This is a genomic window from Sphingobacterium kitahiroshimense (assembly GCF_025961315.1).
GTDB classification, from domain to species: domain Bacteria; phylum Bacteroidota; class Bacteroidia; order Sphingobacteriales; family Sphingobacteriaceae; genus Sphingobacterium; species Sphingobacterium anhuiense.
This window is the reverse complement of the sequence record NZ_JAOQNK010000001.1, coordinates 4,729,066-4,786,736: the sequence shown is the minus strand read 5'-3', so window position 1 is coordinate 4,786,736 and position 57,671 is coordinate 4,729,066. Positions and strand designations below refer to the sequence as shown.

The following is a 57,671-nucleotide window of genomic DNA, read 5'->3' as shown; positions in this document are numbered from 1 at the left end:
AAACCGATATTCCCCTTAAAACTGTCCAACGGTTTCTTTGTGGTCATATTAACCGTACCACCTGGCACCACATCACCAAACAAAGAAGCTCCTGGACCTTTCAAGACTTCAAGACTTTCCAAGTTCAATGTCAATGGTGTATTGTAGTAACTATTACCATAACCATAACCCGAACGTAAACCATTGACCAAACGCACACCCGTTTCATATCCACTTTTAAAACCACGGATAACCACATCATCATAAGAAGAAGCTTCCGTCACCCCTGCCAGATCTTGAAACAATGCACCTGTTGTAAAAGCTTGCTTATCTTCTATAAACTCCCGGCTTAAAACAGAAACAGATTGCGGTAGATTCTTTAATTTCCCAGAAAACTTACCCCCCAATTCCAGATCATTGGTGAGATAAGATTTGTTACGTCTCCCTGTGATCAATACCTCATCCAAAGTTTTATTATCTTTAATCAAGACAAGAGATAATCCTTTTTTTACATTCCAGTTACTCGCCGAAAGTGTTATTTTTTGATCGATATAACCAATTGCAGAAGCATGGATGACAATTGGAAAATTAATCGCTTCAGAAAAAGTAAATTCCCCTGACTCGTTGGAAGTTGTCACCTGCTTTGAACTGTTTATTGTCAATGTTACGCCAGAGACGATATCTCCAACCTCATCATAAGTTTTTCCAAAAATTGCTGTACTATTCTGCGCATGTACAGCCACTGGGAAAACAGTACCTAAGGCTATTGCAAAAGCCAAGGTCTTTATATTATATTTCATTGGAATACAATTATCTATTGTTTGTTCAATTATCTGTTATGCATAAATGCATAGTCTTTATTTTACAGAGCTTGCAAGCTCAAATTGTGGAGTGTTTTTCCTGCTCCAAAATGTTCTCCAATATCACAGCACTTTCCGATTCATTAACCATCAGTTCCATGTGTATAGTGAGAAATCCAGATTCATCACGGTATTCTATCAATTGAAACCCCTGCTGCAACCAAAATTCATATGCACCCTCCAAAAATGGATGGGTATGTAAATAAAGTCTTTCAATCTGTTTTTCCTGCGCCACCACGAGTAAACTTTGAAACAGCTCTGTCCCCAGTCCAGTCCTACGATATTTGGGATCCACAAATAAGCGGGCTACTTCAACGGTCTTCTTAGCATCAATATCCAAGTGAGGGAACCGGTAATCATAATTAAGCATACCGATCACTCCGATTAATATGCCATCCGCGGTTCTTGCCTGTAGAAAATTACCAGCGCGGTTCTGTAAATAAACCTGTTCAAACGCCTTTAAATCTTTAGGCACCTGATTCGGATCCAACATCGGAAATAGTTTTCTTCTGAAATCCAGAACATAAGGCAGAACTTCTACCACATCTTCTGATCCAACATGATATATCGAAATATTTTTCATTATTGATTTTCATTAAGCATCGGAATAAACATCCATTTTCCTTGCTTCTCTATACTCAACAAAGACAATTCATAAGTTTCTTCCAACAAATTTTTCACTTCTTCGCGCTCCAGACCATTAATATCAAGAACACTTTGATCACGCATTAGGTAAAATTGGTCACCAAACATATAAGCCAGATTAGGATCGTGCATAACACATAAAACTGTCGTCCCCTCCTTAACCAGCTCTTTCGCTGTTCGCAAAACAGCCATTTGATAGTTTAGATCCAAGTGATTAGTAGGTTCATCCAACATGAGGACATCAGGTTGCTGCACCAGTACACGGCATAATAAGATCAACTGCCTTTCTCCTCCAGACAATTCGGTATAAGGCTTATCACGAAGATGTTCAAGATCAAACTTTTTTAAAATCGCATGTACAGCTTCATGATCTTCTTTACTTGGTGAGAATCGTGAAAAGGAAGCCCTTCCAGTCAAAACCACATCAAACACTTTATAGGGAAAAGTCATCTGATGAAATTGATTGAGAAAACCCAAGCGCAACTGACTACTACTACCGATCTTAATCTTTCTACGTTCTACATCGCCGATAGTCACTTGACCATCGTAGCGTTTTTCTAAGCCTGCGATCACATTAAACAACGTTGATTTCCCACTGCCATTGCGCCCTAGGATGATCGACAATTTTCCCTTTGGAAAAGAGACGTTCACATCACGCAATACGAGATCATTTCCATAAGAGAAAGATAATTGCTTTGTTGAAATAGTAGCTATCATGAGTTCCAATTCATCGCGTTTCGACGCATCAAGTAAATAAATAAGGGCGCTCCCACAATCATAGTAAACACACCGATCGGAATTTCGAAAGGCATGACAGCACGAGAAAAATCATCGATTAAAAGTAGGAAACTACCGCCGATGCTGATATTAGCCCACACCGAAATATTATTATTAGGTCCAAATATCATTCGGCTAATATGTGGAATAATCAATCCAAACAGACTGATCACCCCTACCGCAGCTACTGCAGATGCTGTAATCATCGTCGCAACTCCAATTAGAATCAATTTAATGATTCTGGGATTGACACCGATGGCTAAAGCTTCCTGATCACCGAGAGACAATAGATTCAGCTTCCAACGATAGAGCACAATCACAAATAAACCAACTGAAATTGGTCCCATAGCGCTATATACCTTAGACCAAGAAGCAGTATGTAAGTTGCCCATTGTCCATTGAACAATAGCTTGAAGTTTATAAGGATCACTTAAATACTGCAATAAAGTTAAAAGAGCAGTAAAAACCCCAGAAATCACCATCCCAGCCAATACCATCCCTACAATAGAAGTCCTTGCTCCAGAGTAAGAAACCAAATAAGTCAGCCCCACTGCACAAACTCCAAAAATAAAAGCAGAGAGATTAACAGACATAATCGGAAACAACATTGCGAGTGCTGCTCCAAAAGCAGATCCCGAAGAGATACCTAATGTAAACGGATCTACAATTGGATTACGGAAAATAGCTTGTAGAACTCCTCCTGACGAAGCCAAAGCTGCACCGACCATAAAAGTCAATAACACCCGTGGCAATCTCACCTGCCATAAAATGGTATTTAAACTTGCATCCGAAAGCAGATGTTGATCTTGTATTAACCCTAATTGCAAACACATCCGCTGAAACAATTCGACCAGACCGACATGTTGTGTAGAACCAATAGTAAGCGACAACACAAAAAGCGACAGTGGAAATAAGATCAACAGGACGATGATTTTTATATTTTTCATGATTATAGTAAACCCTTTTTACCGTACATGACTTCAAAAGCTCCCTGCATTTCTTTTTTCAATTGCTCTTCCGAATAGCTTGGAAAGCTCCAATGACGAACTTGTTTAGCAAACAATAAAAACTTAACAGTATGTGGATCGAAAGGAAACGATGGTGACATGACAAAAACCTGTTTATTTTTCACAGCAGGAAGATCTGCTAACTCTTTCAGATCATAAACATCCGACAATTTAGAGTTCCACAAGATTATTAAATCGGGATTCCACTTATACATCGTTTCTGCACTGATATTTGGAGCTTCCATAGGTAGAGGACATGCATTTTCAGCTCCAGAAAGACGAATCGCCATATCAATAAGACTTCCTTTTCCAGAAGTAGACATGACACGGCCTTTTGACCAAGCATAATAAACAGACTTCGCATTTTCAATCGATGGAACTTGCATACGATCGAGCTCCCCATCAACATAATCAACAATTTCCTGTGCTCTTTCTTGTTTTCCAACAAGCGTTCCCATGCCCAGCAATTCCGCCATTATACTTTTGTCATCTGCCGAGGAACAGGTAAAAACAGGGATATCAAGACCTTCTAATTGTTCTATATTATCTTGATCGGTATTGAAGGTAATCACCAAATCAGGTTGTAACGCAATAATACTCTCGACATTACTGGACTGCCCACCATAAGTTGGGGTTGGCAATGTTTTGGCAGCAATCCTCGAATCAAGTTTCGATAAAAAAGCATAAGTATCTTCCATTTGATATACCTGTTGTGGAATACCAACAACCTGATCACCGGCTTGAAGCATATACACCTCATCAAGCAACGAAGGAAATAAAACGACAACCCGTTTGGCAACATCGTTCAACTTGATCACTTTTCCACGGCTATCGGTTGCGCTAATAGATTTCGATAGATCATTCTTAATAACATGACTACACCCACTAAAAGTGGCTATAGATAAAAAAGCTACTAAGCAAAATAATTTATAACTCATTTTCATTTCTTGATTTTTTTATCAACCGCTTTACTAGATTTTCTGACAGTAATATCCCATCTTCCAACTGTACCTGAGATTGAAATTTTGCAAGCAGCTGCTCATATAAACGACCATCATAAGGAACACGATACATCGCGCGATCGGTCTCCATAAACAATGGTAAATGCCTATTCCCCAAATAATAAGAAAAGTCAGCCGCCTGTACTGTATTAACGGGATTAAAACAAATGGTCAATGTCGGTTTAATCGCAATAGTAGCAATCAATTTTCCTTCATGGAACAGACCATCTCCAGAGCACCATTCACGACCTTTTTCCAGCTCCATCAATAAAGTTTGCCCAGTAGTAGTAGCTCTTGTCAATCTTTTTTTATTCACTTCAAACCATTCCAGCTGAAGTAGCGATACAGTATCCCGAGCAAACGCTCCCTGTGGCAGCACAGCATCAATATATACCAACTCTGCTTGCATAGCTCCTATTTTACTTCAGCTTGAAGTCTTGATTCTTTTTTTTGCTTAACCTTTTCTTTCAACCAGGTGCACCACTCATCAATACCCTCATTCTTCAATGTACTGATAGTAATCACTTCAATATTCGGATTTACTTCACGGGCATCTTTAGTTACAGCATCTACTGAAAATGGCACATACGGCAATAAATCAGATTTTGAAACTAGCATCAGCTCACTCGTTAAGAACATACGCGGATACTTTTTAGGTTTATCATCACCCTCAGTGGTTGCTAATAATGTAACACGATAATCTTCACCTAAATCAAAAGCAGAAGGACATAGTAAATTTCCCACATTCTCAATAAATAAAAGATCTGTACCTGTAATATCAATATGATCAAGTGCTTGCAAAATCATCTGCGCTTCGATATGACACATACCACCAGTTACAATCTGCAACGCGTTGATACCTACATCACGCATTCTAATCGCGTCGCGCTCCGTTTCAGGATCACCCACTAATACAGAAATATTAAGATCATTTGCAAGTAGCTTACCTGTTTCTTGCATTAAAGTTGTTTTACCTGAACCAGGAGATGAACAAACATTGATCACACAAACGTCTTTTAAACGTTCACGGATAGCATTTGCAACATAATCATTGGCTTTTAATAAATGTAATGTGGTGTTATCACACTGTACAGAACCGACGCGGTTTCCAGCACTTTTTGGACTAGATGTGTTAGTTGACATAGTTTCTTATTTTTCTTGTTTAAAAATTACTTTTGATATATATAATTCATTTCCCTGAACGATTGTGGACGAAGGTTGACCACAGGTGCATACAAAACGATGATAAAGCACCGGAAAATTTTTTTGACAATGTTCACAGTAAGCCATGATCTCGTTGACGACAACCTCAAGTTCCATATCCATAAAGCCATTATTATCTAAAATAAAAGCATCAAAGGCATTTTGAATTAAGACAGGCTGCACATTTGAAAGCAGACCCGCAGTTACTTGAATCTTTTGAATATCTTCAACCTTGGCACCATAATGGCCCTCCAGAGTATCGAAGATATCTTTTACAATACTAAGCTCGTGCATAATAGTGTTTAATCTTAGATAATATAGAATTGTTTCATGTGAGTAGCAGACAGGATATACCTGACTCTACCACTTACAAAGTAAGTGAGTGGAAGGGAGATTAAAGAGGTATCTTTATCTGCTCGAAAAGGAGAAATTTACGAGATTGAACCGGTAGATCAGCATAGGATGTATAGGAATCCAGATATGCTGTTTGATTAGGATATAACAAATGAACCGTTAGATCGTAAATTGCGAATAATGTGTCCAATTTGAAATCTTTATCAAGATCTAAATCGATATCCCAAAAATACATCTGTTGAAAAAGTGAATTTCTTTTATCCGACAAATGGGAATCGCCGTTTTCGACAAGCTGATCAGCAGGATCAAATCTTCTTTGAAATGTAGATGAATTAGCACGATTCCGTACTGTAGCAAGTGAGGTTGATCCTAATGATTGAAAAGGAAAAAACCAGATTGACAGTACAAAAATAACCAGTCTCAACATCATAAATAGCGAATTTAAAAACTTATTGTTTTTAACCCAACAAATTTACTGTAAAAAAGCACTAGTAAAATAGCACAAATCTTGAATTTTATTTCACGAAATAGGGTAATTTCTTATTTCTCCATTATGCAATTACAGATCCCTAGCTATTTTATGTAGTTATTAACAACCCATAAGTTACAGCTATTCGTAAAGTCAACGGAAGTAACTAGATCAATATTTAATAATAAAATCCAACACACCCTCCTTATAGTAAGGGAGGATGCGTTGGATGAAGAAAATTCGAATAATTATTTTTTACTAAACGTAGACTCAACCTGAAAGTTTTGAAATTTACCCCTCAGTATCATCTTTTTTGAGGTAAGATCATAAATATCAAATACCAATGTCTGTCCTCCATTCTGTCTTATTGTTATTTTCTGACCATTATCAGAAAGCACATATGTACCAGAAATCGCAATCTTTTTAGTAACAACATCACTACCATCAAAATCAATATCGACACTAATACCTGTAAACGTTTCGTCTGCTTTAAATGTATATTCAATACCATCTGTATAAGGAACTTCCTTCATCGTATTTAATTCGATCATCTCTTGGAGAACCCAGCGCCCAGTTACACTATTAGACTCTCCCATATTGTTATCTTCCTTTGAACAGGACACAACAAACACAGTAACAAAAAGGAAAATAATGGCTACTATTTTTTTCATCTATAATTTATATTTAAAATTTTACAAAAAGCTAACTGAAGATCCAATAATACAAATTTCCGTCATCAAGAACAATAAAGTTTATCTTGTACAAAGGTATCATGTAAAGCGATAAAGTCACAAAATTAAATAAAGCATGTTCCTATACAAATTAAACCCTGGAAATTGTGGCTTATAAGCCACCTAATGATAATTTTATGATCACGCTATCAATTAACTTATAACTATTCGTTCGCTTTCAGAAAATTATTAACTTACAGTATTTCCAGTATCCATCTACAGTCCTATCCCATAGTGCACGATGATCAGAATCTTTCTCTACAGATAATAATATCAATAAAAAAAGCTTGTTGATATGAAAGAAAATTAGGTAATTTAAGCTCATTTTAAGCATTCAGAATAATAGAACCAATAGAGTAGAACAATGATTTTAAAAGATAAAACAGTTTTAGTAACAGGAGCCGATGGAGGTCTCGGAACAGCGCTAGTACAAGAACTCATCAATAGAAACGTTAAGAAAGTATATGCAACAGGCTTAAAATTACAAAATTTAAAAAATCAGTTTCAGAATTATGACAACAGAGTTGAACTTTTAGAACTTGACGTAACAAGTACGGACAGTATACAAGCGGCAGCCCTAAATTGCAACGATACAGAAATACTGATTAATAATGCCGGGATAGAACTTAAAATTCCTTTTCTAAAAGAAGAAGCTGCAAAAACTGCTTTATTTGAGATGAAAGTGAACTATATAGGTGTAATCGAAATGATTAACAACTTTATCCCACATCTTCAAAAAAATAAAGACACTTGCATCGTCAATATTCTTTCAATAGGAAGTTTAACTGTTATAAAAAGATTAGGTACCTATTGTGCCTCCAAAACTGCAGCTCATATTTTGACAGAAACAATCCGTGAAGAACTTGAAGCTTTAGGAATCAAAGTTATCGGTGCTTACATGGGGTATGTCAATACGCAAATGACAAAAGAAGAAACGAAATCACATAAGTCAGAACCTGAAGAAATAGCTTATGAGATTTGCAATGGCATTGAAAATGAAGAAGAACGTATATTTCCCGATGCTACAACGTTAAACTTTGTTAAGAAAAATCCGATCAAAACGGTCTTTTTTGATTAAATTAGGCTCAATTAATAATAAATATTCTTTTACAGGTCGGTACTGTCGAAGCTAAAAGTCACCTAGCTGTCCCCGGTGACCGATAAAAACTGATACAGTATCATCTACAACTTGAGTTACCATCCGTTTCTTTTATAAATGAGAATATAATCTGACAAAAAATAATCACTAAAAATAAATATGGATAGAAAAGTAATCTTATATATTGCAACAAGCTTGGATGGTTATATTGCCAAACCAAATGATAACCTTGATTTTTTATCTATAGTAGAAAAAGAAGGAGAAGACTATGGTTATGCTTCATTTATAAAATCAGTAGATACAGTAGTTCTTGGCAGAAAAACATATGACTGGATCATTGCCCATGTTCCAGAATTTCATCATGCTGATAAAAAGACATATATTATAACCAGAACTGCTAGACCAGATGCAGGTAATATCACGTTCTACACCGAAGATTTAAAAGACCTTATTTTAAAATTGAAAAGTGAAACCGGCAAAAATATTTTCATTGATGGTGGTGCAGAAATTGTTAATGAACTTTTAAAAGAAAATTTAATTGACGAATTTGTGATTTCAATTATACCAATACTAGTAGGTGACGGAGTAAGACTTTTTAAAGATGGAAGACCGGAGCAAAAATTAACACTTATTTCAACAAAACAGTTTGAAACTGGACTGACACAAATTCATTACAAGCGAATTGATAACTGATTGACATTTCAATTCTTCTCATGCCGTATTTAACTAAAAAATAGAGTCTGATTTCTGTCCCCAAATTAAAATAGCACGATAGCGATGGACCATTGGTAAATTCTATTTTTTAGTTAAAGCGCCATCAAATATAATTCTAAATTGCAGTACAACCCAATATCTTTTTTAGGTTAGTCTATAACATCCTATTTTTTATTTTCTGGAATATTAACCCCTTTTCCAAGGAGATAAACCACAAAAATAGAATAATTAGTTTATCGGAAATTGTTCAAGAATAGTAAAATAATCTCTTACTAATATAGGAGCATTTATCCCCGAAGCGACACAGATACTGTTCAAAATCAACATCAAACTTCTTTTTAAAGGATTGAAAATATAGTTTTGAAAAGTGTAACATGAATAATATATTTGCACTGTTTATAATTAATCTAAATAAAATCAATAAACACTATGAATAAATTTATCATCTACCTTATGTTGTTGCTTCCATGCTCTCTCCAAGCTCAAGCACAACAAAAAACGGAAATATATGGGAAAATATTCTCCGCCGATGGAAAGCCTGTAGAAGGTATCACGGTCAAACTGCTTCCTCAGGACATCAGTGTTTCAACGAAAGCCAATGGTTCTTATCTCCTCAAATCCTTGAAACCAGGTCCTGCACAAATCCACATCTCAGCTATAGGAGTCCAATCTCAAATCCGCGACATCCAGCTAGAAGAAAAAAGAAATATCATTTCCAATATCTATCTCACCGAAGATCAGTCCACTTTAGACGAAATTGTAATAAACGGAGCAAGCAAGAATAAGTATACTCGAAAACAAAGTTTATACGTTTCCAAAATGCCACTTCGTAATATGGAAAACTCTCAATCTTATGCTGTCGTTACCAAAGAGTTACTTAAAAGCCAGATAAATACAAATTATGATGACGCATTGGCAAACGTTTCTGGTATAGACAAATTATGGTCATCCACTGGACGTCCTGGAGATGGAGTCTCTTATTACACATTACGAGGATTCACCACACAAGCCGCGATGGTCAATGGCGTCGTGAGTATTGCTAGCACAAGTCCAGATCCGGCCAACTTAGAAACCATCGAGGTTATCAAAGGACCTTCTGGCTCCTTATATGGTGGCGCTGCTGTTGGTTTTGGTGGATTGATAAATAATGTCACTAAAAAACCGCTTGATACCATAGGTGGACGGATCAATTATATCTTTGGCAGTTATGCACAGCACCGTGTAACAGCTGATGTCTACGGACCCCTAACAGCTAATAAAAAACTTTTAGGCCGTATCAACACAGCATATTCACATACAGGAACATTTCAGGATGCAGGATTTAACAAATCAATTTTTGTTGCTCCTTCATTACTATACAGACCGAATGACAAATTAGACATTCAATTGGATGCTGAAATTTATCAGAGCAAAGCGACCAATCCAATGATGGTATTTCTCAATCGTTCCCGTCAATTGTTTGCAAGAACGCCCGATGAATTGCAATTTGACTTTAACAAGTCGTATACCAACAATGATGTTACTTTTAAAAACCCAAGTACCAACTTACGTGGAAATGTAAATTACCGCATCAACGAGCAATGGACATCCAATACAACTGTTAGTTATAATAGACGTAAATCTGATGGTTACTTCCAATATATCATGTACTTGCAAAATGCAAATGACACATTGATCAACCGATATGCAGCACTGCAAAATTATGTAGCCAATAGCATCAATGCACAACAGAATTTTATTGGAGATTTCCACATCGGTGGTATGCGCAATAGACTACTTATAGGACTGGATCTCCTTTCCCAAAAATCGGAAACGCACAACTCTCCTTATGTACAGACAGATCAAATCAATACGTCATACGATGATCCAGATTACTATAAATTTAACGCAGCTTTCATCGATGCGGCAATTGCTGCTTCCAACGGTGCACAGACCAACAACCGTAGCCGTACACAGGTATTTGGAGCATATGTTTCCAATGTCTTAGATGTAACTTCACAATTACATTTAAACCTTGCCCTGCGCATGGATTACTTTAATAATAAAGGAACGTACAACATTGATAAAGATACCACTACTGGAAAATTCAACCAAACAGCCTTCTCACCGCGCGTAGGTCTCGTGTATGAAGCCATAAAAGATCAAGTTTCATTCTTTGCTAACTATCAGAATGGCTTTAAAAATGTTTCACCAGTAGTACAGCCTCACCCCAGTGTATCCGGCGATTTCAAACCGCAACAAGCATCACAGTGGGAAGCAGGAGTAAAATTCAACCTACTTGAAGACAAACTAGGCCTTACGGCTAGTTACTACGATATCAGTGTAGACAATATGATCCGTCCTGAAACAATAGAAATTGATGGTAAAAGCTACAATATCAGTGTACAGGATGGTACACGCCTAAGCCGTGGTCTTGATTTCGACTTAACAGCAGCCCCTATTCAAGGATTAAATATGATCTTAAGCTATAGCTTCAACGATAGTAAAACAACAAAAGCGGCCGCTAATGTGAACAACCTTCGCCCAACCGAAGCTGGACCAAAACATCTGGCCAATATCTGGGCAAATTACACTTTGCAACAAGGAACGTTAAAAGGTGTAGGTATTGGTCTTGGAATCAATCATGCTAGTGAAAATATCATTACAAATAGTATCCCGACAGGAACTTTTGTACTTCCTTCGTATACTTTACTTAATGGTAGTCTTTCTTATAGTTACAAACATATGGAGTTTGCTGTTAAGGCAAATAATCTGACTAACCAAACTTACTTTAAAGGTTGGACAACAGTTAATCCGCAAATGCCGAGAAATATCTTAGGTAGTATTGCTTACCACTTTTAAAATAAAAAAAGGAAGAATCTATAAATAGATTCTTCCTTTTTTTATTGGTCACAACAGATGCTGTAACTGCATCCAGAAAATTAAACAAAACCAATTATTTCAACCATGAAGCTACTAAAGATCTATTATCTGCTACCCATTGTTTCGCTGTAGCTTCTTTATCCTTACTTTCCTGCATTTTCATCAGCAAGTTAGACATGGTGGTTACATCAAAATGAATCTGAGAAAAGAAGCGTGTTAATTCGGGTTTGTCAGCAGAAAATTCCTTTCGAGTAAAAATCTTGATCTGCTCTGCAGTTCCTAAAGATTCTCGAGGATCTTCCAGAAATTTTAATTTCATCTTACCAAACATCCAGTGTGGTTGCCAAGCTGCGACAACGATCCAGCGTTTTTCCTTAATCGCATTTTGCAATTCAGTAATCATCGCCACTGTAGATGAATTTATCTGACGATAATTTAAATCATAGTCTTTTATCGTTTGATCTACCGCAGCTGTTATACCAGCTCCTTTTTCAATCCCCATAATCTGATGCTTAAATTGATCTTCGTGCACTTTTAACTCTTCAATAGAATTAATTGGAACATAATCGGGTACAACTAAACCATTTTTCGCGTGCGCATAACTCGTACCGATATCAACAAGATTGGGAAATTTCGCAATTTTAGACCCATGAGTTAAAGGAAGCCAAACATCCATATAGAGGTCTGTATCACCATTATTCATAGAAGCTAAGATCATATCTGGTGTAGCACGTTGGATGACTAGATGATAATCCAACTCCTCCAAAACTGCTTTAGCAACATAGGTCATAGCGACCCCTTCGGCCCAACCATCGACCATACCTACATTGATATATTTTTTATTACCATCTGGTTGACAAGCGCTAAGAAATACGATAACGCAACAGATTAAAGCTATTTTAATGTTCTTCATATTATTTTTTATTCTGTACAAAACCCTGCGTTATCCTATCCAAGATAATAGCTAAGATCACAACAGATAAGCCACTTTCAAATCCAAGTCCTATATCTAGGTTATTAATTCCTTCAAGTACTTTCTCTCCTAAACCACCCGCAGCAATCATTCCGGCAATCACGACCATAGAAAGTGACAATAATATGGTCTGATTTATACCCGCAAGAATAGTTTTCATAGCCAGTGGTAGCTCAACCTTAAACAAAATCTGTCGATTAGTCGCTCCAAAGGCACGTGCAGCCTCTACAATATCTTTTGGAACTGCATCGATACCCAGAGTCGTCAAACGGACAGCTGGTGGCATCGCAAAAATAATAGTCGCAAATGCACCAGGAACCTTACCGATACTAAAAAACAACACTGCCGGTATCAGATAAACAAAAGCAGGCATCGTCTGCATCAAGTCTAACATAGGGCGAATAATCTTCGCAGCTAGTTTATTTTTTGCCGCCCAAATACCCAAGGGGACAGAAAGTATCAAAGCTGTCGCCGTTGCAACTAAAACCAATGATAAAGTCTCCATCGTCTCCTTCCAAAAACCCATCATGTAAATAAGTGTCAAGCCTAACAAGGTTATTAGCGCAACGCCTTTACCTGACTTCCACCATGCCAAACCTGTAAAAAGTCCGATCACCACAAAAAAAGGGACTGCTAAAAATATCCACTCTAATCCAATAATGGATGAATTACCCGTATGTTTTATAAAATCAAATAAAGGCTTAAAATTTTCTGTAAGCCAATTAATTGCAACTTCAATGTATTGACCTATATCTATTATTTTACTCATTGTTACTGATTATTTGCTTTTTCTTTTAATTCGTTAATTTCCTCTTCGTTAAACTTTGTTGCTTCGATAATAAGTGAAGTTTGCGTCACAATACCTAACAATCTATTTTGATCATTGACCACTGCAATTGGCGATCTTGTTTCCGAAATCAACGGTAACATTTCTTCAACAGTAACATCCTTAGATACCGAAGGAACATTCATATGAATAATAGATTCTACAGTAGGATCTTTCCGCTTGGCAGCTTGAATAACTTCATTGATATTGACAAACCCCAAGAAGGTATCATGAATATCCACTACAGGGAGTATTTCAAGTCCCGTTGTTCTCATTTTCCGAAGTGCCCCTTCAGGACCATCTTTTTTGAACCTAACCAATGTCGGTTTCTCGGTCATCAATGATCCTGCTGTGATAATCGATTTTCTATCCACCTTGTCCACAAAAGCTTTTACATAATCACTCGCTGGATTCGTTAGAATATCTTCGGCTGTACCAATCTGCTCAATAATTCCATCTTTCATAATCACGATACGATCTCCAAGCTTAATAGCTTCATCCAAATCATGAGTAATGAAAACAATCGTTTTTTGCAAGGTATCCTGAAGCTCCAATAGCTGATCCTGCATCTCGGTTTTGATCAAGGGATCTAATGCTGAAAAAGCCTCATCCATCAACATGACTTCCGGATCATTGGCCAAAGCACGCGCCAACCCTACTCGCTGCTGCATACCCCCTGACAGCTGAATTGGAAACTGCTGTTCAAAACCATTAAGACCAACTATGTCAAGCGCTTTTTGAGCTTTCGCCTCGCGAGATGCTTTATCTTCGCCTCTAATTTCTAAACCAAAAGCGGCATTAGTCAAAACAGTATGATGTGGTAATAATCCAAATTTCTGGAACACCATACTCATTTCAGTTCTACGTACTTCCAGAAGCTCTTTATTGTTTTTACTTGTGATATCATCATTATTGATAAAGACTTTACCCATTGTAGGTTCATTCAATCGGTTCAGGCAACGTAGTAAAGTAGATTTACCACTTCCAGAAAGTCCCATAATGACAAAAAACTCTCCTTCGTAAATTTCAAAATTAGCTTTATTGATACCGATTGTACAGCCGGTCTTTTCTAGTATTTCTTTCTTTGGGTAACCTTCATTCAGTAATTTCAGTGCCAATTTCTTTTGTTTACCGAACACAATTGTTAAGTCCTCGACTTTTATTTTAACTTTTCTGTTTTTATCCATTTTTAATTTTTTGGTATGAAACGAATTGTCATGGCACAGATGGTATATTCAATAGAAAGCACCTTCATGTTATTTTTAATAACATAAAAAAACAATTTCTAAAGTTGAGTTAGTTCGACCGAAGAACTCCTTCTTGTTCAATCAACTTGATATTTAACACACTTTACTCTTAGTTCGATGAAGAGCAATCATGAAAAAGAAATGAATCTTTTAAAAGACGAGACATTAATAAACACCTCTAAAATACTATAACAAGTATATCGCGAACAACTCAGAAACAGCTCAAAAAAGAGCTATAAAATAACGGAACAAACCGATGCATCCGTGTCATATGACGGTACAAAGGTACGAAAAATAAAATAAACAACATTTATTAGCGTTAACACACTGTACGACAGAGCCATCAAAACAAACCTAATAACCAATCATTTAAAAATAAAATCAGGCCGTCGACTCGGTTTTTATGCCACTAAGTTTGCCTCCTGTATAAACAATAAAGGTTAATATAGGATGACCGTTATGAAAAGTATTGATCACGGTCAACACATATTTCTCTAACAAAAAAAGTTAGGATATGCTTTATAATTTAACACCATGCAAACATGACTAAAAAATCAAGAATCTAACCATTCTTTTAATAAAACCGATTTTTCTCTACTGACAATAATATCAAATTCGGAATTAAACAGAACAACTTTCAATTTACGATTGAAATAATGAACCAATTGACTTACAGCATCAATATGAATAATGAACTGACGATTTGCCCTAAAAAAAATTCTTGGATCTAATTGCTTCTCTAGATCATCCATACTTTGATTAAGAACAACATCTTTTCCACTCTTAAGGCGTGCTTTTGTCAATTTCAAATCGACATAAATACAATTCACTTCATTAACTAATATAGTTTGATAACCATCACGAAAGGGAACTAAGAAGCGGGACCGATAATCTTTAGGTTTTACATAATGAAGTAATTTATCAATAGATATTTGGTTATTCATCATTGATCCTAAGCCCTCAACCTTTCGCAATGCAGTTGATAACTCCTCTTTTTCAACAGGTTTCAAGATATAGTCGAGACTATTATATTTAAATGCCTGTACAGCATATTCATCATACGCCGTAGTGAAAATAATAGGACAATCGATCGTCACTTTTTCAAAAATATCAAAACTGATTCCATCAGAAAGTCGGATATCCATTAAAACTACATCTGGGATTTCTTGATTTCGAAACCAGTCTACCGTATCAGTAACACTATCCAAAACAGCTACGATCTGAGCATTTGGATAAATATCCCCAATTAAACGTTTAAGACGATCGGCATTTAATTTTTCATCTTCAACTATTACTATTTTCTCTATCATATGCTACTAATTGAATACAAACCCTAAAAATATGCTGATCCTTTATAACTTCTGGCACCTTCTCTCCTAAGAGCTGAAAACGACTGATTATATTATTAAGCCCAATACCCGTCGAGACAATCTCAGGATTGTCCATGGGTGATAACGTATTTTCAATCACAACTCGACCTACTTCATCATTGGAAATAGTAATCATTAAAGGTCGCTTCTTTCTTGTGGTATTATGTTTAATTGCATTTTCAATAAGCAACTGCAAAGTTAGTGATGGGATATACATACCACGACTATGGTCGTTAATGTTAATTGTAAAATTAACGCCGCTGCCAACACGGTGTTCAATTAAAAATATATAAGCATTTAAAAATTTAATCTCCTCATCAAGCGTGATCATATTTTTTTTACTATTGACCAATAAAAAACGATATACCTTAGCAAAATTTTCAGAGTACTCAAAACCAAGCTGCTGATCTTCAAGAATTAACTCAGAAAGCACACTCAAATTATTAAAAATAAAGTGAGGATCCAATTGCATCTTCAATGCATTTAGCTCTGCTTCTACTGATGCTTGCCTCAATTCCGCTGCCTTTATCTTATGTTCGGACATTTCCGTAGCTGTTTCAATCCAATTATTAATCAGATAACTCATGGTATTGATAGAAATAATCATAAAAGAAATGACCAAACTAACCACAATCCACTGTAACATACCTTTTATTTCTTCAATAGATGGAACGGATTCTACCTTCGCAGATTGAGGATCTAAAATCGCGAAACAGACCATATTCATCAAAATAAGAATCATAACCGCCGAAAAATTGAGCGTAATCTCAAGAAAAAGTCTTTTAGACTTATTTTGTGGCCAAGGAACCCGCAGATTTAATTTCCTATGTATAAGTATACTTGCTTCAGAAATTAAAAAGCAAAATAAAAATGATATCCCCCATTCCGTTAAAAGTTCGGAAAAGCTCCTTCCAAAATAATCTTGCCAAAATTCAGAATAAGGATCTAAGATATATGAAACCAAATAATGCAAAACAAATGCAAAAATCACCAAGAACATTCGTTTAAAACGAGTCGGTAATAATCGCTTTGTTTTATCAGAAATATATTTGATTTTTTCCATCTTTAAATAAAATCTAATTCAATATTTGCCATCACGATTCTGGCCATCTTTATATAGTTCAACAAGCTTTTTTCTATCAGATATAAATTTGCAATATGACAAATAGTAATCAAATAGATTTTTTTTATCTATCCGGGTATCAAACTCATTAATAGTTTCTTCAAGAAAAAAAAAATAAAAACCACATAGTTTAAAAAACTCTTTTCCCTTACAAAGATGCCCATTTCTTTCTTCTTTTAACAAAGATCGTTTTTATGAAATACTATAAACAAGATATTCAGTCCCAACCATCATATTTTGTAACTGAATATGACTAAATGCTTACTGAAGCGAATAAAAGAATAATTTCTTTATTTAAATTACAAAAACGGGTTAAGACCGAGATAATAATAGCAAAAGAACCAATAAAAGAAGTTGAGGACAAGTACCCTAATAAACTGAATTTTACAAATCATATATTTACAAAAACTAGTGCAAGAAATACCATAAAACAAGTAAGGTGCAGCAAAAGCCACACCTTATCAAGGGTTAATATTGGTAGTATGAATATCAATTCTACAATTCCTCGTCGTGTTGAGTAATATCTAAACCAAGCTCCTCCTCGACCTCATGAACACGAAGTGGTGTAATTAAATCCGTCAATTTGATCAAAAGGAAAGATCCAAAGAATGCAAAAACAGAAACTGCAATCAAAGCAACAATATGTGCTACAAATAGACCTGTCTCACCAAAATATAAACCATTCGTCGTAACAACACTGTTGACACTACTATTTGCAAAAACCCCAGTAAGCACCATACCGACCATACCACCTACACCGTGACAAGGAAATACATCTAACGTATCGTCAATACTGGTTTTACTACGTAAGAATACGACTAAATTACTAACTAAAGCCGCTACAAGCCCAATAACAATCGAATGTGATATCGTCACAAATCCCGCTGCAGGTGTTATAGCAACTAATCCAACAACAGCTCCGATACAAGCTCCCATAGCAGATGGTTTTTTACCTCGGATTAGGTCAACAAATATCCAGGCAATTGAAGCTACAGCTGACGCAGTAGTTGTGGTTGCAAAAGCATAAGCGGCAAGACTATTAGCTCCACCTGCAGAACCTGCATTAAATCCAAACCATCCGAACCATAAAAGAGCAGTTCCTAAAATCACGTAACTAATCCGAGCTGGCGAATGCGTAGGCTTTTTACGGCCTTTTAGATAGATAGCTGATGCCAAAGCAGCCCATCCTGCCGACATATGAACAACTGTACCACCTGCAAAATCTAAAACACCGAATTTGGCCAAGATACCTTCAGGATGCCAAGTGGCATGAGCCAGTGGCATATAGATAAAAATACTGAACAAGATAATAAATACCATAAATGAATTAAAGCGAACACGCTCTGCAAAAGCTCCTGTTATAAGAGCAGGAGTAATAATTGCAAATTTGAGCTGAAACATGGCGAATAATACCAGTGGAATAGTAGGAAGAGCTGACCAACTCACATTCCCCAACATCCCTTTCATCATATAGAACGTACGAGGATCTCCAATAATACCCCCAATATCATCGCCAAAAGCTAAGCTGAAACCGAAAATAACCCAAAGGACAGAAATAATACACATACAGATGAAACTTTGCATCATCGTGGAGATAACATTCTTCTTGCTCACCATTCCACCATAAAAGAATGCCAAACCTGGAGTCATAATCAAAACCAATGCCGAGGAAGCGAGTAACCAAGCCGTATCTCCGGTGTCGATCTCCACACCTGCAACATTACTGACTTCTAATGAGGGTGTAACTAAGCCAATAATCGCTAAACAAACCAAAATAATAAGCGGAATGAATTTTTTCATAATATTTCTAGATTTAAGTTTAATAATTTCATAACAAAATATGTTTATCAGTGAAAAACAATCAAAAATAACTATTATAAATTTGATTTCGATCAAATATAAGTTCAATTAATTAAAAAATCAATAAAATATTAAATAAAATCATATATTTACATCAGGATCCTAAATAAATCAACCTAAAAACACAAAAACAACTAGATTAAATGCTAATAAAACAACAAAACAAGAGGAAAAACAATAATATTTACATCAAATATTAAAAAAAACTAGATGTTTAAGTGCTTTTGAATGCTAAAAAACAAAAACAAACATTTAAAAACATGAAAAAATGAAAAAAATCATCTTAACAACACTAATTTTAATAATAGTAAGCAGCAAAATATATGCACAAACAAAAAAGTATGATTTATTAGATCTAGAAATATCTGGATCAGTGGATACATATTGGAAATATGATTTCCAAAAACAACCGAATATAAACACCTATTTTACTGAAGACAATAATTCAGTATCCATTGGAATGGTTGATCTTGCTCTGAAGAAAAAAACTGGAAAAGCATCTTTTGTAGGTGAATTATCATTTGGGCCGAGAGGACAGTACCGCTCCATAATTAATGGAGACGGTCAAAATGGGGACGACAAAAATAGCTTCCACATTCAAAACCTCTACATCTCCTATGCACTGACAGAAAAATTAAGTTTAACAGCCGGTTTTATGGGGACTTTTGTAGGCTATGAAGTCATCTGTCCATCATTCAATTTCCACTACTCAACCTCATATCTTTTTGGCGCAGGACCTTTCCAGGATGCAGGACTAAAAGCACAATATGCTTTTTCTGAAAAAGTAGGGCTTATGGTCGGAATCTTTAATGATTGGAATGTCTACCAAGATTTAAACGGTGTATCACACTTTGGATCACAATTATCAGTTGCACCAAATGACAAATCAAGCTTTTTCCTTAATTTTCTGACAGGATCTTCACAAGGCGGCGCCAGCAATTATAGCTCAGGAACTTTAATCGATTTTGTAGGAAATTATTCATTCTCTCCATTATTTTCATTAGGTGCAAATGCGACCGACTACAGCAGAAAAGGAGAAGGTGGCTATTCGGGAGTAGCATTATACCCAAAAGTGAATATAAATGAAAATATTGGTATAGGAATCCGTGGTGAATATTATAAAACTAAAAACATGCCCGTAGCTGAAGTTACCAGTAATGAAATCTTTTCCACTACGTTAACAGCAAACTTCAAACATCATGGCTTTACTTTTATCCCTGAAGTTAGATTTGATAACAGTGAAACACAGATGTTTGTAAAACAAGACCTATCTCCAACAAAAAATGCCGGACAATTTTCACTTGCCTTAGTATATGCCTTTTAAAAAACAACAACAAAATTAAAATCCAGCAAAATCGATTATAAATAACAGATATTGTTCTTTATAAAAGTAATTGGATCACAGTATAAGGAAACTATTTGCAATATTAACAAAAGGGATTATTCATTTTATTGAATAATCCCTTTTGTTAATATTGAAGTATCACCATCTCAACGAAACTAATATATATTATTTACAATTAGTATATAAAAAACAGTCATAAATAATAAAACAAGCAAAGACATTAATTCTTCTTATGAAATCCCATCCGAGCCCAGTATCACACAATGATAAACCTAGGCAAAGCCTGCAAACACACAACACTGACTATACAATCACCCTACAAGCACACAAGAAATAACCTAGCCTCACACAAGAACGAGACTAGAAACACACAATCCGAATTACAGGCCAACCCTTAGCACACACAATAAACAATCTTTCTATGCACCATCTATACAGAGGACAGACACAATAAAACCCTTACCACCTCTATAGGTGTCCTATAGGTAAGAACATCGTTCTTGCAATTATTAGAAACACACTTCATATAGAACAAAATCCTGAAGCGACATATTTTAATTAAACACCATAGAATTTCATATTGCTTTTTAATAAAATCATCATTACATTCATCTACATCAAATCATTCATCAGCGTACTGAAGCGATTATTAAGAATACAGATTTATGAAAGAAATAACAAAAACTAATGCTGCCCGCATCCTGGACAACTTAAAGTTTACTTATCATTTAAGAACTTACGAAGTAGTGGGTGAACACCAAAGCGCTACCGATGTTGCTGAGGCATTGGGAATTCGCGAAGAAATAATCTACAAAACCCTCGTGCTCACCGGACAAAATGATCCTTACATTGTTGCTGTCATACCAGGAAATGCACAGGTAGATTTGAAAAAGCTAGCAATTATATCAGGTAATAAAAAATGTGAAATGCTTCCTATGAAAGATTTGCAGCACATAACCGGATATATTCGAGGGGGATGCTCTCCTATAGGAATGAAAAAAATATTTCCAACATACATAGAAGAACTCGCTTCCTTGGAAAACAAAATTGTCATTAGCGCCGGTAAAAAAGGACTACAGATTGAAATGAATCCTCAGGATCTTATCAAAGCTACAGATGCAATCTTTGCCGATATTATCATTGGCGCATAAAGATGCATAGGCATCTTTAAACCTCAACATTAAAAAGCATCTCAACAAATAGAATAGGCAAAAAAAAGAACTGAATATCTGGCTATAATTAGATATTTATCAATGAAAAGCAATTGATATACACAAAAAAACACGATCTTGTATAAACATAAATATTTTGGATAACTATCAGTAAATCATGGACAAGAATAAACCCTTAGAACAGTTTTATCATGGCACTAAAACTGATCTTAAACTAGGAGACCTGATTGAGCCAGGCCATCCTTCTAATTATGGCAAACGAAAACATGCTAAATATGTATATTTAACTGGAACTTTAGATGCCGCAATATGGGGAGCTGAATTAGCACAGGGCGATGCCCCTGAAAGGATTTATTTAGTAGATCCGTCTGGTCCTATCGAAGATGACCCCAATCTCACGAATAAAAAATTCCCCGGCAATCCGACGAAATCCTACCGAAGAGCATATTTTTTACGTGTTGTCGGAGAAATAAAAGATTGGCAAGCTCACTCCTCAGAGCAACTAGAAGCAATGAAATCACATCTCAAAAAACTCGAACAAGAGGGCATTGAAGCAATTGAAGACTAATCAAAGAATGAGAACCCCAACCTCATTACAAACATCAAGTAACATAACATCACAGTCCATTATTTTGATCACAGCTTTGTTTTCAATAAAATCACACTATGACACACAATGTTGATTTCATTAAAAACCTAAAATCACATTATCGAAACATTACATTATAAAAAAACAGTGCCTGAACAATAAAATATGAAAAGCAATCCATTTTAATTTAATAACAAACAACACCATTAAAAAGACATTAACAAGCTATACCACAAAGCAATACCCCAAACAAAGCAACCAGAGACTGCACCATGCAAATGTCCAAACACGAGGACGCTTCAAAATAAATCAGTTATTAATTCCTATTTTCGTAATATATTTTTTTATCGGGTCGACATTTTTTAGAATAGACTCAAGGAGCAACAACGTATCAAAATCAACTTTATTGATGACAATTTCGTTTCTCAACAGATTAAACTCCACACATACAGATGTCAAGAATATGAATCATTCCAGATAATTAAATATATACTTTTCTTCAATACAAAGAACAAAATGGATTATCTATTGACTTCTTTTTTTAATTAATGGAGATGATAAATTCTTTTATAAATGAACTAAACGTATTATCATAAGGATAAGACATCATACAATAAAACAAATCTAATGAAAAAAATTACTGAGAATCTTCTCTTTAAAGTAATCGTCGCCATCATATCTGGTATTTTACTCGGCCTCTATCTCCCTGAGTCATTAGGAAGAATCTTAACCACATATAATTTTCTTTTTGATCAATTCTTAAAATTTTTGATTCCACTAATTATCGTTGGATTAATCATTCCATCAATTGCTCAACTAGGAAAGACTGCAGGAAAATTATTATTGACAACTGTATTGATCGCCTACGGTTCTACCTTATTTGCTGGACTTTTTTCGTACACGGTCAGCATGAGTATATTTCCAGCTTTACTTCAAAACCAGATCAACACAGACCTAATTACCGAAACAACCAAAACACTGAGTCCCTATTTCAAAATTGAGTTCCCACCCCTCTTCGACGTCATGTCCGCTTTAGTGCTTGCATTCTGTATCGGTATTGGCTTGTCAAAATTAGAAAATTCGACATTAGAAAAGGTATTTATCGATTTTGAAAAGGTAATTAGTTTTATCATCGAAAAAATGATCATCCCATTATTGCCCTTTTTCATTTTAGGTATCTTCTACGATATGACGTACACAGGTAAAGTATTCACCATACTGCATGTCTTCATCAAAATCATAGGAATTATTTTCGTCATCCATATTCTTTTGCTTGTAATTCAATTTATCATTGCAGGGATAGCCTCTAAACAAAATCCATTCAAATTATTAATGGGTATGTTGCCCGCTTATTTCACCGCCTTAGGGACACAGTCGTCTGCGGCAACGATTCCTGTAACACTAAAACAAGCAAAAAAACTTGGTGTTGATGAAGACATCGCTAATTTCAGCATCCCATTATGTGCAACAATACATCTTGCAGGAAGTACGCTGAAAATCGTTGCATGTGTACTTGCACTTATGATGATGCAAGGTATACCAATAGACTTTGTACAAATGATGGGATTTATCTGCATGTTAGGGGTAACAATGATAGCAGCACCAGGAGTACCGGGCGGAGCAATTATGGCAGCAATAGGTATAATCGGTAGTATGCTCGGTTTCAACGTCGAGAATCAAGCTTTAATGATTGCTTTATACATCGCAATGGATAGCTTCGGAACAGCCTGTAATGTAACAGGTGATGGTGCTATAGCAATTCTATTAAATGCTATTTTTAAAAAACAAGAAGCGAGTAAAGAAGAAAAAGCAAATGCTTAAGGAAAATTAATCGTAATAAACAATTTAGAATGAGAATTTCCACCCATTCTTTAACCCTTAAATAGAAAGCTGTATAAGATGGGCTGGTTAAATTTTCCAGCCCATCCTATAAATAATAAAGTATAAAACCAAGTTATCTCACAAGACTGACTATTTCCCACTCAATTCTTAAATACAGATCAGCACTAAAGATAACAGACGACTATTCAAACAGAAACAGATAAACTAAAAATTATTAGCATATACTAACAAAAATGTTAGAAATATATTTGTTAGTTCAATCTAACTTATTACTTTTGTTGCATACCATCTAAGATTAGACTTGCTTAACTTCTAACGAATCATATTTAAAAACACACTGACCCATTAATGGTAGATGATCCATCCAATCCTGAAATATTAAGTGTGGATATCTTAAAAAAATATGAGCACATTTCAAAGATGAATAAATAATGAAATAATATCACAATTATGATTGAATCAGTTATCACATACCTAGAAAGCATCGACCCTATTTTAGCCGCTCTGTATGCAACATTATTTACATGGCTAGTCACTGCTTTGGGCGCTTCATTTGTATTCCTATTTAAAAAAATGAATAAAAATGTCATGGACGGCATGTTAGGATTCACGGGTGGGGTAATGGTAGCCGCAAGTGTTTGGAGTCTCCTCATACCCGCCATCGACATGAGCGAAGGCACTGGTTTTGCACAAGTCGTCCCAGCTGTAGTCGGATTTTTAATTGGCGCGGCATTCTTATTTAGTATAGACAAAGTTTTACCTCACCTACATATCAATTTTAAAAAAGTGGAAGGAGTAAAGACTCCATGGCAAAAAACAACTTTAATGATTTTAGCCATTACACTTCATAATATCCCCGAAGGACTTGCCGTAGGTGTTCTTTTCGGGAGTGTTGCTGCAGGGATTCCAGAAGCGACAATTGCTGGGGCTGTCATCTTGGCGACTGGAATAGGTTTACAAAATTTCCCTGAAGGTATAGCAGTCGCAATGCCACTAAGAAGAATGGGAATGAGCAGACGAAAAAGTTTTTTCTACGGACAAGCATCCGCAATTGTAGAACCAATTGCCGGTGTTTTGGGGGCAATGGCAGTAGTTACTTTTACACCCATACTTCCTTATGCACTAGCATTTGCGGCCGGAGCCATGATCTTTGTAGTGGTAGAAGAAGTTATACCTGAAGCGCAACAAAATAAAAATTCAGACATCGCAACAATCGGATTTATAGGAGGTTTCATTTTAATGATGACTTTAGATGTAGCCCTAGGATAAAATTCAATTAAGCATAAAAAAGGATCAAAATAATAAATTTTGATCCTTTTTTATTGTCGCACCGGAAATCTCAAAGAAAATAGGATAAAATAACCCACAGCTAAGCTAAAGATCATCGGTTAATTAAATAATCCAATTTTGAATATAATCTACGGTAAAAGAATTCACAGTTAAACATGACTCTCAATTATTATACAAAAGCACTAAAACCTGTAATGCTACGTCCTACAATCAATGAATTAATTTCTTTAGTCCCCTCATATGAGTAAATAGCTTCCGCATCTGCTAAAAATCGAGCAACATTATATTCAAGTAAAATTCCATTTCCCCCCATCACCTCTCTAGCTTTAGACACAATATCACGTGTTCTTAATGAGCAAAAAACTTTTGCAAGTGATGCGTGCTCATCTTTTAAGTCGCCGTTATCCTGCATTTCAGATAAACGATAAACCAACGTCTGCATAGCCGTTAAATTAGATAGCATTTCAACCAAATGATTTTGAATCAACTGAAAAGATGCAATAGGTTTTCCAAATTGCTCTCGCTTTCGGGTATAATCAAGCGCATTTTCATAAGCTCCTCGTGCACAACCTACCGCCATCCAGGCAACTCCAGCACGTGTCATCTGCAACACTTTAGCAGTATCTTTGAAACTATTAGCATGCTGCAATCGGTCCGATTCAGGAACGACACAATCCGTCAATGTAATCAAACCATTCTGAACGATTCGCAAAGCCATCTTTCCTTTTATTTTTTCGACAGCAAAACCTGGATTTTCCCTTCGCACGATAAAGCCCTTCACTTGTCCATCATCCAGATCTCTAGCCCAAATTATCGTAATATCTGAAAAAGTACTATTTCCTATCCATTTCTTTTGACCATTCAAAACCCAGCCAGATTCAGTTTTTTTACAAGTACAAGTCAATCCCCCCGCAGCTCCGGATCCTACTTCAGGTTCGGTCAGTCCAAAAGCTCCGATCACCTTCATCTGCTGCATACGTGGTAACCATTCCTGCTTTTGCTCATCAGATCCACATATATATATTGACCCCATTGCCAATCCACTCTGTACCCCAAAAAATGTCGCAATTGAAGCATCGACCCGGGCAATCTCTGCTGCAATAACGCCCTCCATCAAAGAACTTCCTCCAGCACAGCCATATCCATCATAAGTATATCCGCATATATTTAAAGCTGCAAACTTTTCAATAATTTCAAAAGGAAACTCATCCCGTAACCAATAGTTATTAACAATAGGACTGATCTCCTTCTCCATAAAATCACGAACTTTCAATTGCGTAATCTTATCAGCGGTCGACAATTTTTCTTCAATATGATAAAAATCTCCATTGATCGGAGGCAACTCCTTTTTCTTGCTTGTTGCCGTCAGTAATTTCATAGCACTCTTCAATTGATTATCATCCATTTTCGAAACAGCATTCAATACCTGACCCAAGTCAATTTTTTGAGAAATCTTTTGCAATTGTTCTAAATCAACAGCTTTTAGCAGATCTAGTATATTTTTCATTTTATCAAACATAGCATCATTCTTTTAGTAACAGTTGTCTACAATTTGTCTTTTCAATATACACTATTTAAAACAGAATGTTCTATAACATCGAAAAAGACCAAATAATAATTAAAAATAAAAAACTGATTTACAAGTCATTACATAATTTTAAAAAAATAATATTTTTTTCAGGTTACCTTTTAACTTTCTAAGTATTAATGTTTAAATAACAATTTTGTTTCCATTAATTTAGAAAAATCAAAATGAAAAATTCATTCAAATTCGCTTTCTTAGGATTAGCTTTAACTGTAGCTTTCGCTTCTTGTGGTGGTGCTGAAACTAAAACTAATGCTACTGCTGACTCAGCTGCTGCTTTAGTTGATTCTGCTGCTACTGTTTTAGATTCTGCAGCTAACAAAGTTGACTCTGCTGCTGCAAAAGTTGATTCTGCTGCTGCGAAAGTTGATTCTGCTGTTACTAAAAAATAATTTTAGTACTGTCCGAAGACATAAAAGCTTGCATTTTAACGATGTAAGCTTTCTTTTAAAAAAAAGATAAAATAAACGGGTTACCTTTTCAATTTTAAGGTATAAACCTTTAAATAAAGAAATTTTAATAAAATTTAATAAAATCAAAATGAAAAATTCATTCAAATTCGCTTTCTTAGGATTAGCTTTAACTGTAGCTTTCGCTTCTTGTAATGGTACTGCAAACAAATCAGAAACTGCTTCTGATTCAACTGCTATCGATTCAGCTAACACAGTTATCGATTCAGCTAACACAGCTATTGATTCAGCTAAAACTGTAGTTGATTCAGCTAAAGTTGCTATTGATTCAGCAAAAGCTGCTCACTAATTTCAGGGAACTGATTTTAAAAATATAAAAAGCCCCACATGTTGGGGCTTTTTTTGTTATATACCTCGCATTTAAATTGATAAGCTCCTCTCATTTTTTTACCTTTGCACAAACAAAAATGTATTATGGCCTTATCATCACTTACCGCCGTATCTCCAGTAGACGGTCGCTATCATAACGCAACGCAAGAATTAGGCGCTTATTTTTCAGAATTTGCCTTAATTAAATATCGGGTTTTAGTAGAAGTTGAATATTTCATCGCTCTTTCTCAATCAGGAATTGAACAATTAAGTCATTTTGACGGCTCGTTGAATGAAAAATTACGTGATCTATATAGAAACTTTACTGAAGAAGATGCTATTTGGATAAAGAATACTGAAAAAGTAACGAACCATGATGTCAAAGCAGTTGAATACTTTTTAAAGGATCAATTTGAAAAACTTGGCCTACATGACTCTTTAGAATTTATTCATTTTGGCTTAACCTCTCAAGATATAAACAACACGGCTATTCCATACTCATGGAAAGATGCGATCGCAGCTGTCTATACACCAGCGATAGAAGAGTTGATCCAAGAATTAACAACATTATCTAGTGATTGGTCCAATGTATCCATGTTAGCACGTACACACGGCCAACCCGCGTCCCCAACACGTTTAGGAAAAGAAATCAAAGTTTTCGTGGAACGTATCCAACGCCAATTTGATCAATTAAAAGCGGTGCCTTACTCCGCAAAATTTGGTGGAGCTACTGGTAATTTCAATGCACATCATGTTGCATACCCACAGACAGACTGGGTAGCCTTTGGAAATAAATTTGTTAATGAATCTCTGGGCCTAAGTCGTTCACAAACAACCACCCAAATTGAACATTACGACAATTTTGCAGCAAGCTGTGATGCTTTCAAACGCATTAACACGATATTAATTGATTTGTGCCGCGACATCTGGACTTATGTGTCAATGGAATATTTCAAACAAAAAATTACTGCTGGTCAAATAGGATCCTCAGCAATGCCACATAAAGTAAATCCGATTGATTTTGAAAATGCAGAAGGAAATTTAGGAATTGCAAATGCATTATTTGAACACTTAGCAGCAAAATTACCTATTTCTCGTTTACAGAGGGATTTAACAGATTCAACAGTATTGCGTAATATCGGCGTTCCTTTTGCGCATACACTAATTGCAATCAAATCTACTTTAAGAGGTTTACGAAAATTGATATTAAATGAGCAGGCATTGCAAGCAGATCTAAATAATAACTGGGCAGTTGTTGCAGAGGCAATTCAAACAGTATTAAGAAGAGAGGGCTACCCTAAACCATACGAAGCTCTAAAAGATTTAACACGTACAAACACGCATGTAACGGAAGAAACAATTGCTGAATTTGTGGACAATTTAAATGTTACAGATAAAGTTAAGGCTGAACTAAAATCAATAAGCCCTTCTAGTTACACAGGTGTAAGTCTATAAGCTTTTACGCTTTAATGACTAACATCACCTGATTTTTAACTTATATTTGTCATTCGAAATAGACAAAGATTAATATGGCAACAATTAACGTATATACTGAATCCACTCCGAATCCATCGACGATGAAATTTTTGGTCAATAAGTTATTGATCAACGGCAGCTTGGATTATGCGGATAAGGATAAAGCACAAGAATCAGCTTTTGCAAAAGAATTATTCAAATTTAATTTTGTAAACGGTGTATTTTTCGCAAGCAACTTTGTTACAGTAACCAAGAGTGAAGATGCTGAGTGGACTGATATTGAAGCATTATTAAAAGACTTTATAAAAGGTGCAGTAGAGTCTGAACTTGCAGTAAAACCTATTGAACATACCGAAGATGTAGCTTTTGAAGGTTCTGATATTGAAATTAAAATTCAACAGGTATTACATGACTATGTACGTCCTGCCGTTGAACAAGATGGTGGTGCTATCGCTTATAAATCATTTAGTGATGGCGTTGTAACTGTTGAGTTACGCGGATCTTGCAGTGGCTGTCCGTCATCAAGTATCACCTTAAAATCTGGGATCGAAGGCTTACTAAAACGTATGGTTCCTGAAGTCGAAGAAGTTGTAGCTGAATCGATGTAAAAGATACAGTTATCTAAAGTAAAAAGCCGTTCTATTATGAACGGCTTTTTTTTTGAATTCTTAATTTATAAACGTGATATTCATATCCATAAAATATGCATGCGATATAATTCTTGCTTATAAAAAAATGAACCATAGCCACCATACAATCAAGCTGATAACTATTATAACACACATACATAATTGGATAAGTTCATTATTTATGACTCATGAGTTAAATAAAAAACACATCTTCTAAATAGAACAAACTAGAAGACAATTTTGAATCGTTATTTTGTCCCTAAAATTTACAATTTATAACCCCTACTCTATTAAAAATGACTAACTTTACGGCTAATTGTGAAATCAATATATTAAAATGAGTGCAGATATCAATAAACTAGAACAAATTGCATCACAAGTAAGACGTGACATCGTACGTATGGTACATGCTTGCCAATCTGGCCACCCAGGTGGATCATTAGGTTGTACGGACTACTTAGTTGCTCTTTATTTCAATGCAATGAAACGTAATCCATCTTTCGATATGGATGGCATCGGTGAAGATTTATTTTTCTTATCAAATGGCCACATTTCGCCAGTTTTCTACAGTACACTTGCACGAGCAGGATACTTTGAAGTAAGCGAATTAGCTACTTTCAGAAAAATCAATTCTCGTCTTCAAGGACACCCGACTACACACGAAGGTCTTCCTGGAATTCGTATTGCATCTGGTTCACTAGGCCAAGGACTTTCTGCTGCAATTGGTGCTGCTCAAGCTAAAAAATTAAACAAAGACACAAATTTAGTCTATGTTTTAATGGGTGATGGTGAATTGCAAGAAGGTCAAGTTTGGGAAGCAGCAATGTATGCTCCTCATAATAAAGTAGACAATCTGATTGCAGCGGTTGATTATAACCGTGCTCAAATTGATGGTTCTACAGATCAAGTTCTTTCATTAGGCGATCTTCGCGCTAAATGGGAAGCTTTTGGATGGGATGTATTAGAAGTAGCAAAAGGTAATGATATGACCTCCGTAGTTGCTGGACTTGAAGAAGCAAAATCTCATACAGGTAAAGGTAAACCAGTAATTATATTATTACATACTGAAATGGGGAATGGTGTTGATTTCATGATGGGATCTCACAAATGGCACGGTGTTGCTCCAAATAATGATCAATTAGCTTCGGCTTTAGGTCAGTTAACAGAAACTTTGGGCGATTATTAATTATATTAGATATTAGTATTTAAAACATTAGTATTTAGAAATTGACCCACAAACGTCATTTGAAGAAATCTAAGTACGAGCTATTCTATACTAACTACTCCATACTAGTAAAAAATGAAAAAATATACTTTCACAGAATCAAAAGATACCCGTTCAGGATTTGGTGCTGGATTATTAGAAGCAGGTAAACAAGACGAAAATGTTGTTGCTTTATGTGCTGATTTAATCGGATCATTAAAAATGAATGATTTTATAAATGAATTTCCAGAACGTTTCTTCCAAATTGGTATTGCTGAAGCAAATATGATGGGAATCGCAGCTGGTTTGACAATTGGTGGTAAAATTCCTTTTACAGGAACATTTGCGAACTTCTCAACGGGTCGTGTTTACGATCAAATTCGCCAATCTATCGCCTATTCTGACAAAAATGTTAAAATTGCTGCTTCACACGCTGGATTAACATTAGGTGAAGATGGTGCTACACACCAAATCTTAGAAGATATTGGTTTGATGAAAATGTTACCTGGAATGACAGTTATCAATCCTTGTGATTTCAATCAAACTAAAGCTGCAACAATTGCTGCAGCAAAATTTGAAGGTCCTGTTTACTTACGTTTTGGACGTCCGGTAGTTCCTAACTTCACTCCTGCTGACCAAGAATTTGTAATTGGAAAAGCAGTAACACTAAACGAAGGAACTGATGTAACAATTATCGCAACAGGACATTTGGTATGGGAGGCTATCCAGGCTGGTGAGCAATTAGCAGCGTTGGGCATTGATGCTGAAATCATCAACATCCACACCATTAAACCTTTAGACGAAGAAGCTATTTTAAAATCAGTTGCTAAAACAAAATGTGTAGTAACTGCAGAAGAACACAATCGTTTAGGCGGTTTGGGAGATAGTGTAGCTCAAGTTTTAGCTAAAAACTTACCAACTCCCCAAGAATTTGTAGCAGTAGATGATAGCTTCGGCGAATCAGGTACTCCTGCTCAATTAATGGAAAAATATGGTTTGAATGCGGCAGCAATTGTTGCGGCAGCACAACGTGTTATTAACAGAAAATAAAAAAACAAACATCACAACGTCAATATATGGAAGATGCTTTAATTATTTCAAAATTTGCTAACGAAAGTACGCGCGAAGAAGCATTTAATCAGCTGCTGACCAAATATCAGCAAAAAATATATTGGCATGTGAGAAGAATGGTCATTGATCATGATGATGCAGATGATGTTGTCCAAGACATATTCATTAAAGTATGGCGAAATCTGGCGAACTTCCGTGAGGATTCCCAATTATATACTTGGCTGTACCGCATTGCGACCAATGAATGTATTACATTCTTGAATAAGAAAAAACTTAAGCAGAACGTATCGTTGGATGACGATAGTTCTGCTTATTTAGCAGACTCTTTATCAAGTGGTAGTTACTTTAGTGGTGATAAAGCACAAATGAAATTACAACAGGCTTTATTAACACTTCCAGAAAAACAAAAACTTGTTTTTAACATGAAATACTTTGATGATATGAAATATGATGAAATCTCAGAAGTACTAGGAACAAGTGTTGGTGCCTTGAAAGCATCATATCATTTAGCTGTAAAAAAAATAGAAGCTTTTTTTCATAACAACGATTAAACCTTTTTTGATTTAGGTACTCTAATGATTTATAATGAAGGAAAATAACACATATCATGAGGGAATGGAAGCTAATAATCTACCCGATTCACTGCGTGTAAATCCTTTTGACGTGCCCAAAGATTACTTCAAAGATTTAAATGAATCTTTGATTGCTCAAGTCAAATTGGAATCATCACCAAAAGAAATCCGAGATGTACCCGTTGGCTATTTTGAAAAACTTCAACAAAATATCTTAGGCAAAGTAGCTGAAGAAAAGCTAAAAGATCAGATTAAAACCGATGGCTTTAGTCATCCAGATGATTACTTTTCGTCTTTACAAAATAATATATTACTAAAAGTAACGGAAGATAATTTAAAATCTAAAGTGACTCAAGATGGATTTGAAACCCCATCTTTATATTTCAATGAATTTAACGAGCAGATAGCCGCAAAAATAATTACGGACAATTTAAAACAAGTAGTTATTACAGATGGTTTTGAAGCTCCTAATAAATATTTTGAATCATTAACGGCTAAAATTACTAAATCGATTCATGCAGGCTTGCCATCAGATCTTCCAGCTGAAGTTCCTATTCATTCTATTAAAAGGAAAATTCCTTGGAATAAATATGCTGTAGCAGCATCTCTAGTGGCCATTTTGGGTATTGGAAGTTATTTTGGATTCCAAAATAGCACTCAAGAACAGAAGAATCTTACACATGTGTCAGACCAGGAAATCATTAATTACCTAGCACAAACAGGAAATAGTGATGATTTATTATATGTTGCAAAATATATCGATGATGAAGACATAGTAGGAACAAATGGTAAAATTAAGGACAAAGATATTGAGGATTATCTTAAATACACGTTATAATGATGTCAAAGATTAAGAATATAATTATCATATTTTGTTTCTGTATTGTAGGTCTATCAACCACTTATGCACAGGACAATGAACGTTTTCAAATCATTGAAAATGAAAAAATTGCTTTTATTACAAGAGAATTAAATCTATCACGAAAAGAAGCTCAAGATTTTTTTCCTATTTATAATGAATATTCAAAGGAAATGTGGAATGTTAAAAAAGCTAAAACAGGAAATAGTCCTTCGAGAAATAATCTCCGTGGAAATTCTCGCGATGTTATCGCTTATGATGCAAAAGAACTAGAGATCAAGAAAAATTATCGTGAAAAATTTTCCAAAGTTATTGGAACTTCACGCTCCTCTCAATTTTTTCAAGTCGAACAGGAGTTTCGAGAATACTTGATTAAATCGCTCAATAATCGAAAAAACAATAATTAATACGCATATAAGAAGAAGTCCAAAAGACTTCTTCTTTTTTTTAAACAACTAATAAGATGCTAAATAATCGGGAACTTTTTCTGCTAAATACGGCTCAAACATCAAATTCACCAAGGATGATTGAAATAGCAAAAGCAGAAGGAGTCTATTTATATGGACCAAATGGTGAAGAATATATGGATTTGGTTTCAGGATTCAATGTCAGTAATATTGGGCATAGAAATCCAAAAGTTATCCAGGCAATCAAAGATCAGCTTGAAAAATACTTACATGTTACTGTATATGGTGAATTTGTACAAGCTCCACAAGTTGAATTTGCAACTGACTTATTAGCTGTACTTCCAAAACAATTTGAATCAGTCTATTTTACCAATTCAGGCGCAGAGGCCGTCGAAGGAAGTATGAAGGTAGCAAAGCGCTTTACTGGAAGAAGACAGATTATAGCAGCGAAAAAAGCATATCACGGCAGTACACAGGGAGCATTAAGCCTTATCGGAAATGAAGAATATCATACTGCATACGCACCATTACTTCCCGAAATAGAATTCATAACATTCAATAATAGTGATGACTTATCGCTGATCACAGAAAAGACTGCAGCTGTAATTATTGAAGCTATACAAGGAGAAGCTGGAGTACGTGTTCCTGATATTTCATATATGCAGGCTTTACGTAAACGTTGTAATGAAACAGGAACATTGCTAGTCTTTGATGAGATTCAAACAGGCTTTGGTAGAACTGGAAAGTTATTTGCATTCGAACATTATGATATCGTACCTGATATTCTCATGCTTGCCAAAGGTATCGGTGGCGGTATGCCTTTAGGAGCATTCGTTGCATCGAAGCAAGTGATGGATGTAATCAAAGACAATCCGATGCTCGGTCATATCACGACTTTTGGCGGACATCCTGTTAGTTGTGCGGCCGCAAAAGCATCTTTAGAATTCATCAGAGAAAATCAATTGGTAGAACAAGTTGCTGAGAAAGAACAACTATTCAGAACACTATTACAACATCCTAAAATTATAGAAATTAGAGGAAAAGGATTGATGATGTGTCTACAGCTTGAAACTTTTGACCAGGTTTATAATGTGAGTAATTATTGCGCACAACAAGGAATCATGATTGATTGGTATTTACATTGTGAAACAGCATTGCGTGTAGCTCCTCCTTTGACCATCACAAACGATGAAATTGAAAAAGCTTGTAAAATTATCCTTGATGGTATAGAAAAATATACTTAGTTTTTTTATATTTAGTCTATCAACGTATAACTAAATATGAAAACGAATCGCAGATCATTTATTACAAAAAGTATTATTGGCGCTAGTTTATTAACTAACGCCAATTTATTTTCTGCTCAGGCTGAAAGCCTGGACAACCTAAATAAATCAAAAAGAATAAGTATAAGCAAAGACGATGTAATCTTATTTCAAGGAGACTCAATCACGGATAATGGTCGGGATAGAAAAAATAAAAATGCAAATGACAACTGGGCGTTAGGTTCTGGTTATGCAAATCTAGCCGCCGCGGTGCTGTTAGAAAAATATGCCGATAAAAATCTCAAGATATACAATCGCGGTATCAGTGGAAATCGAATACCAGATTTGCAAAATAGATGGCAAGAAGATACCATCGATATTCAACCCACTATTCTAAGTATTCTGATCGGTGTAAACGATTTTTGGAGAACAAAGGATAGTGGTGCAACAAATACACCAGAACAGTTTAAGAAACAATACCAGACTTTATTACAGCAGACGCTATCAAAATTACCGAACGTAAAGCTGATTATAGGAGAGCCATTCGGCGTTAAAAATGTACAACATGTTACAGAGGACTGGTTTCCCGACTTCGCAGGTTACCAACAAGCTTGTGTTGATATCTCAAAAGAATTTAATGCTTCATTAATTCCATATCAATCAATATTTGATAATGCCGAACAAAAGGCCTCAGGCTCTTATTGGACAACAGATGGAGTTCACACTTCGTTAGCTGGAGCCAGTTTAATGGCAAAAGGATGGCTCGATGTTATAAAATAAATAAAGCGCTCCATGGAGCACTTTATTTATTTTATGTAAAGCAAAGAAGATTTACATCACATCTTTATAAGCTGTTTTTTGTAGATTCGGCAAGAAATATGCAACGACGCCAATAAGCGGTAGATAAGAACATACATGATAAATAAACTCAATCGATGTATGGTCCGCCTGCCAGCCTAATAACGCTGATCCCAAACCACCCATACCAAATGCGAAACCATAGAATAAGCCAGAAACCATACCTAATTTTTTAGGCAACAGCTCCTGTGCATAAACAATGATAGCTGGGAATGCCGATGATAAGATTAAACCTATAATAACCACTAATACACCAGTCATGGTATAATCTGCATAGGGCAATAGTAAAGAAAAAGGCGCGACTCCCAAAACTGAAAACCAAATCACATACTTTCTTCCGAAACGGTCACCAAAAATTCCACCTAACAATGTGCCCGCCGCAACAGCAATTAAGAAGTAAAATAGATACACTTGCGCTTGAATTTCCGTTAAACCAAACTTCTCCATGGTATAAAACTGAAAATAATTAGTAATACTAGCAATGTAAAAGTACTTCGAGATAATTAATAGCATCAGGACAACAACCGTTAGCACTACACGAGCTTCCGATAGATCCGGTATACGCATACCAGCACTTGCATTTTTAGCTCTATTTTTAAGCTTTTCACTATACCAACTGCCAATATAATAAGAAACAATCTGCCCTATGATTCCAATAACACAAAACCAGGCAATAGATGATTGTCCTTTCGGTAAAACAAGATATGCGACGATAATTGGAGCCAGCGCAGTACCTGCATTACCTCCGATCTGAAAAATAGATTGTGCCATACTTCGTTTTCCGCCAGATGCCATATAAGCAACTCGGGAAGATTCAGGATGAAATATCGAAGAACCTATCCCAACCAAAAATACAGCACACAAAATCAAAGCATAACTTGGCGCATAAGCAAAAAGTGCCATGCCCGAAATCGAAAAAGTCATACCGATAATCTGCGAATAAGGCATTGGTCGCTTATCTGTAAACGAACCTACAACAGGTTGAAAAATAGATGCCGCGATCTGATATACAAGCGTTATAATTCCAATCTGAGAAAAACTCAAATGATGTTCTTCTTTTAATAAAGGATAAACTGACGGAATAACACCCTGAATCATATCATTTAATAAATGAGCGAAACTAACTGCGAGTAAAATAGAAAACTCGGGCCTAATCTTATTATTTTGTACTTCCATAACGTAAAAAAGAGGTTCCCCACATTTAGAAACCTCTTTTATTTTTTTAAATAACTCTTACTAATAATCCTTTTAAATATTCCCCTTCTGGGAATGATGCTCTTACCGGATGGTCATCTGGTTGATGAAATTGTCTAATAAACTGTATTTCTTTGCCGGCATCCAATGCTGCCCATGCCAATACTTGCTTAAAAGTGTCAATGTCCATAGCAGAAGAACATGAAAAAGTAGCCAATAAACCTCCCGATTCCAAAAGCAATAATCCTCTTCTATTCAGATCCTTATATGCACGTGAAGCACGTTCTAACGAAGATCTTGAAGGAGCATACTTTGGTGGATCTAATACAATGACATCAAATTTTTGCTGCTCTTCAGCAAATACCTTCAATTGCTTATTCACATCAGATTGGATAGCAACATGTGCTTCTTCACTATATCCATTTAACAGAATATTACGTCTCAACGTTTCAATTGCTAAAGCAGAACTGTCCACAGAAGTAACGCTTGCCGCCCCTTCATGGAAAGCATTTAAAGTAAAACCGCCAGAATAACAAAAGCAATCCAGCACCTTTTTACCCTTCACATATTGAGCTGTTAAAGCTCTATTCTCTCTTTGATCACAATAAAAGCCTGATTTTTGGCCATCTATAATATTCACCTGATAACGAATACCATTTTCAATAATCTCAACAAACTCAGGTGGAAGTTCTCCAAAAAGTAAACCGTTTGTATCCGGCAATCCCTCATGCTCGCGTGATTTAAGATCTGAACGCTCATAAATCCCCTTAGGACTTAATAATTTGTTCAGCTCATCAATAACCACATCCTTGATTCTTTCAACCCCTGCAGCATGAACTTGTATTGAGATATAATCAGCATACTTATCCACAATCAATCCAGGAACAAAATCTGCCTCAGCAAAAATCAACCTTGCAGTATCATTCTTTCCTTCAATCAATAAATGACGGCGTGCTTCAACAGCCTTTTGAATACGCTTGCGCCACCATTGTTCGTTGATCTGTTGATCAGGATGCCATTCTAATAAACGAACAGCTACACGAGATGAATCGTGAAAAAGTCCGAAAGCAATAAACTCATTTTCTGCATTAAAAACAGTAACAACATCCCCGTTATCGGGTGCACCATCTATACGCTTTATTGCACCAGAAAAGACCCAAGGATGAAGTTGCCAAGCTGCCTTATCTTTTCCTTTATTCAGAATAATTTTTTTCATCGGAACAAAAGTACAGGTTTTCAACTTATTTGAAACATCTTGCCACCTAAATTTATCATAAGTTTAAATCTCGATGTTTATCTAAAACTCTTCAAAAAAAGAATATAAATTAAATAGGCCCATTTAAATGAGCCTATTCAACTATTTATGCGTGATTAAGTAATTTTTAAAAACAGCATAATCAACAGGAAAAGCTTCTACAACCTTATCTTTATTGTGTAATTGTTCAACGCCTAAAGGCAATTTAATTTTACTGAATACCTGCTCCGAAATAGCATCCGGAAATTTACAAGGGTGTGCTGTAGATAAAAATACAGATCCATAAGAACCTGGATGTTCACCACGGTAAGCCTGTGATCCCAACCAAGCAATAGCCGTATGCGGACAAGCCACATAATGATAAGTATGGTGCAACTGTTCCATCGCTGCCCGAGTTTCCTTATCTGTATACGTGTATGTGGTGATCATGCCTTTTAAATTATCCAGATTATAATCAAATAAATCTTGAATACGAACCCAGTTACTCGGATCCCCGACATCCATCGCATTTGCTAAAGTTTGTACAGATGGCTTGGGTTCATATTTTCCAGATTTAATAAAACGTGGAACAGTATCATTTGCATTTGTAGCCGCAACAAACTGCTCTACAGGAAGTCCCATTTTGAAAGCCAATAAGCCGGCACCGATATTACCAAAATTACCACTTGGCACCGTAAACACAACTCTGTCCGAGCCTTGCGCTTTCAATTGTGCATAAGCATAGAAATAATAAAATGTCTGCGGGATCAGACGTGCAATATTAATGGAATTAGCCGATGTTAATCTCAGTTGTTCATTAAGCTCCGGATCATTGAAAGCTCGTTTAACCAATGCTTGACAATCATCAAAAGTTCCATCAATTTCAATGGCTCTTATATTTTGGCCATTAGTAGTTAATTGTAACTCCTGAATATCAGATACTTTACCTTTTGGATACAAAATGGTAACACGTGTACCTGCAACACCCAAGAAACCCAAAGCAACTGCTCCGCCCGTATCTCCAGATGTCGCAACCAGTACATCCAATAACTTATCATCTGCACCCGAAAAATACGCCATAACACGACTCATAAAGCGCGCACCAAAATCTTTAAAGGCATAAGAAGGCCCATGAAATAATTCTAATACCGCAGTATCAGAACTCAAAAACTTAACAGGAGCATCAAAATTAATAGCATCGGCTATAATATTTCTAAGCACATCAGCAGGGATATCATCTTCAATAAAAGCTTGAGCTATTGTAAATGCAATTTCTTGAAGCGAATATTGTTGTATATTTTTGATAAAATAGGGATCCAATTGTGGAATCTCCAGAGGCATATAAAGTCCTTTATCTGCAGGTAGTGAATTAAAAACTGCATCTTTAAAAGAAACACGTAATGCTTTATTATTGGTACTGTAAAATTTCATAATAATCTTAATTTAATACTTTAGGTCCATCAACATTAACACCCGATACATATCCATAACTTTCAATCTCTGATTCAGCTAGATGAGCCTTGATCTGTTCAACGATCTGCTTCGCCATAGCCTTATCCCTTGTGATTGCCACAACAGAAGGACCTGAACCAGAAATGCCAAAACTCAATGCACCATTTTCTAATGCAATTTGCTTCATTTCATAAAACTGAGGAATCAAAATGGCCCGAGTCGGTTCGATCAATACATCCTGCATACTTCGCGATATGAGATCATAATCATTTTTAAAGAGCCCTGCTACAAGTCCTGCAATATTCCCCCATTGAATTACGGCATCTTTTAACAACACCTTTTCTTTAATCAATTGGCGTGCGTCACGGGTAGGAACATCAACCTGTGGAAATACCACAGCAGCAACTAATTCTTCCGGTACAGGCAAAGGAATGAGATCCAGAGGGTCATGTCCTCTAATCAAGGTAATACCGCCAAATAAAGAAGGAGCAACATTATCAGCATGACCATGTCCACATGCTAATCGTTCGCCTTCCACACAAAAAGGTAATAGTTCTTCTTTAGAAAGGGGATCGTCCAGCATTTTATTAATAGCAAATAGACCTGCCACAGTACTCGCAGCACTTGATCCCAAACCTGATCCAATAGGCATATGCTTATGTAATTCAATTTCGACTCCCACTCGATCTTCTAACTCCAGATGCTGCAATAGAAACTGTACACAAGCGGACACCGTATTTTTGTCGGCATCCATCGGAAGACGTCCATCATCACCTGTGATTTTAGTGATCACAACTCCTGGTACACTCGTTTTTCGCATGATTACTTCATCTCCTGGTTCTTCTAAAGCAAAGCCCAAAATATCAAAACCACAAATCATATTCGCGACTGTCGCCGGAGCGAAAACATGAATGTGATCCAACATATTATCCAGATTTATCTTTTTCTTCGATAGAGAAGTTTTCATATTTAATATTTATTACTGTTATCCAATGCAATAACAGGTCTAGTGAAACTTTTGATTATGCGCCAACATTTACTAAATCTGCAAATACTCCCGCAGCTGTTACTTCAGCTCCGGCACCAGGTCCTTTGACCACCAGTGGTCTTTCCTTATAACGTTCTGTCGTGAATGAGATAATATTATCACTTCCAGACAGTGCATAAAAAGGATGCTTGTCGTCTACAATCTGTACAGAAATAGAAACAATTCCATCTTCTAATTTTCCAATATAACGGATCACTTTATTTTCAAGACGAGCCTTTTCTTTTAATGCTTCAAAATAACTGTTCTCGTTTTTAAGCTCTTCATAAAAAGACTCCACTGAATCTGCTTTCAAGCATGGTTCAGGTAATATTGCGCCTAAATTGACATCTTCAGCTTCGATTGGATAACCTGCATCACGTGCTAAAATCAACATTTTACGCATAAAATCAACTCCACCTAGATCATCACGAGGATCCGGCTCAGTATAACCTAGAGCCTGCGCTTGTTTTACCACATCATAAAAAGATGCCTCATCTTTAAAATTATTAAAGATGTAAGAGATTGTTCCAGAAAGTATCGCTTCGATTTTAACAATACGGTCACCACTTAACATCAAGTCTTTCAAAACACGCACAATCGGAAGACCGGCACCAACGTTGGTCTCATAGAAGAAATCAACACCATGCTTATGAGCCGTCTCCCGCAATGTTTTGTATTGTTCGTATTTTCCTGAATTAGCAATTTTATTGCAGGTAACAATTGAAATATTAGATTGGAAAATTCCCTCATAATAGCTAGAAGGCAATCGACTAGCAGTATTATCTATAAATACACAATTAGGAAGATTGAAACCTTTCATACGTTCCACGAATACCGCTAAATCCGCATCCTCACCCTGTTGCAAAAGTTCACTGTCCCAATTTGCCAAATCAATACCATCTAGATTAAACAACATTTTCTTGCTGTTTGAAATACCAACCACCTTGATTTCAAGATCATTTTTACTAAGCAAGAAATCGTATTGACTCTCCAATTGCTTGAATAAAGTAGAACCAATATTTCCAGTTCCCAGATTAAAAACATAAAGTGTCTTCTTAAGTTCAGCAAAAAAAGCATCGTGAACAGCATTCAGGGCTTTTGATAAATCATTCTTCGAAATAATAACAGATATATTATATTCCGAAGATCCTTGTGCAATTGCACGCACATTAATTCCATTGCGGCCCAATGAAGAAAATAATCTTCCTGACATACCTGGAGTTTTCTTCATATTCTCACCAACAATAGCCAATACAGACAGGTCATTTTCGATTTCCGGATTGATTAATTTATTAGCCTGTATTTCCAGTTCAAATTCATTTTCAATTAAACTCTTAGCACGTAATGCATCTTCTGGATTGACCGCAAAAGTGATACTATGTTCGGAAGAAGACTGGGTGATTAAGACCACATTAATCTGCTCTCTCGCTAATAAAGTAAACAACCTGCCACTAAATCCAGATTTACCGATCATTCCTGAACCGCTCAGGTTAATAACAGATATTTCTCCTATCGAAGAAATACCTTTAATTGGTAAAGTTGTTTTTCCACTTTCAAACTGAATAAAAGTACCTGCGAAATCTGGCTCAAACGTATTACGGATCACAATAGGTATCTTCTTTAGAAAAGCAGGAATCATCGTTGGCGGATAGATGACCTTGGCGCCGAAATAAGAAAGCTCCATAGCTTCTGTATAAGAAAGAACAGGCAACGAAAATGCTTTTTTTACAATCCGTGGATCCGCAGTCAGCATACCATTAACATCTGTCCATATCTCGATTGCAGTAGCATTCAAAATAGAACCAAAAATAGCGGCAGTATAATCTGATCCTCCCCTACCTAAGGTTGTCATACGTCCGTTCTCATTAGAAGCTATAAATCCAGTGACGAACATAAGTTTATCATTGTTTGTTAAATACAATGACTTAACAAGTTGTTCTGTCAACTGATCGTTAACATGAGCATGTCCAAAATGAGAATCTGTTTTAATATAATGAGATGCATCAACAAATAAAGATGCTTCTAAATCCTGTTCCGAAATTTTAGATACCATGAAGGTAGAGCAACGTTCACCATAACTTACAATCAAATCCTTACTTTGCTCACTTAACTCTCTTAATGCATAGATGCCCTGCAATAATTCTTCGATCTCGTTGAAAAACAATTTGAGTTTAGTAAAAACAGGATTTTGGTGTCGCACAACTATTAATGCCTTAATAACATCGAAATGCTTAGTTTCTATCAAAGCTAAATCTTCTTGGAAAGACTTGCCTTCAGAAGCATCAATAGCCATTTTACAAAGTAAATTAGTAACTCCTGACATGGCAGACAAGACGACCAACGGTTGCTCTCCAGAGTTGTACGATTTCTTCACAATGCTAAGTACTGCTTTGATACTAGCTGCAGAGCCCACCGACGTTCCTCCAAATTTTAAAATCTTCATAATATATACTGTTTGTTTGTTTGTTTGTTTTAAGCATAAAAAAAACGCCTTCACTCTGAGAGGAAGGCGTTTATGAAATATCTTGTCTACATTTCTATACAACGAAACTACCTCCTCCTAAGTTTTATCCCGGTGGTAATAATAATCGATGTAATAATTATAGAATTTTTCATTGCTGTTGCTTTACTTTCGTAAATATAATGCATTATTTATCAACTATCAAAATAAAATCTCATTTTTTTGATATAAATTTAATAAAACACCTTCTTATATATGAATAACACATTACTACAACAAATCTAGGCACGTATCATTTATCATCACTGTAGTTTAAAGTTTACAATTTACCCATCGGAGTTAAATTGCATCTCAATAAATAAAGTGTTAAAAACGTTAAAAATTCGTTAAATACATGTCATTTTTTTTGCAAAGTAAGATGAGTTGTATTATATTCGCAACAGTGATGTCCAAAATAGTTAACATCCAACAACAAAAAAGAATAAGTTTAAAGTTGTACAAAAAAGCGATTTAATGAAAACAAAGAAAATATTAGCAACAATGCTATTTATAGGCTTATGTCTAGTGTCGCAGGCACAATCAACCAAAACCCAATCTAAACCGGAATCAGACCCGGACAATCTAGCTAAAGAATACTTCTCCCAAATAATGGGTGTTGCAGTTTCAGCAACTACAAATACAAAATTATATCAGTTTGTTTATGAATGGTTAGGAACTCCCTACCGATTAGGAGGTGACTCCAAAAGAGGAATCGATTGTTCTAAATTCTCATTTGAATTATACGAAAAAGTATTCAATACAACATTAGGATATAACAGCCGTAACCAATACTCTCAAATTAAACCTGTTAAGAAAGATGATCTAAAAGCAGGAGATTTAGTATTCTTTAAAATCCGAAGTAAAAGCATTACACATGTTGGAGTTTATATTGGCGATAACAAATTCGCACATGCTTCTTCGAGCAAAGGTGTAATGATAAGTAATTTAGGAGAGGCATATTGGAGACGTTATTACTATGATGGTGGTAGACTACCTGATGACAACAAATCGCTTACAGCCGAAATTATAAATGCTGAGAAATCTGAAAAATTTAATTAATAAATTTTTCTAAATAATATTTTCAAGAGTCCGAATGTCATGACATTCGGACTTTTTTTTGCAAAGAATTTAGTACTTTTACCCGTATATAAATTTAGTACCACTATGTCGTCAAAGAAAACGCTCATATTAGATAAAGAACAGATTAAACAAAAATCGATACGAATCGCTTATCAGATTTTAGAAGATAATTTTGAAGAAAATACGCTTGTATTGGTCGGTATTGCTGATAGAGGTTATGTTTTTGCACAGAGACTGCAAAAGATTCTAGAGGAAATATCGGATAAAGATATTGAGTTACTTAAAGTGACGATGAGCAAAACAAGCCGTTCCCTAAAAGCTGAAACAGATCAACCCATCGAAAATGTTAAAAATAAAACGTTAATACTAGTTGATGATGTACTGAATAGCGGAAGAACGCTTGCATATGGTTTAGGCGTATTTTTGAATGTCCCTATTAAAAAGATGAGAACTGCAGTTCTTATTGATAGAAGTCATCCAAAATTCCCCATTGTAAGCGATTATTATGGGCTAAAATTATCAACGATATTAAAAGAACATGTGGAAGTTAACTTACTAGGCTATGAAGCAGAAGATGATGCTGCATGGCTGGTATAACATCATAAAGCTATAAAAAATAAGCGTCCAACTTTTTATAGAGTTGGACGCTTTATTTTTACAGAAACTTAGGTCGAAATTTATCCCCGATTAATCTTCAATTTCATACCAGGCTTTAACCTCGAATGTGATAAATTATTATCAGCCTTCAACTTAGATAATGACACCCCTTTATTATTTGCGATCTCTGATAGCGTATCACCTTTTTTTACAGTATAAAAAGCAAAATTCGACTTTCTTTGAGTTTCAGCACTTGTTTTCTGAGCTAAACGCGTATTGACACCACTACTGCTAACAATTAATGAAGCACCAGTCTTTACAGAAGATCCCTTTACGTTATTCCAAGCTTTTAAATTTTGAACACTCACATCATATTTCTTCGCTATAACAGCTAAAGTTTCACCTCTTCTAACACGATGTGTACTTGTTTGAGCGCTTCGCTTATTACTCACACGCACATCATCATTCGCTAAAGCCACTACTTGACTAGGAGTTTCTACTGTTGTATTTAAAGCAAGATAAAGTTGATCCTTATTCATATCAGCTGCTAAAGCAGGAATGATCAAACGACGATGTATTTCATCAGAGCCATTAACGATCCCTTTTTTATATGCTGGATTTAACACTTTTAAACTCTCCTCAGAAACATTTATCGCTTTAGCAACCTCTGCTATCGAAATGAATTTATCAATCTCTAATACCTGCGTATTTAAGGCAATGTCTCCATCCTTAGCTTCAATACCATGATCTTGTGCATATCCTAAAGTATAAGTCATAGCGATATATGCAGGAATATAATTTCTGGTCTCTTTTGGCAGAAAAGGAGCAACTTCCCAAAATGAAGGTTGAATTTTGCCAGATCTTAAAATAGCTCGTTTCACACCACCTTTTCCACAATTATAAGAAGCTATCGCCAACAACCAATCCCCAAATTCAGCATACGCTTCCTTCATATATTTTGCGGCAGCATAGCTTGAAGCAATTGGATCTTTACGTTCATCAACATAATTGTCCATTGTTAAATTATAGATCTTTGCTGTCCCATACATAAATTGCCAAGGCCCTGTAGCACCAACGCGAGAAACATCATGTGGATTTAACGCAGACTCTATAATGGAGAGGTATTTAATTTCTTTTGGAACTCCTACTTCAGCAAGAATACGTTCATAATGCGGAAAATAATACTGCGCCAATCCTAACATGCGGGACATATGCCCTGCATAATTCTTAGAATTATAAAGATCAATATATTTTCGAACATGTTGGTTATAGTCTAGAGGGACTTCACGTTCTAAGGAATTTAGTTTTCGAACGACAGTTACATCTTCGATATCAAATAAAATTCCTTCTACTTCTTTTTCACCGGCATTTACAAATTTGATACTATCAAGCTGCTGCAGAATAGATGCATTTTCACGATCTATACTCGCTAACATGATTGCTTGAGTAGAATTTCTCATCTCTTCAATAGACTTTTCTTGTGCAAACAAACAACATGTCGTAAATGCTAAGCCTATCGTCAATAGAGTCTTCTTGCTTTCAATCATCTTTTTTAATTATGGTTGATAAATAGAACCTAAGTAGTCCTTATTACAAAGCATGTATTTTTACTACATACCCTCATTAACAATACTGGAAACTGTACAAAATGAAATAAGATTTTACTGCTGTAAAATCTTATTCCTCAAAAACAACATAAATTACTTATTATCAGTTGTTTTCTCTTTAGTATCATCTGTAGAATCCTCTTTCTGTCCGTCTTTGAATTCTTTTACACCTTTACCTAATCCACGCATCAATTCAGGAATCTTTTTACCGCCAAATAATAATAATAATATTACAACGATTATAATTAATTCCTGACCTCCAATACCCATTATTAATAACCCTGATGTCAACATAACTTATAATTTACTGTTTTTCAATATTCACTTTAAGTATATACACTTATACCCTAAAAACAAATGTACATAATAATTTTTATTTCTATATTTTTTTAATTCGCTAACCATGATTGCGGATTCATCGGGATTTGTCCTTGCCAAACCTGGAAATCTAAAACTGGCGCATCTAAATCCGGATCATTAGCTACTGTTCCAATAGCCTGACCTGCTGACACTTTCTGTCCTTTAGACACACTAAAACTAGCTAAATTACTATACACCGAGAAGAATTCACCATGTGAAATAATAATCACCTTCAATCCATTTAAAGTTAACGTACTTGTTACAGTTCCAGAAAACACTGCCTTAACAGTTGCGCCACTAGAAGTTTGTAATTTTAATGACTCATGACTAACTGAGACGTTCCGTCCTGTTCTATCCGTACCAAAACTTTGTAATATCTTAGCATTGGAAACAGGCCATGGCAGTCGTCCACGGTTAGATCTAAAATCAGCTGAAAGTCGAGCCGCTTCCGGAGTTGCACGCAACACTTCTGAATCTGATTTACGAGCCGTAGATTTGGATGATTCCTTATTATCGTCTACTTTAGTGTCATTTTTCTTCGCGCTCCTTGCTGCAGCAGCTTCCGCAGCTCTACGAGCAGCTTCTTGTCTTCTACGCTCTGCTTCAATTTCTCTTTTAATGATAGCCTGAATTGCAGATCTTAACTTACGCTCTTCTTTTTGCTTCTGCGTAATATCGCGTTTTACACCTCGTTCAGTCGTAATTAAAGAACTCAATTCATTAGAGAACACAGCACGTTGTTGTGCAATAGTTTTCTTCTCTTGCTCTTGCTCATTCAATAACTGCTTATGCTTATTACGATCAGCCTGTAACTGTGCTATTTTTTGCTCAATCTGCTTTTTAGTTCCTTCAATCTCACTTGCTTTCAATTTTCGAGAATCATTGAATTGCTGCAAATATTTTACACGACGAAAACCTTGATTAAAATCCTTTGAAGCAAAAATAAACATCAACTTATTATAGGCATTGCGGTTACGAAAAGCGAACATAATCATCTTTTCATAATCATTACGCATTTTCTCCAACTCTGCTTTCAATTTATCTACAGCGCTGGTATTCGTATTAATCTGGCGATTAATCAAGCTTAATTCAGAACTTATCGTTGTAATTTTCTCTTCACGAAGATTAATCTGACTACTTAAAGCACTGACCTGCTTCTGAGTCAAAATCTTTTCTGTAGTCGTTTCTTTTAGCGTTTTTTGCAATTCCGCTATTTCACGATTTATTTTTTCACGTTTTTTTTCAAGCTCTGCACGAGTCTGCGAAAAACCGATTCCCAGCATCAAAAAAAACGCAGTTAGACTTAGTGTTATTTTCTTTAAATTCATCTATAGTAATCTTTTACTAGCAGTTGAGTCTGAATATAATATGTTCAATTAAATATAGTCTCAAATGCGAAAGTAATAAATCTTAAGGATTATCGTACTAACATTAATTAATTACTTTGTATTTATTGGAGATAGTAAAAGGCATTTCAATAGCTTCATTAAATGAAATTCTGCTGTAATTGAAGTTTGCTTTAATATTCATATCACCTCCTGAAATCAGTAATTCTAGACCCATCGGAAACAATTGCCCACCTCCATTTGAATAATCTGCATAACTAGCCTCCAATTTCTGTCCTTTTTCAGGCTGCTCCAAACGAAAGGAATCTAACCTATTCTGTTGATTAACTAAATATAAGTAAGTCAATGCATTCTTTTGACCACGCAACTGAATTGGTACACTCGTTTGATCAACCTCAAAATCGGTTGTATTTAACAGATTCGTTGAAAAATTGGCTAAAAACAAATCTTGAACATTTGAAAAAGTTAAATCCTCACTTGCATATTGATACAAGTAACTAAAGGGTTTTGCTATATATTCCCCCTGAAATTTATTTAATATCTGAACACTATCTGGAGTAATCAAAACCCGGCCTATTTCTATACCCAATAATGCCGTAATAGAAATCCAGATTCTTTTATCTTTTTCAATCCTTATATTAGCTGTCACATCGTATGATGACTTTCCTAAATCTATTTTGCTTTTAGCTTTGCCAGAGAACGTAGTAAAGTCCAGATTTGACAACAAAAATTTCTGAACTACCGCATTTTTAGAATCTTCCTTACTGATCGTTTCAACTACCTCAGGCTTACTCTCTACTTTACTCATTTTTTTCTTAGTACTGCAGGATGCCAATACAACAAGCAATAAAAGTGTAACAACAGATTTATTCCACATACGATTTCTTATTTATTTTCTCTCTCAACTTCTCCATATTGGTTTCAGTAGATCCCCCCATAGCCAAAGCACTTTTCCATTGCTTCATCGCTTCTGTTATTTTTTTATTTTTAATCAAAATATCACCATAATGCTCCAATAGGACTGTTGAAGGCGATTTTGAATTTTTTATTGCCTTTTCAATCCAAAGCAATGCATCAGCATATTTACCCTGTTGAAATAAAACCCATGCATAAGTATCTTCCAATGTCGCATCATTAGGTCGTAACTTATTTGCTGTCTCTGCAAAATGAGCCGCATCATCTAAATCCTGATTTCTTAACGCTAAATAATAAGCTAAATTGTTCATCGCACTTACATTTGTACTATCTAAGTTAATAGCCTCTCTATACGCAACATCTGATGCTGCTTCCATTTTAAGCGAATGATAAATATCGCCCAGACCACTATAAATATTTGATTGAAAAATGGCATTCTCATTTTGACCATTATTCAAAGCTGCCTCCATCAAATTTCTAGCTAAATCATAATTTCCTTTCAATGTATATGCGATTGAACTGAAGTACAAAATAACAGGATTATTGGGAATATTGTGTAAAGCTTCACCGCCATGTTCTATAGCTTGATCATATTGCTCCAACGCCAAATCAACATTCATGAGCATACGCCATGCATCAATTTGATAAGGATTGATACCTACTGCAATAGAAAAGGAAGACTGTGCCCCAACTAAATCATTACGCATCCAATTCACCTGCCCCTTAGCCACATGACTTTCTGCTACGCGAGGATGTACATCAACCAATATATTAGCTAATTCTTGTGCCTGGTCGAATGAAAATCCACTATTAGGAGCTAATAAAGATAAGATAATTCTATTTTTTTCCGAGAAATCAACACTTTTAGATAAAAAGGCTTGTTTTAAGTAATCATAAGAAAGCTTAGCCTTCCCAGACAAACGGTACTCATCAGCCAGATCTAAAAATAAGTAATCGTCTTTCGCATTCGCAACACCGGTATTTAATATCGCAATAGCTTTTTTAGGATCTTTAATTCCACGATAAGCCTGTGCCAATTGACTGTACACCTGTGCCAAAGGAGATTTTTTAATTGCCCAAGGTTCAAGAACCTGGATTACAGCAGGAAAATCATCTTTTGACAATAGCAAAGTAGCACCTATAACGTCAAGCGTATCGGTAGCTCCCGCTCGCTCTCTAACATCCTTATATAAAGCAAAAGCCTCATCTTTTTTGTCACTGTTAAACAACAACATAATCTTCTCGCGATTCAAGGCCGCAATGTTGACCTTCTCCTTTGTCATCAGCAGATCCAATGAACGGATCGCACTAGGGAGATCACCTTTTCCTTTATTAACATCGATATTGAAACTTAAATATTCATTTTTAGGATTAATTTCCAAAGCTTTATTTACTTCCTCCAAAGCACGATCAGCATTACGCATCTGTCCAAATAAAACGGCTTTAGTAAAATAAGCATCATCAGCATTAGGATATCGCGTAGTAATGGCATCCAAAGAATCCATGGCCTGCTTGAAATCACCGTTCCTCAAAAAAACTTCAATATTTTTTAATTGTTGCGAATAAGGTTTTTCTTGCTTGCTCTCCTGTGCTGAAACCCTTTGTCCAACCGTAGTTAACAATGTTACCAATAGCGCGTATTTCAAATATTTCTTAAACATAAATAATCCTTCTCGTTCAACAATTACTGTATTAATATGTTGCAATATACTAATAATGGACAACTGTTAAATAGTGCTATTGCATTTCAATAGGTTATTTTTTGATGATTATGACATTACCCGGCATTTAAATTAATCTTAAGTGCTTCAGATTAAAATGAAACTGTCTAAAATAAAGTAAAATAGATTTTCGTAATCAAGAAATTAAAAGTACCTTTGCAGACCCTTGAGACACAGGGAAAAGAAGTGAATAAAATTTTATTAATTATTTAATTAAAAGCAAGTGAATACGTTAAGTTACAAAACTGTCTCTGCCAACAAGAACACCATCAACAAAGAATGGATCGTTGTTGATGCTGAAGGCGAGATTTTGGGGCGCTTGGCAAGCGAAATTGCGAAAGTAATTCGCGGAAAGCACAAGCCATCGTTTACCCCTCACGTAGATTGCGGAGATAATGTTATCGTTATCAATGCAGAAAAAATTAGATTGACAGGTAATAAATTGGGTGACAAAACTTACGTTCGCTACACGGGATACCCGGGTGGTCAACGTTTCATCACTCCAAAAGAATTATTGGCAAAACACCCTGAGCGCGTTATTGAAAAAGCTGTTCGTGGTATGCTTCCTAAAAACCGTTTAGGTCGTCAATTGTTTAAAAACCTTTATGTTTATGCTGGAACTGAGCACAAACAAGAGGCTCAAAATCCAAAACCAGTTAAATTTTAAGGAGAATCGACATGTCAACAACTAATACTTCAGGAAGAAGAAAAACTGCTGTTGCCCGCATTTACTTAACTGCTGGTAGCGGAGTCCTTACAATCAATGGTAAAGACTACAAAGAATATTTCCCAACATTGCCTTTGCAATACATTGTTACTCAATCATTAGAAGTAGCAGGTCAAGCAGGGAATTTTGATGCGAAAGTGAACGTTAATGGAGGTGGTGTAAAAGGACAAGCTGAGGCTGTACGTTTAGCTATTGCGAAAGCATTAGTTGAATTAGACCCAGAAGTTAAACCAGCTTTACGTGCTAAAGGTTTAGTTACACGTGATGACCGTATGGTTGAGCGTAAGAAACCAGGACGCAAGAAAGCTCGTAAGAGATTCCAATTCAGTAAACGTTAATCAAAGGAGGATCAAAAAATGGCAAGAACAACTTATCAAGACTTATTGGATGCAGGTGTGCACTTTGGTCACCTTACACGTAAATGGGATCCGAAAATGGCTAAGTACATTTTCATGGAACGTAACGGTATCCACATCATTGACTTGAACAAAACGCTTACGAAATTGGAAGAAGCTGCTTCAGCTATCAAACAAATCGTAAAATCAGGTCGTAAGGTTTTATTCGTAGCAACGAAAAAACAAGCAAAAGAAATCATCGCTCAACAAGCGAAAGCAGTTAACATGCCTTTCGTTACAGAAAGATGGTTAGGTGGTATGCTTACAAACTTCACAACAGTTCGTAAGTCCATCAAAAAAATGTCTACTATTGACAAAATGCAAAAAGATGGTACATACGATGTATTATCTAAAAAAGAGAAGTTGATGATTCAACGTGAGCGTATCAAATTAGAGTCTCTATTAGGAGGTATCGCTGATTTGAACCGTTTACCGGCTGCTTTATTCATCATCGATGTGAAAAAAGAACACATCGCTGTTACTGAAGCAATCAAATTGAGCATCCCTACTTTTGCAATGGTTGATACAAACTCTGACCCTTCAAACATTGATTTCCCAATCCCTGCAAATGATGACGCTAGTAAATCTATTAGCTTAATCGCTGGTATCATTGGTCAAGCAATCCAAGAAGGTTTGGACGAGCGCAAACGTGATAAAGAAGACGAAGCAGAAAAAGAAGCAGCTGCAGCTAAGGCTAAAGTTGATACTACTGAAGCTTCAGAAGCTAAACGTCCTCGTAAAGCGAAAGACGGAGAATAATATTTTTTATTCCAAACCGGATAGCGTAGCGTTGGTTTCTGGAAAAGAATTCTTTTCTTAGACTGACCTATCTGTCCGGTTTTTTGGTTTATCATTTCTCGAATAAGAAATGATAAACTTTATATTAGCTTAACAATAGTTATGCTAATATTGTCAAGAAAATAATAAGTCAAAAATTTAAAAAGAATATATCATGTCAGTACAAATTTCTGCATCAGATGTAAACAAGTTGCGTCAACAAACAGGCGCAGGTATGATGGATTGTAAAAAAGCGTTAGTTGAAGCAAACGGTGATTTCGAAGCTGCTGTTGATTACTTACGTAAAAAAGGAGCTAAAGTTGCTGCTAGCCGTCAAGACCGTGATTCTAACGAAGGTGTTATCATTGCTAAAGCTGCAACTGATGGTAAATCAGGTATCGTAGTTGAAGTTAACTGTGAAACTGATTTCGTAGCTAAAAATGCTGACTTCGTGGCTTTCGCTGATTCAGTTGCTGAAGTTGCTTTAGCAAACAAACCTGCTACTTTAGAAGACCTAAAAGCATTAGAAATTGGCGGTACTAAAATTGCTGATTTATTAATCGAGCAAACTGGTAAAATCGGTGAGAAAATTGACGTTTCTAAATACGAAACTGTTTCTGCTGAGAAAGTTGTTGCTTATATCCACGCAAACTACCGTCTAGGTGTATTAGTTGGTTTATCTGCAAATGTTGATGGTGTTGAAGAAGCTGGTAAAGATGTAGCTATGCAAATCGCTGCAATGAACCCTATTGCTATTGATAAAGATGGTGTTGATGCGCATACAATCGAGCGTGAAATTGCTATCGCTAAAGAACAAATCATGGCTGAAGGTAAACCTGCTGAAATGGCAGAAAAAATCGCTGCTGGTAAATTGAACAAATTCTTCAAAGAAACTACTTTGTTGAACCAAGAATTCGTGAAAGATAACTCTAAATCTATCGCTCAATTCTTAGATTCAGTTTCTAAAGGCTTAACTGTTACTGCATTCAAACGTGTTCAATTAGGAGCATAAATGCAAGAGAACATGAGTTAGCTCATGCGTCTTAAACATATAATCATAAAAGGCTTGTCTCAATGAGACAGGCCTTTTGTTCTTTAAATAACTTACTCCCCCTCCCGTATTTCCAACCACCAGGAACAAAGTTTATCAAAGACATTAAAAAGCATATCATAAATAACTCGAAAAGGAAGATTTTTTTTTTGTAAATTGGATGATATAATTGATTACAAACACTAAATAATATCACATGAGTACAACACAAGGAATGCTTCGTGAGGATGCACTAATGGGAAAAAACATATTGATTACCGGAGGTGGAACAGGTCTTGGTAAAGCTATGACCCGATACTTTTTACAATTAGGGGCACAATGCATCATCACGAGTCGAAAAGACGATGTTATCCAACAAACCGCAGCAGAGCTTAGTAAGGAAACTAATGGTAAATGTATAGCAATTGCTTGTGATGTTCGCGATTATGACCAAGTAGAGAAAGTTATTAATTATGGTATTAAACAGCTTGGCTCAATTGACATATTAGTGAATAACGCCGCCGGAAATTTCATCTCGCCGACAGAAAGATTAAGCCACCGTGCATTTGAATCTGTTTTAGGAATTGTACTTCAAGGTACCATAAACTGCACACTGGCACTTGGAAAAATTTGGATTGCAAACAAGGATAAAGATAAAACAGTACTTAATATTGTAACGACCTACGCAAGTACCGGTTCAGGATATGTCGTACCCTCTGCTTGTGCTAAATCTGGAGTATTAGCGATGACAAGATCGTTAGCAGTTGAGTGGGGACGCAAAGGAATTCGATTAAATGCAATTGCTCCCGGCCCTTTTCATACAACTGGCGCTTTCGACCGCCTCTTTCCAAGTAACCTAAGTGACACCCTCAACCCTGTCAACAGGATACCTCTTGGAAGAACTGGTAACTTACAAGAATTAGCCAATTTGGCTGCATACCTCGTTTCCGACTATTCAGCATACATCAATGGTGATGTGATCACAATCGATGGCGGAGAATGGTTAAAAGGTGCTGGAGAATTTAATGGACTCGATGCCGTTTCAGAGGAACAATGGGACACGGTTGAAAAATTGACCAGAGGAGCAAAAAGTACTTAATACATCCCTTAAAAATTACTGTATTTCTTATATTAAGACTATACAATTGCTGTTTTATTTAGATATTTGAATATAATCTCACAAATGAATGAAAAAAATAGCTTGTATAGCTCTTCTATTTTTTAGCAGCACTTCTTTATTTGCACAGCATATACAAGAAAGTGTCGTAGACTCCATTGTCCAGAAAACATTATTAACCTTTAATGTGCCGGGAATAGCCGTGGGTATCGTAAAAGATAACCAGGTAATATTCGCCAAAGGATATGGTATTGCCGACTTAAATAGAATGAATAAGGTCTATGCTTCAACGAACTTTGGAATTGCCTCCAATTCAAAGGCCTTTACAACCACTGCCCTGGCTATTTTAGTAGATGAAGGTAAATTAAACTGGGATGACCACGTACAAAAATACCTCCCGGAATTCAAGATGTATAATGATTATGTAACTAAAAACTTCACGATTCGTGATCTGCTAACTCACAGAAGTGGTTTGGGACTAGGTGCCGGAGATTTAATGATATGGCCCGATGGACATGACTTTACTCCCGATGACATTATCCATAACATCCAGTATTTAAAACCTACATCCGATTTTCGCACAAAATATGATTATGATAATCTGCTATACATTATAGCTGGAAAAGTTTTAGAAAAAGTATCAGGCCAAAGTTGGCAGACATTTATTCAGGAAAGGATATTTAAACCGTTGGCAATGAATCATTCTGCACCAAATTGGAACATGTTGCAAGATCGCCAAGATGTGATCGCTCCACATGTACCTCTAGATGGTATAAATCATGTCAGTACACGCTATACCAATACCATTTTGGATGCAGCCGGAGGCATATACTCCAATGTGGTCGATCTCAACAAATGGATGATTTTTCACCTCAACAACGGCGACAATAATGGACATCAGCTGATCACCAAGAAGCAATTAAAAGAATTGATCACACCACAGACAATCATGCCTGTCAGTACTGTTCCTCCTTACAACTCGATATTCAGAGCATATGGCCTTGGCTTTCGTCTGACAGATATGGCGGGTAAATTAGAGGTTTCCCATACGGGTGGATTAGAAGGAATTGTCACACAAATCGTTATGCTTCCACAATTAAAACTGGGTATTGTAGTGCTCACCAATCAGCAAGAAGGTGCAGCATTCAGTGCCATCAGTAATACGATAAAAGATTTTTATTTAGGTATTAACGATCAACACTGGATTACCACCTATCAAACTTCAATTGCCAAAAACAATGCTGAAGCTGATCTCATAACACAGAAAACGTGGCAAATCGTAGAAGAGAATAAAAACATTCAGGACAAATACCGGCAAACAATACCAGGTAAATATCTCGACAACTGGCTTGGAGAAGTATCAATTAAAGCTGAAAATGGACGATTAACGTTCGCTTCAAAACGTTCTCCCCAACTCACTGGTGAACTTTACTATTATCAAGACAGCACGTATGTTGTCAAATGGTACAATCGCTTGATGTATGCAGATGCATTTGTACACTTCACTATTCAAGACAAAGAAATAGCTGGTTTTACAATGAACCCGGTATCACCACAGACAGATTTTAGTTTCGACTTTCAAGATCTAAATTTTAAAAAACACACAAACAATGGAACAAAAAAATAACCCACTTCACGGAAAAAGACTGGATACAATACTAGAATATCTAATTGCTTATTTTGAAGGTTGGGAAGGATTAGGTGAACGGATCAATATTCGCTGTTTCAACGAAAACCCCAGTATTAAATCATCGTTAGCTTTTTTAAGAAAAACACCGTGGGCAAGAAAAAAGGTCGAGGAATTATATCTTAAAATTTACGAATACGAAAACAAGTAGTTATCATTAAAGATGATTATTTCTAAGCCTATTCAATTCATTTATAAAAAAGGTTATTTACAAAACTCTTCCGTTAACGAAGCCGTAAATAACCTTTTCTTGTAATCACGCTTATCAAACAAATAATCACCTCTAAAAGTAAAAACCATCTTAAAAAATAGTTGTTATACCTGTTATAAACTTAATACATATGCATCATAAAAATATAGGTTGGATCGGATTGGGAAACATGGGATTTCCAATGGCAAAAAATCTAGAAAATGCAGGATTTCCCCTTTCCGTCTTCAATCGAACTCCAAGTAAATCAGAACCATTCACAGATCTTTCAGAAGTTTATATAAGTGCCGTTGAATTAGTCAAAAACTGTGATATTATCTTCACCATGGTTTCGAACGACGCGGCAATAATAGATCTTTATGAAGATATATTTCATCTTGAAGATATATCAGGAAAAATATTTATCGATATGAGTACGATTTCCAAAGACCTTACTTTAACGATAGCACAAAAAATTCAAGAAAAGCAAGCTCGGTTTATGGATGCACCTGTAGCAGGGAGTACTGTTCCTGCTAAAGAAGGAACATTGATTATCATGGCTGGTGGAGAAGAAAAAGACCTGCAAGAAGTATTACCCTATTTAAATAAATTAGGTAAGGCAGTAAAGCATGTTGGCCCCGTAGGAAGTGGTATTTCAGCTAAACTGGCTATAAATTA

56 protein-coding genes (2 of these 56 only partly in view) are annotated in these 57,671 nt (G+C 35.8%); 29 read left to right on the top strand and 27 right to left on the bottom strand.

The features are described from left to right. The 10 genes from M2265_RS20810 to M2265_RS20765 form a co-directional block, all read right to left on the bottom strand. On the bottom strand, positions 1 to 779 hold the 5' portion of the coding sequence (locus M2265_RS20810; RefSeq protein ID WP_021192452.1) for a TonB-dependent receptor. The gene continues 1,660 nt to the left of window position 1, outside the view; the window shows 779 of its 2,439 coding nt (coding positions 1-779); it begins with the start codon at positions 777 to 779; the stop codon falls past the left edge of the window. 79 nt (positions 780 to 858) lie between these two features. Then, complete coding sequence (locus tag M2265_RS20805) at positions 859 to 1,422, bottom strand: GNAT family N-acetyltransferase (RefSeq protein WP_132770927.1); 564 nt, start codon at positions 1,420 to 1,422, stop codon at positions 859 to 861. Beyond that, the gene (locus M2265_RS20800) at positions 1,422 to 2,201 is read right to left on the bottom strand and encodes an ABC transporter ATP-binding protein (RefSeq protein ID WP_132770928.1); all 780 of its coding nucleotides are present in this window, start codon (positions 2,199 to 2,201) and stop codon (positions 1,422 to 1,424) included. The genes M2265_RS20805 and M2265_RS20800 overlap by 1 nt, the downstream gene beginning before the upstream one ends. After that, positions 2,198 to 3,208: a FecCD family ABC transporter permease gene (locus M2265_RS20795; protein WP_132770929.1), complete on the bottom strand. Its 1,011-nt coding sequence runs from the start codon at positions 3,206 to 3,208 to the stop codon at positions 2,198 to 2,200. The genes M2265_RS20800 and M2265_RS20795 overlap by 4 nt, the downstream gene beginning before the upstream one ends. A 2-nt stretch (positions 3,209 to 3,210) precedes the next feature. Beyond that, complete coding sequence (locus M2265_RS20790; RefSeq protein WP_206368402.1) at positions 3,211 to 4,206, bottom strand: ABC transporter substrate-binding protein; 996 nt, start codon at positions 4,204 to 4,206, stop codon at positions 3,211 to 3,213. Further along, positions 4,196 to 4,678 (bottom strand): urease accessory protein UreE, encoded by a 483-nt coding sequence (locus tag M2265_RS20785; protein WP_132770931.1) that lies wholly within the window; start codon positions 4,676 to 4,678, stop codon positions 4,196 to 4,198. The genes M2265_RS20790 and M2265_RS20785 overlap by 11 nt, the downstream gene beginning before the upstream one ends. 5 nt (positions 4,679 to 4,683) lie before the next feature. Continuing rightward, a complete protein-coding gene (hypB, locus tag M2265_RS20780) occupies positions 4,684 to 5,412 on the bottom strand; it encodes a hydrogenase nickel incorporation protein HypB (protein WP_132770932.1) in 729 nt (242 codons plus the stop codon). A 6-nt stretch (positions 5,413 to 5,418) separates the two neighbouring features. Further along, complete coding sequence (locus M2265_RS20775) at positions 5,419 to 5,766, bottom strand: hydrogenase maturation nickel metallochaperone HypA (protein WP_132770933.1); 348 nt, start codon at positions 5,764 to 5,766, stop codon at positions 5,419 to 5,421. Between the two features lie 100 nt (positions 5,767 to 5,866). Beyond that, on the bottom strand, positions 5,867 to 6,256 hold the full coding sequence (locus M2265_RS20770) for a hypothetical protein (RefSeq protein WP_132770934.1): 390 nt from the start codon (positions 6,254 to 6,256) through the stop codon (positions 5,867 to 5,869). Between the two features lie 287 nt (positions 6,257 to 6,543). Then, positions 6,544 to 6,966 carry a lipocalin family protein gene (locus M2265_RS20765; protein WP_021192460.1) on the bottom strand — a complete coding sequence of 141 codons (423 nt, stop codon included), beginning with the start codon at positions 6,964 to 6,966 and terminating at the stop codon, positions 6,544 to 6,546. A 424-nt stretch (positions 6,967 to 7,390) separates the two neighbouring features. Here M2265_RS20765 and M2265_RS20760 point away from each other — a divergent pair, with 424 nt between their 5' ends. From M2265_RS20760 to M2265_RS20750, 3 genes are all read left to right on the top strand, one after another. Continuing rightward, positions 7,391 to 8,104, top strand: a complete 714-nt coding sequence (locus M2265_RS20760; RefSeq protein ID WP_132770935.1) for an SDR family NAD(P)-dependent oxidoreductase — start codon at positions 7,391 to 7,393, stop codon at positions 8,102 to 8,104. 180 nt (positions 8,105 to 8,284) lie between these two features. Beyond that, entirely contained in the window at positions 8,285 to 8,818 is a 534-nt protein-coding gene (locus tag M2265_RS20755; protein ID WP_132770936.1) for a dihydrofolate reductase family protein, read from the top strand. A 450-nt stretch (positions 8,819 to 9,268) separates the two neighbouring features. After that, on the top strand, positions 9,269 to 11,680 hold the full coding sequence (locus tag M2265_RS20750) for a TonB-dependent receptor (protein WP_132770937.1): 2,412 nt from the start codon (positions 9,269 to 9,271) through the stop codon (positions 11,678 to 11,680). A 94-nt stretch (positions 11,681 to 11,774) separates the two neighbouring features. Here the strand turns inward: M2265_RS20750 and M2265_RS20745 are convergent, their stop codons facing one another. The 6 genes from M2265_RS20745 to M2265_RS20720 all read right to left on the bottom strand — a co-directional run bounded on the left by M2265_RS20745 (position 11,775) and on the right by M2265_RS20720 (position 19,040). Next, positions 11,775 to 12,614: a glycine betaine ABC transporter substrate-binding protein gene (locus tag M2265_RS20745; protein ID WP_132770938.1), complete on the bottom strand. Its 840-nt coding sequence runs from the start codon at positions 12,612 to 12,614 to the stop codon at positions 11,775 to 11,777. A 1-nt stretch (position 12,615) separates the two neighbouring features. After that, entirely contained in the window at positions 12,616 to 13,443 is an 828-nt protein-coding gene (locus tag M2265_RS20740) for an ABC transporter permease (RefSeq protein WP_132770939.1), read from the bottom strand. Positions 13,444 to 13,445: 2 nt separating this feature from the next. After that, complete coding sequence (locus tag M2265_RS20735; RefSeq protein WP_132770940.1) at positions 13,446 to 14,687, bottom strand: quaternary amine ABC transporter ATP-binding protein; 1,242 nt, start codon at positions 14,685 to 14,687, stop codon at positions 13,446 to 13,448. A gap of 614 nt (positions 14,688 to 15,301) precedes the next feature. Then, the gene (locus M2265_RS20730; RefSeq protein WP_132770941.1) at positions 15,302 to 16,057 is read right to left on the bottom strand and encodes a LytR/AlgR family response regulator transcription factor; all 756 of its coding nucleotides are present in this window, start codon (positions 16,055 to 16,057) and stop codon (positions 15,302 to 15,304) included. Further along, complete coding sequence (locus tag M2265_RS20725) at positions 16,032 to 17,180, bottom strand: sensor histidine kinase (RefSeq protein ID WP_132770942.1); 1,149 nt, start codon at positions 17,178 to 17,180, stop codon at positions 16,032 to 16,034. The genes M2265_RS20730 and M2265_RS20725 overlap by 26 nt, the downstream gene beginning before the upstream one ends. Before the next feature lie 555 nt (positions 17,181 to 17,735). Beyond that, positions 17,736 to 19,040 (bottom strand): ammonium transporter, encoded by a 1,305-nt coding sequence (locus M2265_RS20720; protein ID WP_132770943.1) that lies wholly within the window; start codon positions 19,038 to 19,040, stop codon positions 17,736 to 17,738. A gap of 328 nt (positions 19,041 to 19,368) precedes the next feature. Between M2265_RS20720 and M2265_RS20715 the strand changes: the two genes are divergently transcribed. The 5 genes from M2265_RS20715 (at position 19,369) to M2265_RS20695 (ending at position 25,317) form a co-directional block, all read left to right on the top strand. Next, positions 19,369 to 20,424 (top strand): outer membrane beta-barrel protein, encoded by a 1,056-nt coding sequence (locus M2265_RS20715; RefSeq protein ID WP_132770944.1) that lies wholly within the window; start codon positions 19,369 to 19,371, stop codon positions 20,422 to 20,424. A gap of 686 nt (positions 20,425 to 21,110) precedes the next feature. Continuing rightward, positions 21,111 to 21,596, top strand: a complete 486-nt coding sequence (gene ybaK, locus M2265_RS20710) for a Cys-tRNA(Pro) deacylase (protein WP_132770945.1) — start codon at positions 21,111 to 21,113, stop codon at positions 21,594 to 21,596. Between the two features lie 178 nt (positions 21,597 to 21,774). Further along, the gene (gene arr / locus M2265_RS20705; protein WP_132770946.1) at positions 21,775 to 22,185 is read left to right on the top strand and encodes an NAD(+)--rifampin ADP-ribosyltransferase; all 411 of its coding nucleotides are present in this window, start codon (positions 21,775 to 21,777) and stop codon (positions 22,183 to 22,185) included. Between the two features lie 648 nt (positions 22,186 to 22,833). Beyond that, complete coding sequence (locus M2265_RS20700; RefSeq protein WP_132770947.1) at positions 22,834 to 24,027, top strand: dicarboxylate/amino acid:cation symporter; 1,194 nt, start codon at positions 22,834 to 22,836, stop codon at positions 24,025 to 24,027. Positions 24,028 to 24,498: 471 nt separating this feature from the next. Further along, a complete protein-coding gene (locus tag M2265_RS20695; RefSeq protein WP_132770948.1) occupies positions 24,499 to 25,317 on the top strand; it encodes a ZIP family metal transporter in 819 nt (272 codons plus the stop codon). Positions 25,318 to 25,507: 190 nt separating this feature from the next. On the opposite strand, the gene M2265_RS20690 is transcribed toward M2265_RS20695, so the two are convergent. Beyond that, positions 25,508 to 26,857: an acyl-CoA dehydrogenase family protein gene (locus M2265_RS20690; protein WP_132770949.1), complete on the bottom strand. Its 1,350-nt coding sequence runs from the start codon at positions 26,855 to 26,857 to the stop codon at positions 25,508 to 25,510. A 233-nt stretch (positions 26,858 to 27,090) separates the two neighbouring features. Between M2265_RS20690 and M2265_RS20685 the strand changes: the two genes are divergently transcribed. From M2265_RS20685 to M2265_RS20635, 11 genes are all read left to right on the top strand, one after another. Beyond that, positions 27,091 to 27,315 carry a hypothetical protein gene (locus tag M2265_RS20685; protein ID WP_021192479.1) on the top strand — a complete coding sequence of 75 codons (225 nt, stop codon included), beginning with the start codon at positions 27,091 to 27,093 and terminating at the stop codon, positions 27,313 to 27,315. 148 nt (positions 27,316 to 27,463) lie between these two features. Continuing rightward, entirely contained in the window at positions 27,464 to 27,682 is a 219-nt protein-coding gene (locus M2265_RS20680; RefSeq protein ID WP_021192480.1) for a hypothetical protein, read from the top strand. A 125-nt stretch (positions 27,683 to 27,807) separates the two neighbouring features. Further along, a complete protein-coding gene (gene purB, locus M2265_RS20675) occupies positions 27,808 to 29,157 on the top strand; it encodes an adenylosuccinate lyase (protein WP_132770950.1) in 1,350 nt (449 codons plus the stop codon). Between the two features lie 74 nt (positions 29,158 to 29,231). Continuing rightward, positions 29,232 to 29,786, top strand: a complete 555-nt coding sequence (locus tag M2265_RS20670; protein WP_021192484.1) for a NifU family protein — start codon at positions 29,232 to 29,234, stop codon at positions 29,784 to 29,786. 358 nt (positions 29,787 to 30,144) lie between these two features. Beyond that, entirely contained in the window at positions 30,145 to 30,993 is an 849-nt protein-coding gene (locus M2265_RS20665; protein ID WP_021192485.1) for a transketolase, read from the top strand. Between the two features lie 114 nt (positions 30,994 to 31,107). Further along, positions 31,108 to 32,061, top strand: coding sequence for a transketolase family protein (locus tag M2265_RS20660; RefSeq protein ID WP_132770951.1), 954 nt, complete (start codon positions 31,108 to 31,110; stop codon positions 32,059 to 32,061). A gap of 26 nt (positions 32,062 to 32,087) precedes the next feature. Continuing rightward, on the top strand, positions 32,088 to 32,633 hold the full coding sequence (locus tag M2265_RS20655; RefSeq protein ID WP_021192487.1) for an RNA polymerase sigma factor: 546 nt from the start codon (positions 32,088 to 32,090) through the stop codon (positions 32,631 to 32,633). A gap of 64 nt (positions 32,634 to 32,697) precedes the next feature. Beyond that, positions 32,698 to 33,492 (top strand): hypothetical protein, encoded by a 795-nt coding sequence (locus tag M2265_RS20650; RefSeq protein ID WP_132770952.1) that lies wholly within the window; start codon positions 32,698 to 32,700, stop codon positions 33,490 to 33,492. Next, the gene (locus M2265_RS20645) at positions 33,492 to 33,920 is read left to right on the top strand and encodes a hypothetical protein (protein WP_021192489.1); all 429 of its coding nucleotides are present in this window, start codon (positions 33,492 to 33,494) and stop codon (positions 33,918 to 33,920) included. The genes M2265_RS20650 and M2265_RS20645 overlap by 1 nt, the downstream gene beginning before the upstream one ends. A 56-nt stretch (positions 33,921 to 33,976) precedes the next feature. After that, a complete protein-coding gene (locus tag M2265_RS20640) occupies positions 33,977 to 35,164 on the top strand; it encodes an aspartate aminotransferase family protein (RefSeq protein ID WP_132770953.1) in 1,188 nt (395 codons plus the stop codon). A gap of 36 nt (positions 35,165 to 35,200) precedes the next feature. Further along, on the top strand, positions 35,201 to 35,962 hold the full coding sequence (locus tag M2265_RS20635) for an SGNH/GDSL hydrolase family protein (protein ID WP_021192491.1): 762 nt from the start codon (positions 35,201 to 35,203) through the stop codon (positions 35,960 to 35,962). Between the two features lie 51 nt (positions 35,963 to 36,013). On the opposite strand, the gene M2265_RS20630 is transcribed toward M2265_RS20635, so the two are convergent. From M2265_RS20630 to thrA, 5 genes are all read right to left on the bottom strand, one after another. Beyond that, a complete protein-coding gene (locus M2265_RS20630) occupies positions 36,014 to 37,216 on the bottom strand; it encodes an MFS transporter (protein WP_132770954.1) in 1,203 nt (400 codons plus the stop codon). Positions 37,217 to 37,262: 46 nt separating this feature from the next. Further along, positions 37,263 to 38,450 (bottom strand): class I SAM-dependent rRNA methyltransferase, encoded by a 1,188-nt coding sequence (locus M2265_RS20625; protein ID WP_132770955.1) that lies wholly within the window; start codon positions 38,448 to 38,450, stop codon positions 37,263 to 37,265. A gap of 141 nt (positions 38,451 to 38,591) precedes the next feature. Continuing rightward, a complete protein-coding gene (gene thrC / locus M2265_RS20620) occupies positions 38,592 to 39,899 on the bottom strand; it encodes a threonine synthase (RefSeq protein ID WP_021192493.1) in 1,308 nt (435 codons plus the stop codon). Positions 39,900 to 39,906: 7 nt separating this feature from the next. Further along, positions 39,907 to 40,887 carry a homoserine kinase gene (locus tag M2265_RS20615; protein ID WP_132770956.1) on the bottom strand — a complete coding sequence of 327 codons (981 nt, stop codon included), beginning with the start codon at positions 40,885 to 40,887 and terminating at the stop codon, positions 39,907 to 39,909. A 55-nt stretch (positions 40,888 to 40,942) separates the two neighbouring features. Next, on the bottom strand, positions 40,943 to 43,390 hold the full coding sequence (gene thrA, locus M2265_RS20610; protein WP_132770957.1) for a bifunctional aspartate kinase/homoserine dehydrogenase I: 2,448 nt from the start codon (positions 43,388 to 43,390) through the stop codon (positions 40,943 to 40,945). Between the two features lie 531 nt (positions 43,391 to 43,921). Here thrA and M2265_RS20605 point away from each other — a divergent pair. Next, the gene (locus M2265_RS20605; protein ID WP_021188582.1) at positions 43,922 to 44,506 is read left to right on the top strand and encodes a C40 family peptidase; all 585 of its coding nucleotides are present in this window, start codon (positions 43,922 to 43,924) and stop codon (positions 44,504 to 44,506) included. Positions 44,507 to 44,611: 105 nt separating this feature from the next. Beyond that, positions 44,612 to 45,124 (top strand): phosphoribosyltransferase family protein, encoded by a 513-nt coding sequence (locus M2265_RS20600; RefSeq protein ID WP_132770958.1) that lies wholly within the window; start codon positions 44,612 to 44,614, stop codon positions 45,122 to 45,124. Between the two features lie 80 nt (positions 45,125 to 45,204). Here the strand turns inward: M2265_RS20600 and M2265_RS20595 are convergent, their stop codons facing one another. The 5 genes from M2265_RS20595 to M2265_RS20575 form a co-directional block, all read right to left on the bottom strand. Then, complete coding sequence (locus M2265_RS20595; RefSeq protein ID WP_132770959.1) at positions 45,205 to 46,671, bottom strand: lytic transglycosylase domain-containing protein; 1,467 nt, start codon at positions 46,669 to 46,671, stop codon at positions 45,205 to 45,207. Positions 46,672 to 46,824: 153 nt separating this feature from the next. Continuing rightward, positions 46,825 to 47,025 carry a twin-arginine translocase TatA/TatE family subunit gene (locus M2265_RS20590; protein ID WP_031287456.1) on the bottom strand — a complete coding sequence of 67 codons (201 nt, stop codon included), beginning with the start codon at positions 47,023 to 47,025 and terminating at the stop codon, positions 46,825 to 46,827. Between the two features lie 95 nt (positions 47,026 to 47,120). Next, entirely contained in the window at positions 47,121 to 48,374 is a 1,254-nt protein-coding gene (locus M2265_RS20585) for a murein hydrolase activator EnvC family protein (protein WP_243655440.1), read from the bottom strand. Positions 48,375 to 48,522: 148 nt separating this feature from the next. Next, the gene (locus M2265_RS20580; protein ID WP_132770961.1) at positions 48,523 to 49,314 is read right to left on the bottom strand and encodes a DUF4292 domain-containing protein; all 792 of its coding nucleotides are present in this window, start codon (positions 49,312 to 49,314) and stop codon (positions 48,523 to 48,525) included. Continuing rightward, a complete protein-coding gene (locus tag M2265_RS20575) occupies positions 49,304 to 51,013 on the bottom strand; it encodes a tetratricopeptide repeat protein (protein WP_132770962.1) in 1,710 nt (569 codons plus the stop codon). Before M2265_RS20575 ends, M2265_RS20580 begins: the two co-directional genes overlap by 11 nt. 283 nt (positions 51,014 to 51,296) lie before the next feature. On the opposite strand from M2265_RS20575, the gene rplM reads away from it, so the two are divergent. The 8 genes from rplM to M2265_RS20535 all read left to right on the top strand — a co-directional run. Then, entirely contained in the window at positions 51,297 to 51,740 is a 444-nt protein-coding gene (rplM, locus tag M2265_RS20570) for a 50S ribosomal protein L13 (protein ID WP_021188576.1), read from the top strand. A gap of 11 nt (positions 51,741 to 51,751) precedes the next feature. Next, positions 51,752 to 52,138, top strand: coding sequence for a 30S ribosomal protein S9 (gene rpsI, locus M2265_RS20565; RefSeq protein WP_021188575.1), 387 nt, complete (start codon positions 51,752 to 51,754; stop codon positions 52,136 to 52,138). An 18-nt stretch (positions 52,139 to 52,156) separates the two neighbouring features. Next, positions 52,157 to 52,954, top strand: coding sequence for a 30S ribosomal protein S2 (gene rpsB, locus M2265_RS20560; protein WP_021188574.1), 798 nt, complete (start codon positions 52,157 to 52,159; stop codon positions 52,952 to 52,954). Between the two features lie 193 nt (positions 52,955 to 53,147). Then, complete coding sequence (tsf, locus tag M2265_RS20555) at positions 53,148 to 53,984, top strand: translation elongation factor Ts (RefSeq protein WP_021188573.1); 837 nt, start codon at positions 53,148 to 53,150, stop codon at positions 53,982 to 53,984. 235 nt (positions 53,985 to 54,219) lie between these two features. After that, a complete protein-coding gene (locus M2265_RS20550; protein WP_021188572.1) occupies positions 54,220 to 55,101 on the top strand; it encodes an SDR family oxidoreductase in 882 nt (293 codons plus the stop codon). An 88-nt stretch (positions 55,102 to 55,189) separates the two neighbouring features. Continuing rightward, positions 55,190 to 56,746: a serine hydrolase gene (locus tag M2265_RS20545; protein ID WP_132770963.1), complete on the top strand. Its 1,557-nt coding sequence runs from the start codon at positions 55,190 to 55,192 to the stop codon at positions 56,744 to 56,746. Then, on the top strand, positions 56,730 to 56,957 hold the full coding sequence (locus M2265_RS20540; protein WP_021188570.1) for a VF530 family DNA-binding protein: 228 nt from the start codon (positions 56,730 to 56,732) through the stop codon (positions 56,955 to 56,957). Before M2265_RS20545 ends, M2265_RS20540 begins: the two co-directional genes overlap by 17 nt. 190 nt (positions 56,958 to 57,147) lie before the next feature. Beyond that, positions 57,148 to 57,671: the 5' portion of an NAD(P)-dependent oxidoreductase gene (locus M2265_RS20535; RefSeq protein WP_132770964.1), read on the top strand. It continues 331 nt past the right edge of the window; 524 of the gene's 855 nt are visible here — the first part of the coding sequence; the start codon lies at positions 57,148 to 57,150; its stop codon lies beyond the right edge, outside the window.

What these genes read in the sequence shown, in the direction of transcription:
- M2265_RS20805 (WP_132770927.1), bottom strand. Translation starts at nt 1,422, where the DNA reads ATGAAAAATATTTCGATATATCATGTTGGATCAGAAGATGTGGTAGAA.
- M2265_RS20800 (WP_132770928.1), bottom strand. Translation starts at nt 2,201, where the DNA reads ATGATAGCTACTATTTCAACAAAGCAATTATCTTTCTCTTATGGAAAT.
- M2265_RS20795 (WP_132770929.1), bottom strand. Translation starts at nt 3,208, where the DNA reads ATGAAAAATATAAAAATCATCGTCCTGTTGATCTTATTTCCACTGTCG.
- M2265_RS20790 (WP_206368402.1), bottom strand. Translation starts at nt 4,206, where the DNA reads ATGAGTTATAAATTATTTTGCTTAGTAGCTTTTTTATCTATAGCCACT.
- M2265_RS20785 (WP_132770931.1), bottom strand. Translation starts at nt 4,678, where the DNA reads ATGCAAGCAGAGTTGGTATATATTGATGCTGTGCTGCCACAGGGAGCG.
- hypB (WP_132770932.1), bottom strand. Translation starts at nt 5,412, where the DNA reads ATGTCAACTAACACATCTAGTCCAAAAAGTGCTGGAAACCGCGTCGGT.
- M2265_RS20775 (WP_132770933.1), bottom strand. Translation starts at nt 5,766, where the DNA reads ATGCACGAGCTTAGTATTGTAAAAGATATCTTCGATACTCTGGAGGGC.
- M2265_RS20770 (WP_132770934.1), bottom strand. Translation starts at nt 6,256, where the DNA reads ATGATGTTGAGACTGGTTATTTTTGTACTGTCAATCTGGTTTTTTCCT.
- M2265_RS20765 (WP_021192460.1), bottom strand. Translation starts at nt 6,966, where the DNA reads ATGAAAAAAATAGTAGCCATTATTTTCCTTTTTGTTACTGTGTTTGTT.
- M2265_RS20760 (WP_132770935.1), top strand. Translation starts at nt 7,391, where the DNA reads ATGATTTTAAAAGATAAAACAGTTTTAGTAACAGGAGCCGATGGAGGT.
- M2265_RS20755 (WP_132770936.1), top strand. Translation starts at nt 8,285, where the DNA reads ATGGATAGAAAAGTAATCTTATATATTGCAACAAGCTTGGATGGTTAT.
- M2265_RS20750 (WP_132770937.1), top strand. Translation starts at nt 9,269, where the DNA reads ATGAATAAATTTATCATCTACCTTATGTTGTTGCTTCCATGCTCTCTC.
- M2265_RS20745 (WP_132770938.1), bottom strand. Translation starts at nt 12,614, where the DNA reads ATGAAGAACATTAAAATAGCTTTAATCTGTTGCGTTATCGTATTTCTT.
- M2265_RS20740 (WP_132770939.1), bottom strand. Translation starts at nt 13,443, where the DNA reads ATGAGTAAAATAATAGATATAGGTCAATACATTGAAGTTGCAATTAAT.
- M2265_RS20735 (WP_132770940.1), bottom strand. Translation starts at nt 14,687, where the DNA reads ATGGATAAAAACAGAAAAGTTAAAATAAAAGTCGAGGACTTAACAATT.
- M2265_RS20730 (WP_132770941.1), bottom strand. Translation starts at nt 16,057, where the DNA reads ATGATAGAGAAAATAGTAATAGTTGAAGATGAAAAATTAAATGCCGAT.
- M2265_RS20725 (WP_132770942.1), bottom strand. Translation starts at nt 17,180, where the DNA reads ATGGAAAAAATCAAATATATTTCTGATAAAACAAAGCGATTATTACCG.
- M2265_RS20720 (WP_132770943.1), bottom strand. Translation starts at nt 19,040, where the DNA reads ATGAAAAAATTCATTCCGCTTATTATTTTGGTTTGTTTAGCGATTATT.
- M2265_RS20715 (WP_132770944.1), top strand. Translation starts at nt 19,369, where the DNA reads ATGAAAAAAATCATCTTAACAACACTAATTTTAATAATAGTAAGCAGC.
- ybaK (WP_132770945.1), top strand. Translation starts at nt 21,111, where the DNA reads ATGAAAGAAATAACAAAAACTAATGCTGCCCGCATCCTGGACAACTTA.
- arr (WP_132770946.1), top strand. Translation starts at nt 21,775, where the DNA reads ATGGACAAGAATAAACCCTTAGAACAGTTTTATCATGGCACTAAAACT.
- M2265_RS20700 (WP_132770947.1), top strand. Translation starts at nt 22,834, where the DNA reads ATGAAAAAAATTACTGAGAATCTTCTCTTTAAAGTAATCGTCGCCATC.
- M2265_RS20695 (WP_132770948.1), top strand. Translation starts at nt 24,499, where the DNA reads ATGATTGAATCAGTTATCACATACCTAGAAAGCATCGACCCTATTTTA.
- M2265_RS20690 (WP_132770949.1), bottom strand. Translation starts at nt 26,857, where the DNA reads ATGTTTGATAAAATGAAAAATATACTAGATCTGCTAAAAGCTGTTGAT.
- M2265_RS20685 (WP_021192479.1), top strand. Translation starts at nt 27,091, where the DNA reads ATGAAAAATTCATTCAAATTCGCTTTCTTAGGATTAGCTTTAACTGTA.
- M2265_RS20680 (WP_021192480.1), top strand. Translation starts at nt 27,464, where the DNA reads ATGAAAAATTCATTCAAATTCGCTTTCTTAGGATTAGCTTTAACTGTA.
- purB (WP_132770950.1), top strand. Translation starts at nt 27,808, where the DNA reads ATGGCCTTATCATCACTTACCGCCGTATCTCCAGTAGACGGTCGCTAT.
- M2265_RS20670 (WP_021192484.1), top strand. Translation starts at nt 29,232, where the DNA reads ATGGCAACAATTAACGTATATACTGAATCCACTCCGAATCCATCGACG.
- M2265_RS20665 (WP_021192485.1), top strand. Translation starts at nt 30,145, where the DNA reads ATGAGTGCAGATATCAATAAACTAGAACAAATTGCATCACAAGTAAGA.
- M2265_RS20660 (WP_132770951.1), top strand. Translation starts at nt 31,108, where the DNA reads ATGAAAAAATATACTTTCACAGAATCAAAAGATACCCGTTCAGGATTT.
- M2265_RS20655 (WP_021192487.1), top strand. Translation starts at nt 32,088, where the DNA reads ATGGAAGATGCTTTAATTATTTCAAAATTTGCTAACGAAAGTACGCGC.
- M2265_RS20650 (WP_132770952.1), top strand. Translation starts at nt 32,698, where the DNA reads ATGGAAGCTAATAATCTACCCGATTCACTGCGTGTAAATCCTTTTGAC.
- M2265_RS20645 (WP_021192489.1), top strand. Translation starts at nt 33,492, where the DNA reads ATGATGTCAAAGATTAAGAATATAATTATCATATTTTGTTTCTGTATT.
- M2265_RS20640 (WP_132770953.1), top strand. Translation starts at nt 33,977, where the DNA reads ATGCTAAATAATCGGGAACTTTTTCTGCTAAATACGGCTCAAACATCA.
- M2265_RS20635 (WP_021192491.1), top strand. Translation starts at nt 35,201, where the DNA reads ATGAAAACGAATCGCAGATCATTTATTACAAAAAGTATTATTGGCGCT.
- M2265_RS20630 (WP_132770954.1), bottom strand. Translation starts at nt 37,216, where the DNA reads ATGGAAGTACAAAATAATAAGATTAGGCCCGAGTTTTCTATTTTACTC.
- M2265_RS20625 (WP_132770955.1), bottom strand. Translation starts at nt 38,450, where the DNA reads ATGAAAAAAATTATTCTGAATAAAGGAAAAGATAAGGCAGCTTGGCAA.
- thrC (WP_021192493.1), bottom strand. Translation starts at nt 39,899, where the DNA reads ATGAAATTTTACAGTACCAATAATAAAGCATTACGTGTTTCTTTTAAA.
- M2265_RS20615 (WP_132770956.1), bottom strand. Translation starts at nt 40,887, where the DNA reads ATGAAAACTTCTCTATCGAAGAAAAAGATAAATCTGGATAATATGTTG.
- thrA (WP_132770957.1), bottom strand. Translation starts at nt 43,390, where the DNA reads ATGAAGATTTTAAAATTTGGAGGAACGTCGGTGGGCTCTGCAGCTAGT.
- M2265_RS20605 (WP_021188582.1), top strand. Translation starts at nt 43,922, where the DNA reads ATGAAAACAAAGAAAATATTAGCAACAATGCTATTTATAGGCTTATGT.
- M2265_RS20600 (WP_132770958.1), top strand. Translation starts at nt 44,612, where the DNA reads ATGTCGTCAAAGAAAACGCTCATATTAGATAAAGAACAGATTAAACAA.
- M2265_RS20595 (WP_132770959.1), bottom strand. Translation starts at nt 46,671, where the DNA reads ATGATTGAAAGCAAGAAGACTCTATTGACGATAGGCTTAGCATTTACG.
- M2265_RS20590 (WP_031287456.1), bottom strand. Translation starts at nt 47,025, where the DNA reads ATGTTGACATCAGGGTTATTAATAATGGGTATTGGAGGTCAGGAATTA.
- M2265_RS20585 (WP_243655440.1), bottom strand. Translation starts at nt 48,374, where the DNA reads ATGCTGGGAATCGGTTTTTCGCAGACTCGTGCAGAGCTTGAAAAAAAA.
- M2265_RS20580 (WP_132770961.1), bottom strand. Translation starts at nt 49,314, where the DNA reads ATGTGGAATAAATCTGTTGTTACACTTTTATTGCTTGTTGTATTGGCA.
- M2265_RS20575 (WP_132770962.1), bottom strand. Translation starts at nt 51,013, where the DNA reads ATGTTTAAGAAATATTTGAAATACGCGCTATTGGTAACATTGTTAACT.
- rpsI (WP_021188575.1), top strand. Translation starts at nt 51,752, where the DNA reads ATGTCAACAACTAATACTTCAGGAAGAAGAAAAACTGCTGTTGCCCGC.
- rpsB (WP_021188574.1), top strand. Translation starts at nt 52,157, where the DNA reads ATGGCAAGAACAACTTATCAAGACTTATTGGATGCAGGTGTGCACTTT.
- tsf (WP_021188573.1), top strand. Translation starts at nt 53,148, where the DNA reads ATGTCAGTACAAATTTCTGCATCAGATGTAAACAAGTTGCGTCAACAA.
- M2265_RS20550 (WP_021188572.1), top strand. Translation starts at nt 54,220, where the DNA reads ATGAGTACAACACAAGGAATGCTTCGTGAGGATGCACTAATGGGAAAA.
- M2265_RS20545 (WP_132770963.1), top strand. Translation starts at nt 55,190, where the DNA reads ATGAAAAAAATAGCTTGTATAGCTCTTCTATTTTTTAGCAGCACTTCT.
- M2265_RS20540 (WP_021188570.1), top strand. Translation starts at nt 56,730, where the DNA reads ATGGAACAAAAAAATAACCCACTTCACGGAAAAAGACTGGATACAATA.